The sequence below is a fragment of the Endozoicomonas sp. ALC020 genome, assembly GCF_049275935.1.
Classification (GTDB): Bacteria; Pseudomonadota; Gammaproteobacteria; order Pseudomonadales; family Endozoicomonadaceae; genus Endozoicomonas_A.
Genome location: NZ_CP184830.1, coordinates 2,297,501 through 2,355,171, shown reverse-complemented (window position 1 = coordinate 2,355,171; position 57,671 = coordinate 2,297,501). Strand labels below are relative to the sequence as shown.

Here is a 57,671-nt window from a genome sequence, read left to right as displayed (position 1 = left end):
GGTCGTTAGCTCCATCGCCTACGGCAATGGTTTGCTCCAGAGAAACCCCCTCTCTCCGGGCGATCTGTTGGAGCAAGGTCGCCTTGCGCTCGCCATTGACGATTTCACCTTTGACTGCACCAGTCACTTTGCCATCAACTATTTCCAGTTCATTGGCAAAGATATAGTCGACCCCTAATCGCTCCTGAAGGAAGCGAGCAAAGTAAGTAAAACCACCAGACAGAATGGCTGTTTTATAGCCCAGGGCATTCAGGCTCTGAAACAGCTTCTCAGCCCCTTCTGTTATAGGAAGCTTTTCGGCTATGCCTGCCAGAACCGACTCATCCAGACCTTTCAGCATGGCCAGTCTCTCGCGGAAACTCTCATTAAAATCCAGTTCGCCCTGCATGGCCCTTTCAGTGATTTCTGCCACCCTGTCACCCACACCCGCCGCTTCAGCCAGCCGATCAATAACCTCGGCTTCAATCAGGGTAGAGTCCATATCAAACACCGCCAGTCTGCGATTTTGACGATAGATGTCGTCTTCCTGAAAGGCCACATCCATATCCATCTCCGGGGAGATGTGTAAAAAGTCCGCTCTCAATTTATCCAGATCGGGAGAAACACCCCCGACCGAGAACTCCAGACAACGGCCAGACAGTCGGGTAATCTGATCGATATTCAGCCCATGTTCAGCCGTGATATTGGCAACACCGGCGATTTGTTCTGCCGTTATATTTCTGGAAAGCAGGGTCAGGATGTAACGATTGTTGCCCTGACCGGATACCCACTGTTCATAGTCTTCATCAGAAAGGGCCTGATAATTAAACTGAAGTTCAAGCTCATCAAAGTGAAAACGCAGATCTGTCACCACGGGAAAGGTTTCCAAACCTTCTGGCAATCGAAGGATGATCTGCCATGAAAGAGTCCCCACGGTCAGGGTGTCACGGATAATCGACTGGCGAGTATCAAGCATTTCCAGCCCCCCGTTCTGATGAGCACAGGTGGCCATGATGGTCGTTATTGTGGACATCAGACCGGGCTTGTCTTGCCCTGTCACGTTGATCAGCAGAATCTCTCTCACAGTTCACCTGACTTCTTATCGTTTTGAATGAAAAACGGTGGTAACCAGCCTTGTTCTATCGCTCATGGTGGTTAGACAATGCATTGTAACTCATAGAGCTCATTGCCGTCAGGCAGTGAGGAGCCCTGACGCTTTTTGTCCTATATTCTGATCTGGTTAAAAGGGGGAATCACGTCATGGACAGCTCAAATAAAACACTTTATGAGTCAGAAAAATCTGGGAATTGGAAAACAAGCTACACTGTCGGTTTGTTGCAGTAATCCATCAAAGGCAATGGGTATTTACCTGCTCTGCATCAATATCCCCACTCAACATACGACAATCAGGGTTTGTGTAGCATTGCAGGTCGGAGTGATCAATAGTCGGCACCGTTCAAGCATTAGGTGTTTCCAATTTATTTTCTGCTAAGTGGGTTTTTTCAATGCGAAACAGCTTACGGCAAACATTGTTATTTTTTACTTTGATTGCAGTAGGAACAGTTAAAGGAGATTCTCCCCCAACCCCTTCGCCTGAGCCATTATCTATAGTGCTGGGCGATGGTTCCATTATTGTTGTGGGCGATATAATTTTATCCATCCATGGTTTTACTCCGTTTTTTGATTCCCAAAAAGGCTCAGTACTGCTGATTTCAGACATTAACGAAAAAGATACCATCAGACTTCGGGCAGATGGTGGCCAGTCTCTGGTTGTGACTGATCGTTCAGGTCATCTGATCCACATTGATTTGCAGGCTCTGTTAGAGAAGAAGAAGGCTGCTTTTGTGCCTGTTGATGCTTCAATTCAGACTGAAAAAACAGGACAGTTTTTTTCGGGCATCACTATAAAGGCAAAAACATTGCCAACTGGTTTAAACGGCTTGCCGACGAGTGTTTTTTTACAAAGCAGCGATTATCGAAAGAGCAGTCAGCGAGAACAATATTCAGGCAGCCTGACTCCAGATCAGGCTATTTTTTCTCTTGCAGGTCTTGGCAGCAAGGGAAACTCTCCCTTGTCAACAAGTCATGGACTTCTGGGAATAAACGACGACAAATCAATACTCTCTAACTTTCTGGATTATCCGATAACACCAACTTTTGTAGAAGTGACGGCCTTTATGAATTATGAAAACTACGCAGATACTGAAAACGTTAATGACACTATGATTCTGCTGAGGTTCCTGGTGGAGAAATTGAAAACAATAGAAATGCTTCATTCTCTTCTAATGACAGATTTTTCTGAAGACTTTCTTGATAAAGAAGAATTTAATGAAAGATTCTGGGTGGAAGACCAGCATCAATCGCTGAAGCTGGAAAGTCTTTATCATTATTTGGTATCCAGAAAGCAAAGAGAAATAGACAATGCGTCCCAAACTATTGATGGTGCGACCGGGAGCGCTTCGGCAGCGTTGCCAGGGTCTCAAAACGCAGTGACAGCACTGGGTTGTGCGATTGCCAGATTGATTAGAATACTATTCCCGGAAAATACAGATGAAAGAATCAATTCTATCCTGGAACAATCTCTTGGACCGGCGGTTACAAGGGAAGAAATATTTTCACGGTTTCATCAAGATGATGAATTGCTACTGGCAGGCATACTAACAGCATCATGTCTTGCAATGCGTCATATGCGACATGCCGAAGAAAGAGCAGGCATAGAAGAGTCAGATGAAGATGAAACCTCAAGCTCGAGCTCAAGCTCAAGCGAGAACAGTGATTTTGAAAGATGGTATGAAAAAAAATATGGTGGCAAACCCAATTGACCTGTTTGGTGATACCTATGAGTTTCTGATCTCAAACTATGCCGCCAGGTAAGTCTCTATAAGTAAACCTTTTCACTATAAGCTGTATTTTCGTCAGGTTATTAGCCAACAGACAAGCCTTTAAGACCATCAAGTAACGATTTGATCTGTAATACCTCAAATTCACATTTTGCAGCTTGATAGACGGGGCCGCCAGGAGCAAAAAGGAGTTCTTCAAATTTGACGCTGGTTTGAATAGCTGGTAACCCATTCATATGACCACATTCGAGTGCACTTTTAATAGCACTATTATGGAATAGAGAGAATAACACCTCATCCCCATAATAAAAGTGCTTATAAATAGCACTAAAACCATCACCGGATTTATGTTCCATAACTTCTGAAATATTGCAAGGTTCAAGATACCCGAGTAATTGGATGACCTTCTCAAATACTTGAATATACTGGCTAGAATCTGTCTTTTCAAAAAGTTTATCGATGGCAATTAGACTTTTTTTAACTGAATCCAAGCGCATTATGATTCTTGACAAAGTTTCCTGAGCTTTTTTGTTTGTTGCGTCTATTTCACTGCTTGTCTGGTTAGACACTACTCTCTGTTCAAGTGACGTGCTGGTGCTGGCAACGGCTCCCAACCTCTGACATGAGTGATCGGGATCAATCCTGTTTACAGCATGACTCAATGAAGAATCAAGATTATCAGCTACCGTTGTAGTTCTGCCAAAACTGACACCCTCTGGTGTTTCCTTCTTAGGCTTTAGCGAAAATAAACCAACAATGCCGGAATTGTTATCTACATTATTCATATTTACTACCTTTTTTAGCTAGCTTCGTTCTCACTTAGCAAGAGCATTAAAAAAATGACTTAATAGTTTTGAGTTAATTTTGGAACAAAGGTTCATAACATTGAAGTCAGTGCAATTAACAAACCTGCGAATAAGGCATGATCTATTCGATGATTTTATATTTACGGTAAGTCAGGCCACTTTCAGACAGTTACTTGTCATTTTGTAGTATTTTGGCGCTCCCAGACCTCTTCCGGGCGAGGCTTTCGGCGAAGGTAGACTGTCCCTTTTTTACTGACAGAGCTATCGAGATCCTTGCTCCGCCTATTGCTGATTGCAATAGCCAAATCTCTGAGTGGCAGCGTATTGTTAGAAGAACATCATTTTCAGGAATGCCTCAATGACCAGAGCCCCAACAAACTGTTTTAGCTGTTATTGCAGGGTCATTGATTTTACCCCGCAGCTGTCTTTGATTTACTCACCCTATTCAACTTTGAGTACTGTGCAAACCATATCAAACAAAACGAGTAAGCTGTAGCTCACTATAAACTGCCTTTTCGCTCAGGTTATTCGTGGACAGGTAAACCTTTAAGACCATCAAGTAACGATTTGATCTGCAATACCTCAAATTCACATTTTGCAGCTTGATAACCGGGGCCACCAGGAGCAAAATAGAGTTCATCAAATAAGGCGCTGGTTTCAACAACTCTAGCTCCCAGCTTCACAGGATTACGTGTATCACCAGGACTGACAGTATTCTGCAATAAAGAGAATAACATCTGACCCCTATAATAAACATTAAAATCAACAGTACTAAAAAAATCATCACCGATTTTAACAGAACCTGCCCCAACATTAAATCTTACAACTACTGAAATCTTGCAAGGTTCAAGATGCTGAAGTAATTGGATGATATTCTCTAATACTTGGATATCCCGAGTATGGGCTGTATTTCTACAATATTCATCCTCGGCAATTATTTTTGTTTTAAAATCATCTAAGTGATTTATAATTTTTGACACAGCCATCTGGGGTCTTTTTTTTGCTGCGTCTATTTCGGTGTTCGTCTGGTTAGACACTACTCTCTGTCCAAGTGACATGCTGGTGCTGGCAATAGTTTCCAACCTCTGGCTTGAGTGATCGGTGTCACTTCCGTTTACAACATGGCTCAATGAAAAATCAATTTTGTCAGCTGCCATTGTGGTTCTGCCGAAGCTGACACCCTTTGGTGTTTCCTCCTTAGGCTTTAGTGAAAATAAACCAACAATTCCGGAATTATTATCTGCTTTATTCATATTTAATACCTCTTTAGTTAGCTTCATTCCCACTTAGTAAGAACATTTGAGATTGATTCAATAGTTTAGAGTTGGTTTTGGCACAAAAGTTCATGACATTGAAGTCATTGCAATTGAATAACCTGCGAATAAGACCTGATCTATTCGATGATTTTATATTTACGGTAAGGCGACTTTACAGGTAGTTCCTTGTCATTTTGTAGTATTTTGAGTCTCCCAGCCCTCTTCTGAGGGTGTCGCAAAACTCTCTCCGGCGTGGGAACGCGTTGATTCCCGTCATTGCAAGCTTCATTCTCGTCATTCCCGGCTTCATTCTCGTCATTCCCGCGAAGGCGGGAATCCACACTGACTCTCCACCAGAACCATACTGCCCGGTGTCCCCCTGGCCTTGTCATCCCCGAGAAGGCAGAGATCCACCATTGGCGCTGGATTCCCGCCTTCGCGGGAATGACGACTTCAGAGCGTGAGAACGAGCTGTTGAAGTTTTGCGACACCCTCGATTGGGCGAGGCTTTCGGCAAAGGTAGTAAGTAGACTGCCCCTCTTTTACTGGCAGAGCCATCGAGATCCTTGCTCCGCCTATTGCTGATTGCAATAGCCAAATCTCTGAGCGACAGCGTATTGTTAGAAGAAGATCATTTTCAGAAATGCCTCAATGACCAGCTCCCAGCAGGCTGTTTTCAGCTGTTGGTGCGGGGTCATCAATTATACCCGGCAAATGTCCGCTCACCCTGTCCAGCTTTAAGTACTGTGCGAGCCATTTCAAACAGAATGGCAAAATATAGCTCACTATAAGCTGCTTTTTCGTCAGGTTATTAGCGAACGGACAAGCCGATAAAATCAGCTGCTCTGAAGTCTCTCAAACTCACTTTTTGCAGCTTGATAACCAGGAGCACCAGGAGCACCAGGAGCACCAGGAGCACCAGGAGCAAAATAGAGTTCATCAAATAAGGCGCTGGTTTCAATAACTTCAGCTCCCTTCTTTAAAGAATAACCTTTACCACAAGGCATGAAAACATTATGGTGTAAAGAGAATAATACCTCAGACCCATAATAAAAATTAAAATCAGTAGTACAAAAAGAATGATCACCGAATTTAACAAAGCATGTGGAATCACAGCATTCTGCAAATTCTGAAATATTACCAGGTTCAAGATGCCCAAGTAATTGGATTACATTCTCAAATACTTGGATATCTGGGTTATGAGCTGTATTTCTACAATATTTATCCTTGGCAATTAGTCTTTCTTTCATACCATCGAAGTGATCTATGATTGCCGACACATTCTCCTGAGCTTTTGTTTTTGCTGCGTCTATTTCGGTGTTCGTCTGGTTAGACACTACTCTCTGTCCAAGTGACGTGCTGGTGCTGGCAATAGTTTCCAACCTCTGGCTTGAGTGATCGGTGCCACTTCCGTTTACAACATGGCTCAATGAAGAATCAACTTTGTCAGCTGCCATTGTGGTTCTGCCGAAGCTGACACCCTTTGGTATTTCTTCCTTAGGCTTTTGCGAAAATAAACCAACAATTCCGGAATTCTTATCGACGTTATTCATATTTAATACCTCTTTAGTTAGTTTCGTTCTCACTTAGCAAGAACATTTAAAATTGATTCAATAGTTTAGAGTTGGTTTTAGAACGAAGGTTCATAACATTGAAGTCATTGCAATTAACAAAGCTGTGAATAAGGGCTGATCTGTTCGGTGATTTTATATTTACGGTAAATCAGCCCACTTTTCAGACTGTTGCTTGTCATTTTGTAGTATTTTGACGCTCCCGGCCCACTTCTGGGCGAGGCTTTTCAGCGAAAGTGATAAACTGAACTCTTTTTTACTGACAGAGCTATCGAGACCCATGCTCCGCCTGTTGCTGATTGCAGTAGCCAAATCTCTGAGCGGTAGCGTGCTGTCAGAAGAACCTTATTTTCAGGAGTGCCTCAATGACCAGTGTCCAACGACGTTCGTGGCTCAGTAGTTGGCTGTGATTTTAAAAAAGAGACCAATAACAATGTGCTGACGGATCAACATATCCAGCAGATTATGGCGTTCTTCGACAGCAAGACGATGTGGAGCATGTCGCAAAGTCGGTCAGCCTTGAGACGATCGCTGACAATGACTACAACCTGTCGGTCAGCAGTTATGTGGAAGCCAGGGATACCCGGGAGAAGGTTGATATTACCCAGGTGAATGCTGAGCTGAAAACACGGTTGGCAAAATAAATCAACTACGCTCGGAGATTGATGCCATTGTGGCTGAGTTAGAAGGTACAGAGGTTAAGGCATGAGAAAAGACAACAAAAAATTCGTCCGCAACTCCACTGCGGAGTTTCTGATTTTTACAGCCCAGTCCGAAACGCAGAGCATTGAAGCTCGTTATGAAGATGAAACCATCTGGCTGTCACAAAAACTCATCGCGCAACTCTTTGGGGTTGATGTGCGAACAGTGAATGAACATTTGAAAAATATCTTCCAAATGGGCGAATTACAAGAAAATTCAGTTATCCGGAATTTCCGGATAACTGCCACAGATGGCAAAAAGTATAATACCAAGCACTACAATCTGGACACGATCATTTCTGTGGGCTATCGGGTGAACTCTGTGCGTGCTACTCAGTTTCGCCAATGGGCTACCCAAGCCCTGAGAGACTTTGCCATCAGGGGTTATGTCATCGATAAAGAGCGTATGGAAAATGGCTCCTTTCTCGGGGAAGACTACTTTGAGAGACTGCTGGAAGAAATCCGCGAGATCCGCCTCAGCGAACGCAGATTTTATCAGAAAATAACTGATATTTACTCGACCAGCATCGATTACAACAAGGATGCTCCTATCACCCGAGAATTTTTTTCAAAGGTTCAGAATAAACTTCATTACGCAATTCATGGCCACACTGCAGCTGAACTGATCAAAGAACGCGCAAATAGCGAAAAAGCAAATATGGGGTTAACCAGCTGGAAAAACTCACCCGATGGCAAAGTCCTGAAAACTGATGTCTCTGTTGCGAAAAACTATCTTAGTAAAGAGGAGATGGATGGATTGAGCCGAATCGTCAACGCCTACCTTGAACTGGCGGAAGCACGTGCCCTGAGAAAAATGCCCATGACCATGGAGGACTGGGCCAAAAGACTGGACCAGTTCCTCGAATTCGATGACCGTGAGATCCTGCACAACTCTGGAACAGTATGCAAAGGACTGGGCAGAAAGTGAATTTGAAAAGTACCGCATTGTTCAAGACCGTCTGTTTGAAAGTGACTTCGACAAAGAGATAAAAAAAATAGAAGCCTCCCAAAAAAAATGGAGGCAAGCCATGATTCCGGCCAATAAATTAAACATCACCGACCAAATAGAACTGGCCAAAGCAGAAGAAAAGCTCAGCAAGCAAAAAGCCAAACAGCTCTTGGATTCTGGTGATATCAATGGATAAATTCGACACCCTGACCCACTCCATCACCGAAGGCTTACCTCGAGAAATTGAGCTGCGCCAAAAGCAGTACGAATACTACCGTGACCTGCTGCTAAGCTTCCCAAAGCCAGAAGAGAGGGCAGCCTGACATGAGCCATAAAAACCTGAGCCTGCAAGACCAAACCACCAAATTCCTGCTTTATACCGCTCCCGGTGGAGATGTAAAGGCAGAGAGGTCCTGCTGAACAATGAGACCCTATGGCTAACCCAGAAGCGTATGGCTGAACTGTTTGGCGTGGGTGTTCCAGCTATTTCCAGGCATCTGGAGAATATCTACTCCAGTGGCGAATTGGATCAAAAAGCAACTATTTCCATTTTGGAAACAGTTCAACAGGGAGGGTAAGCGGGAGGTAAAACGCAAGCTCGAGTACTACAACCTGGATGCCGTCATTTCCGTAGGCTAACCCAAGCCACACAGTTCCGCATTTGGGCGATAGCCTTAATCAAGGAATACATCATCAAGGACTTTGCCATGGATGATGAACGTTTAAAAAATGGCCGGTATTTTGGTAAGGATTACTTTAAAGAGCTGCTGGAGCGGGTGCGTTCCATCCATGCCAGTGAGCGGCGTATTTACCAGCAGATTACCGATATCTTTGCCGAGTGCAGTATCGACTATCATCCCAAATCAGACACCACTCGTTTGTTTTATGCCCATGTGCAAGACAAATTTCATTTTGCTATTACCGGTCACGGTAACTTTCAAGGTAGATGTCGCCTCAACTTATGCAGCTAAATCACAATGCTGCTGATTCTCTGATCGCTCAGGGTTAAGCCACACCTCTACCGGTAATTGCCAGTTTCTGGTTTCACGGCTTCCCCAACGCTCAGGGTGTTGCTCTTTTGCTTTACGGTAAACTCTTTCACGATTCAGAACCTTTTTCTGAGCCTTCCCTGTGTGTCTGTCGTAGGGGGTCTGGAACTTGATGCCACTGTGCTTATGCTCCATGTTGTACCAGTTTACGAACCCATACACCCACTCTCTGGCTGACTCCAGACTGGAGAAGTGATTCGGATACCCAGGACGGTATTTCATGGTTCTGAAGCCTGACTCTGAGTATGAGTTATCGTTACTCACGCGTGGCCTGCTGAACGATGTCTGTACACCCAGCTGCTGAAGAGTACTCAGCATGGTCGCCCCTTTCATTGGGCTGCCATTATCGGAGTGCAGAACCAGTGGTTGCTCCTGAAGGCTGATTTTATTCTGCATGAAGGCTTTGCGGATCATCTGAGCAGCCAGATCAGAGGACTCCCTTTCATGAACTTCCCAGGTCACAATCATGCGGCTATAGACGTCCAGAACCAAATAGAGATAATAATATTTACCCCTGATGGGCGACCCCAAGAATGTTATATCCCACGACCAGAGCTGATTCGGTGCCGTAGCCCGATGCGATGTTGGCTTCCGCTTTGCGGGCTTCTGACTGCGACCGCGGTGATGCTGTTGATTATGGGCCTTCAGCACTCGATAAAAGCTTGACTCAGAAGCTATATAAACACCTTCGTCGGCCAGTGTCGGTACAATCTGGCATGGCGACTTACTTTTGAATCGCTCGCTGTTACAGACTTTCAGAATCTCGTTTTGCTCACTCTTGGTTAGTTGGTTGGCAGGCATTGGCCGGTCTGCGTATTGACGCTGATCTTCCCGCACCTGTTCTACATCTTTTTGCCAGCGCTGAACCGTGCGTATCGACAGGTTGAGCGCAGCACAGGCTTTCACTTTACGTGCACCCTGTGAAACAGCTTCCTGGATTAAAGCAACGGCTTCCTTGCGATCAGGGAGAGGAATCAATCGTCCTCGCGCTCCCCCCAGATCGCGTTTGCCTTTTTTGTTAGAACCAACAGTGCTGCGGTTTCAGCAAGTGCTTTGTCTTTGCGTTTGAGTTCTTTTTCCAGTTTCTGGATGCGCTTCTTGTCATCTCGTCTGGCAGCGGCCTGTACCTGACGGGATTCAGCAGGCTTTGTGCTGCCTGCGATAAAATCAGCTTTCCACTGCTGCAGGTCTTCATAGTAGAGACCCTTCTTACGACAGTATTCGGATAGCTCTGTTGTGTTCATGTTGGCGGTTTCCATCAGAACCGCGAACTTGTTTTCAGCACTCCACTGCTGAGGATTCTTACCATCACCGGGCACGACTACACCTTGCGCTTTTGCCTGTTTGCGCCAAGTATACAGGGTCGCATCAGTAATGCCGGTTTCTCTTTTCAGCTGAGCCACGGAAACATTATTTGGCGGCATCATCTTCTGGATAATGGACTCTTTCATTTCTTTGGAATAGCGAGCCATAACAGCCTCTTTCTAAATGCTCTCAGTTATTGAGAGTCATGAATCAAAAGAGGCGACATCTATTCTGACACAGAGGGGTCATACGGCAGCGGAAGTCATCGCTTTAAAAGCCGATGCCGACCAACCGCTGATGGGCACTAATGACCTTATTTAAACAAACGTGCGTGTTTGAAAGTCAGGTTTTAACCACATTCTCTGTTAGAATCGTGCCTATTGGCACCCAATGCGTACTTCAATGCACAAAGCTCCGCGTGATCGGCACTCTGGCAGAACAGTTCAATGGAAGCGCCTGACATAACACCTTAGGAGGTTCGGCCTTGTCATTGCCGAAAAAAATCATCACCCTGTTTGCCAGACAATCAGAAGCTCTGTCCCTTCGCCAACAACTATTGTTGCTGTTTGGCGTGCTTTTCACAGCCCTGACTCTGTCTACCGGCTTTCTGGTCAGCAGCGAGCTGGAGTCTGCCAGCCGTCATCAGGCTGACTCCATCGGAAGCCTGCTGAGTGCCCAGACAGCCAGTGCGGCCACCGATATGCTGGTCACAGGAGACAGGCTCAGTCTCAACGTATTGCTGGGACAGCTGGTGCAAAACCCTTACGTGGCCAAGGCCGCCATATACAGCATTGATAATCGTGAAATAGCCTCTTCAGAGAGCGATGAGGTCGGTGAGAAGGGTGAAACTTATTCGTCACCGATACACTATCAGGACGTAATTGCAGGCTATGTCCGCCTGCAACTGGACAGTGAGTTACTGACCCGAAATTCCGGCGATGCTCTGACACTGATCATTACGATCAGCATCATTCTCCTGATCAGTGGATTGTTGTTGCTCTCCTTTTTCGCCTCCAATATCACTTCCCGACTTAAGCTTATTGAAAGGCAGTTGCATTCTATTCTGCAATCCCCGGCCAATCCGGTCTCCTTTAGAAATGAAGTACTTCGACTCTCTGGTTTTGTGGAAAAACAACTGACTGAAAAACTGATGGACTCCATTGAGCCGGAACCCGAGGAAGAGGAAAAAGAGGAAATCTCGGCCATTATCAGTGTCCGCAATAAAAACCTGTCCCGATTGCGGCAACTGCTGGCCCCCCACGATCTGATGAACATTATTGAGACTCAGAGCGAAGCGCTCAGGTGTGCCACTCAACATTACCAGGGCGAGTTAAGTTACACACCAGATGGCACCGGGTATATTCACTTTTCCAGTCTGGAAAGTGCTTCTTTTGCCATGGATGCCCTGAGTTGTGCCCTGTTAATACAAAGTCTTAACAGGGTGGTTGGCGAGCAGAACATCGCTTCGCTGGAGATGGGATTGGGTATCTGTATCAGTGACGGTATCTGTGATTTCCCCGGTAGCGAGCATCCCTCACAATCCGACAATGCCGCCAGTCATGCGTTGATGCTGGCGAGTCTTCCTGACTCGGAAGGTATTCACATGTTTCGTGATCAGCTCAACTGGCTGCCAGCCGGAGAGCCCGAAATAAAACTCAGTGAACAGGGCGAAGATATTGTGGAGGTCACCGGTTTACCTGCAGAACAGCAGCAAGCCATTGCGCAGGAGGCTTATTCCATCAGCCGGGAGCTGGAGCGATAGTCAACGCCTACTGTTTTCTTCGCTCATAGCTGTTTAGAATCTACTCAGGAGGGTGGTCAATGACTCTAAAACGATTTCAAAATGGCAGTCAATGGTTAAAGGCCGATTTTCATCTGCACACACGCGCAGATAAAGAATTCAGCTATAAGGGTGAAGATAATGATTATCTTAATCAATATATAGAAGCCCTGCTGGTTGCAGACATTGGTCTTGGAGTCATTACCAACCACAACAAATTTGATCTGAATGAATTCAAAGCTCTGCGCAAAAAAGCCAAAAAGTCCGGCATTGGTTTATTGCCGGGTATTGAGCTGTCAGTCAAAGATGGGCAATCAGGTGTACATACTCTGGTCGTATTTTCTGATGAGTGGTTTAACAACAAGGAGCAAACTAACCATATACAAAGTTTCTTAAGCCTGACGTTTGCGGGTATTGCCAACTTTGAAGATGAAAATGCTCGCTCTAACCATGACTTGGTAGACACTGTTCGGGAATTGGATAAATTCCAAAAAGACTATTTTTTGGTTTTTGCTCATGTCGAAGCACCCAATGGTTTGTGGGGTGGACTATCACCCGGGCGTGTTAAAGAATTATTTGATACTACTGCTGTTCAGCACAGAGCCCTGGCTTTCCAGAAGGTTCGGTCCCGCGATACTCGAGATAAGATGAAGCAAGCATTGGGTAAGCTCTATCCAGCGGAAGTCGAAGGAAGTGATGCTAAGCAGTTGGCGGATATGTCCGCCAGAAAAGAGTCCTGTTTTTTAAAGCTGGGGGCTTTTAGTTTTGAAGCAGTCAAGTGCCCTCTGGGACAAGGAAGCCAGGGTTCGCCCTGTGCAACCAGGATACACTCACTCATATATCCGGAAAGTCAGCTTTGAAGGTGCTGGCACCTTGGGTGGTACAGAGATATTTCTTTCTCCTGAACTGAATACTTTGATAGGCATTCGAGGTAGTGGGAAGTCATCCATTCTTGAAGGAATTCGTTATGCGCTGAACATTTCCTTTGGAGCAAAAGCATCCGATATTGATTACAAGGAAGGACTGGTTAAGCACCTGTTGCATAGTGGTGGAAAAATCACCATTGATGCCATCGACCGCCGCGGACAGCCTTATCAAATTCGCAGAATTTTAGGCGAAAGACCCGATGTTTTTGTCAACGGGCAATTACAACCGGGAGTTTCTATCCGGGAAACCGTCCTTCATCAGCCTATCTATTTTGGTCAAAAAGATCTTTCCAGTACAGGAGCAGGATTTGAAAAAGATCTAATAGAAAAACTGGTAGGTGATGCTCTCGTACCCTTGCGTGAAAAAATCAAACAGGGCCAACACAATGTGCAGGATGCGATTCACCAGATCAAGAGGCTTGACCGGGCGGTATCTCAAAAACAGGAGTGGACACAAAAACAACAAGATGCTCAGTTTCAACTGAAATTTTATCAGCAGCACGGTGTGGAAACCAAACTACAAAAACAGATTGATTTTGACCGTGATGAACGAAAAGCACAACAAGTTATTGTTGGTGCTGATAATTACTTATCTGAATTGAACCGTTTTATAGCCGACTTTGAAGATGAGCTTAAAAATCAGACTCTGTATAAGTCACCACAGAACCAACCGTTTTTTGATGACTTTTTTACTAGCTATCAAAACCTGTTAACTGGCTTTGATGGCATAAAGCAGGTAGTTACCGATAGTCAGGCTACGTTGCAACAATTACGAGAAAAACTTTCCGGCTTTAGTCAGCAAAAACTATCTCTGAAAGAAGAGTTTGCAGAAATAGAACGAAAGCTTGCGGGAGAACTCAAGCAAGCTGGTGCACAGGCCATTAGTCCACAGGAGTTTAAAAAACTAAAATCCTTGCTGGATCAGGCAGAGCAAATGCTCCAAGTGTTAGCCAAGAGTGAGCAACAATACAGCGATCTTGGTGAAACTCTTGGGAAGAAGCTGGACGGCCTGGATAAATTATGGTCAGAGGAATATCGTGCCATCAAACAGATCCTCGATAAGATCAACCTTGTTGACTCACCTTTGAAAATTCGATCCGATTTCAAAGCCAATAAAGCCGCCATGCTTGAGCACATTCAGGGCTTGTTCCGTGGGAGTCGTATTCATGAGATAACGCTGCAAAGCGTTGTTGATGAGTTTAAGGATTTTGGCGCTATGTGGCGCGAAAAAGATAAACTGAAATCCATTCTGGGTGGCTCGTTTGATAGGTTCTGGCAGTACTTTGAAGATAAATTAGATAGCTTACTTACCTGGCAGGTGCCTAATACTTACACCATTGAATATCACAATAAGCCTTTGGCTCACCACTCTTTAGGTCAGAGGGCTTCTGCGCTCATGCTCTTTGTTCTAAGCCAGCGAGAAAACGACGTTGTTATCATAGATCAGCCAGAAGACGATCTCGATAACCAAACTATCTATGATGATGTCATCAAGTTAATACAGGAGTTAAAACCAAAAACTCAGTTTATCTTTGCAACTCACAACGCAAACATACCCGTATTGGGGGACGCCGAACTGGTCATTGCCTGCGAATACCTCGATGATAAAGTCCAGCCCAATAGCGGAAGTATTGACTGCTGCAACATACAGCAACGAATTGTTAGCGTCATGGAAGGTGGAACAGAAACCTTTGAGAAACGTAAACAGGTATACGAAGCATGGAAACCGCAGAACTCTTAGGCATTATTGCCAATGGTGAAGATTCCAGACACCAGTTTAAAGCAACTATAAACAACGTTAATTCGTTGGCATTAGAAATGGCCGCTTTTAGCAACTCAAAGGGCGGTCATATTATTATTGGCGTCAATGATGATGGCACAATAACAGGGCTCTCTGATGCTCAGTTACGAAAAATAAATCAAGATATTGCCAATGCGGCAACAAACAACGTAAAGCCAGCAATCAACCCAATTACCCAAAACTTTTCCCTTCCTGGTGGAAGGGTATTGGTATTAATTGTAGCGGCCGGTTTAGTCAAACCCTACATGGACTCAAATGGTTACATTTGGGTAAAAAATGGTTCTGATAAGAGAAGAGTCACAGCCCGCGAGGAGCTTCAGCGGATGTTTCAGGAAGCAGGGTTGGTACATGCTGATGAATCATCGGTGCAAAACTCTTTTACAACTGAGATTGATGAAGAATTTTTTGATACTTTCTTTGAACGAGAATACGGAGAGTCTGCAGATAAACAGCACATTTCTCGTTCACAGTTATTAGAAAACATGAATCTTGCAAAAGATGACTTGCTGAATATTGCAGGTACATTACTGTTTTCCACTCGCCCACAAGTTCGACTGCCTGTTTTCATTGTCAAAGCGGTTGCCTTCCCTGGAAAAAATATTGAGGACACTCAATATATTGATAGTCAGGATGTTAAGGGCAAACTAACCGATATTTTTCAGCAGTCTCTGGGGTTTGTGCTGTCGAACATCAAGCACATTCAAAAAGATCAAGGGTTTAACTCCATTGGTGAGCCTGAAATACCACGTATTGTTCTTGAAGAACTCATCGCCAATGCGTTAATACACAGAGACTACTATATCTCAGCGCCTGTAAAATTATTGGTATTTACTGACCGCATTGAAATTATAAGCCCAGGACATCTGCCGAATAACCTGACGGTAGAGAACATAAAAATGGGCAACTCTAATGTTCGCAACCCCGTCCTTGCATCATTTGCCCCCAGATTGCTGCCATACCGAGGTCTTGGTAGTGGCATCAAGCGAGCAATCAAAGCCTACCCAGATATAGATTTTATTGATGATCGAGACTCAAATATCTTCAAGGTAATTATTTTTCGTAAAGGGTGCTGAATACTTACGGAGAGATCATGAAGTCCAATCTAGCCATAGTTAAAACAGCGATAGCGATAGCGATAGCCATAGCCATAGCCATAGCCATAGCTATTAGTTTGAGTTTATACGCCTACGGCAGCGGCAATTACTCACAAAACACGACGCAGACGACAACGCTTGCTCCAACTCCTATATCTGAAAACCAACAAACTCTGGCTATGGTGTTTCCAAAATACACGACTGTGTTTGGTATTAAAGTTCGGGGCACAGAAAAAGTACCCGATGAAAAGCTGCTTCATGCTGCGAAAATCCTGGCTGAATACCTCGATAACAATGACGATGGCCTTATCGACAATCAGCAAGTGGTAGATATGTTAGTTGCACAAAAAGCCACTTTGGCAATGATAGCTGACGATTCCGAACTACAGCCTGTAAGGGATAAAGTCGGAAATAAAAAGAAACTACCCAATCTGCAAGACCTGAAAGCAAGCGAAACACACCCAAATGGCGCGGACAGAGGTGTATTTGATGGCGCCCTCGAAGAAGTACTGCATTTGATCACCCATCTTGGCTACAGCAAAATTTATCCTGAAGTGTTTGGCGAGCGACACGGTTCATTGATTGCCGATGCCATGGACAAAGCTCGTGGTGGTCGGTTTGATACAATCCCGGACAGTTACCCTAAACACGCCTGGTTCACTTATGAGGATGAAAGCTGTAACTACAGTTGCATGATCACTGAATATACTTATTTTGCACTGACTTCGATGCTCGGCGGTCAAGAGTTTCCCGGTCGATTGGAAAAAATCCAAAATGAATGGACATTAAACACCAGAGCTAAAGTACAATCAGGTGACCCTGATGTTTACAAAATTCTGACTAATCGGGCCTATTCACTGCCCAGTGTATTACCAGACGGTCAGTACAACTCGGCCCATTTCGAGATAAAAATGGGTGCTGATGAGTCAACAGTGGTCAGCACAGAAGCCCATGATTCTGCGACAAAAGCAGAACAAACGTCAGTCGTGCTGCTGGTCGCTGTAATGATCATTTTTGGAAAAGTGATGCTGTACTGACTCTAAAAATGCGGGAAGGAAAAAGTTTAATTTCTTTCCTTCTTACTATTTCAGACTCTCATCTCAATGCCATGCCTGGCCATGTAAGCTTTGGCCTGGGGAATAGAGTATTCAGCAAAGTGAAAAATACTCGCAGCCAGAACAGCATCTGCCTTACCTTCCTTCACAGCTTCAACCAGATGATCCAGATTTCCGGCACCACCCGAGGCAATAACAGGAATGTCCAGAGCATTGGATATGGCTCGGGTTACGCCAATGTCGTAACCGTTCTTTACTCCATCCTGATCCATACTGGTCAGAAGAATTTCGCCAGCTCCCAACTGTTCCATTTTCCTGGCCCACTCAATCGCATCCAGTCCGGTTGGTTTTCGGCCGCCATGGGTAAAGATCTCCCAGCGTTCAGGCTCACCTGACAGGCTGACCTTCTTGGCATCGATGGCAACAACAATACATTGGGAGCCAAAACGATCGGCAGCTTCCTGAACAAATTCAGGATTAAAGACAGCAGCCGTATTAATACTGACTTTGTCGGCACCGGCATTGAGCATGGTACGAATATCTTCCACCTTGCGAATGCCGCCGCCTACCGTCAGAGGGATAAACACTTCGCTGGCCATACGCTCAACGGTATGAACCATGGTGTCGCGGTCTTCATGGCTGGCGGTAATATCCAGAAAGGTGATCTCATCTGCACCCTCTTCGTTATAGCGGCGAGCCACTTCAACGGGGTCACCGGCATCACGGATATCAAGAAACTGGACGCCTTTCACTACTCTGCCATTGTCAACATCCAGACAGGGAATAATTCTTTTCGCTAAGCCCATTGAGCGGCCTCTCTATTTTTTGCAATAAACCGATTAAAGACTCAGTTGACCAGACGTAGGCATACCGGATATCGGTACTCATCTCCCCGACTGGCTTTCATGCTGGCCCGGATCACAAAAATCAGGGCAAAAACCACCGCAAACGGAATCAGGGGAAGAAAGAGCAGCCCGATCAGAACAGCATTCAGTAATCCCCAGATGGCAATCACCAGAGTCACCGTGATCTGGAAATTCAGAGACTCTTTGGCATGATGGGCAATAAACATAGACTGATCTTTTTTCTGATACCAGATCAGAAAAGGGATCAACAGGTTCGTGCCTGGCAGGACACAGCCAAACAAGGTCAGAATATGGGAGAAAACAGCCCAATTCTTCTCATTGGAATCGGGCTTTTTCATAAATGGTTGCAAAGCGTCTATGTCCATTTTTTTAAGCTCGAACGTATTTTAAGTGTCGAGCCCCCTCTAAGGATTCCAGTTCAAAAAGTTCTCAAGCAGTTTCAAGCCGCTGTCAGCACTTTTCTCAGGGTGAAACTGCACCGCAAAGATATTGTCCCGTGCTAAAGCCACATCAAAATCAACGCTGTAGTGACAACGACCAACAGCCATCCCATCGTCATTTGCATGAGCATGATAGCTGTGGACAAAATAGAAGCGGGCATTATCTTCGATGCCTTTCCACAAAGGGTGGTCACGATGTTGCTGAACCGGGCTCCAGCCCATGTGAGGAACTTTCAGTTTTTCACCGGCCTCATCCACCAGCCCCTTGCCAAAAAATTTTACTTGCCCGGGCATCAGACCCAGACAATCAACGCCACCATTCTCTTCGCTGTGATTCAACATGACTTGCATACCAACGCAAATACCCAGAAGCGGGCGCTGGCTTTCGACCACTTCCCGCACCACATCATCTACGCCTTTGGCACGAATTTCTGCCATACAATCACGGATAGCACCGACACCGGGAAGCACCACATGATCGGCCTGCTGAATAATGTTCGGGTCAGAAGTCACCTTGACACGGGTATCGCTGCTGGCCACGTGTTCCAGAGCTTTACTGGCAGAGTGAAGGTTACCCATCCCATAATCGATGACTGCAACTGTCTTCATTTTTTTAACTCACCTGACAGCTTAATGAAAAACATACCGACTGCATCACCCTGTCTGTTTGAAGTGGACTCAAAGCTTTTTTTCGCTCATGGCTGTTTTTTGCTCATGGCTGATTACAGCGATCCTTTGGTGGATGGCATCTGGCCAGCCATACGAGGATCCAGTTCCAAGGCCATTCTCAATGCCCGGCCGAAGGCCTTGAAGACCGTTTCTATCTGATGGTGAGCATTGCGACCGCGCAGGTTATCAATGTGCAACGTCACATTGGCATGATTAACAAAGCCCTGGAAGAACTCGTAGAACAGGTCGACATCAAACTTGCCAATCATGGCCCGGGTAAAATCGACATTAAACTCAAGGCCGGGACGTCCGGAAAAATCGATGACGACTCTGGAAAGCGCCTCGTCCAGCGGTACATAGGAGTGCCCGTATCGGGTCAGACCTTTCTTGTCACCAATGGCTTTGGTGAACGCCTGCCCCAGGGTAATACCGATATCTTCTACGGTATGGTGGTCATCGATTTCGTTGTCACCCACAGCCTTGATATCCAGATCCATCATGCCATGACGGGCAATCTGGTCCATCATATGATCAAGAAATGGCACACCAGTGTCGAACTGGCCTTTGCCACTGCCATCCAGATTGATATCAACCCTGATCTGGGTTTCCAGCGTATTTCTTTCAACACTGGCCTTGCGCTCAGCCATGATAATCTCCAATTATATCTATTCTGTACATAGAGTCTGACCTGTTATTACTACCAGACTCAAATAAAGACCATTCAAACCTGAATGCTTGCTGACTCCCGGACCTCAATCCGGCCATTATACGGAGCAGCTATCAAGCAGGCGAGCTATTCATCTCGTACTTTTTCGAAAAGTTCTGCTTCCAGCCTCTCAAGCAATCTGTCTATCTCCTTTCGTTTGTTCTGTACCAGCCTGCCACCGGAAGGCCTTTCACGGTCATTGGCCCAGTTCTGCGACCAGCCTACAGTAAAATCCACACATTGTTCAGCAAACTGAGGCAGTGAAAATGCCCTGGACTGTTCCACACACCCGGTAAGGAAATTATCGACATCCGACTGCTGGATTGGGTATTTGCCAGCCGTTCTCTTCATACTCCCGGGCTTGAGGACATAGATCCAGATTTGCCCCTTCCCGGGTAGCTGGCCACCAGCCATTGTCTTGAGTTGTCTGACACTGATGAGGGTTCTGCAGTTCAGAGTTTCATTGCGATCCAGGCTGCTGATCTGATGACCGGATGATGCCAACAACAAGCCATTGAATAACTTCCCTTCTTTTGGGGTAACACCCGGAACGGTCTTTGTCGGTGATTTTTCAACGACTCTGGCAAACCAGCCCCGCTGATAACCGCTGACCCAGACAGGGAACTCAGCCTTGTCTTTGTTGAGCTTCTTCTCCCTGGCTGCTTCCAGCATCAGCATGTCTGAAGCAACAAGGTATTGCTTTTGAGTGGTATCAACCCTCGGGAAACACGCCAGGTCCAAAGCCCATGAAGAGACGGGCAAAGCCAGGCAGAACATTGTTGCCAGCCATCGTTTGACTGACATTATCCCAAAAGCGTCCATTGTCTCCATAACCCGTTCCCAACGTATTCAGGCGGCAGAGGCCGATTTTCCCCAGGCAGAGTCACGCAAACAACCTCACCACCATATTAGTCGCTGAACTGCCGCACCATAGCGAGGGTTGAACATTTCCCGGGGTCATTGCTTGCTGTTCGATGAGCCAGACAACACTTGGCGACTGAAAAATTAATTCAACACAAGACTTGCAATTATTTTTCAAACCTGATTTGTTAAAAGCAATGATCAGAAGGATCTGATTCATGTCAGCTCGAGTGCTGTTTATGGAAAAAAACATCAGGCTCGGAGTTGTTGCTACCCTGGCAACACTCACCGCTTTTTCGGCGGATGCCCTTTTATTGCCTCCAAAACCCTTGACACTGAGTTCATCATGGGATTGTCGCTCCGATCAGAACAGCGACTGGCTATGCCGAAGCAGCCAGACAGATCGTTACGAACAATCTCTGGAAACCGCTGCTTATTCTGCTTCAAATAGAAATAACGGGTACCCGGAAACTATTTCTCAGCAGCACTATGAGCCTGTCAAAGCGGAGCCAGACAACCAGTTCAAACAGGAGTTTGTGCAGCCGGACTATCCTCGGCAGGGTAACAACTACTCCTACACCTATCAACAGACGACTCCAGAACAACAACTCCGGCAGAGAGTCAACGAACTAATGGGCTCGGAACATGGGAGTTTTGTTATCCAGTGGCTCGCAACCCATACCGAAGAACCATTAAGGGATCTACAGCGTCGTTTCCCGGTCCTGCAGCAAGCGACGATTGTCCGCTATCAGCGCAAAAACAAAGATTGGTTTTTATTGCTGGACGGACCATTCAAAGATAGCCAGTCAGCAATGACAGCCCTCAACAGTCCTCCCCGGTTGTTGCTGACCGACAAACTCTATCCCTGGACACGGTCTCTGGCCAGCATTCAGAAGCTCAACCTGATTATGCCAGGTGAACTCAGAGATCCCGGTGACCCCTCACAGCCACTGAACGAACAGCGTTATGCCTACAATAATCCTGTAAAGCCGGACAATAATCGATTGTTTGCCAGTATCGCTCCCGCCTATCCAAAATTGCAGCAACAAGAAACCCATCGGGATTACAACGTCGATTCTCAGCAGACATCTGAGCCACCATTTCACTCGTCCTATCAGTCCGAGCCTTATAAAGAACCAATGGATTTGAACTACAGTGCTCCTCGTTCGCAGCGTTATACCCGGACGACTCCTGAAAAGGAGGACTTTCAGACAAAACTGCACTACCAGCAGAGCTACCTGAATGAGGGTTATTCAACGTATTCGGTCCAGGAAGAGACCAACGAATATCGTCGTCCAAAAGAAGCCAGAGAGTACCAGCAACCGACCAGACATGACATTCTCAAAGCTTCCCGGCACAGTTATGCTATCCAGTGGCTGGCTGGAACCCGAAGAGATACGCTCGAAAGAGTCCGCAGGCGGTATGCACAGTTGAGTGACACCCAGATCATCCACTATCGGAAAGGATATCAGGACTGGTTTTTACTCGTGGGTCCTCCCTATACCAGCAAAGATCAGGCTAACAGAGCACTTTCCAGCCCGGAGCTGGCCCGTATTTCTATACGCCTCTCCCCCAGAGTCCGATCGGTTAATGAACTACAAAGTCTCATTACAGGGAAGTCAGAAAAGACTCAGCAGATAACCTCCCGAAAGGTTACTCAACCGCAAGGGACAATCATCAGTGGGCCGGGAAACAGCTATACCATTCAGTGGTTTTCAGCCAACAAGCCAGAAGCCATTGAGAAGCTGAAAAAACGATTCCCGGAATTGAAGTCTGCAGTTACGGCGCGATACCGAAAAAACCAGAAAGACTGGTATGTCCTTTTGCAAGGTCAGTTCACCAGCAGTAAAGAAGCTCTGGCTGTTCTCAATTCACCTCAACTGAAAGACGCTGTCCAGGTCCTCTACCCCTGGACCCGCTCGGTAAAATCCCTCAAGAAACTACAGGCCCGGGAAAGTTAGGGGGGGGACAATATTTTCACCCCCCTTACCAACTCCTCAAACACTTGCGGTACACTATCCTGACCAAGGAATAACAATATTTTGTACCCAGAGATCCCGAGGTCTCCAATGAACCGTGCAATTAAACTCATCGCCTTTTTGGTGGCTGGCATCATAATTCTTGTTGTTGCTGCTGCCCTGATTCTTCCGAAAGTGATAGATCCCAACAATTACCGGGATGACATTTCCAAAATGGTTTACGACAATACTGGTTTGACGCTCACGATTGACGGCCCTATTGGCTGGTCGGTCTTTCCCTGGCTGGGACTTTCCCTTGAACAGGTGAATGTTAAAGGGGCAGACAACTCCGAGCTGGCCAGACTGGGGACAGCGGAAGTCAGTGTTAAGCTGCTACCTTTGTTAAGCAAAAAAGTAGAAATGCAAACAGCCAGGCTGATAGGGCTGGATCTTAATCTGGTCAGGAACGAGTCCGGCCAGGGCAACTGGGAGGTTTCCAGAAAAACAGGTAGCGAGCCTGTTGCAACAGAGACCACAACAGTTGTATCGCCCGAAGGTACCACCGAATCTACACCTCTGGAATTGGATATTGCCAATGTCAGTGTTGAAGGACTGGTGATCCGTTATGACGACGAGAGCACAGGTAAAACCTACCTGGTTGATCAGGCCGGGTTGGAAACCGGGGCAATTCGCAACAATGAGCCTTTTGACTTTAATCTGAAAGCTCGTATCAAGAGCAGTGAACCCGATCTGACACTGATGACTGGCATCACGGGTGTTCTGAAGTTCAGCCTCAAAGAGGGCACCTATGATCTGCAGGATCTCAAAATATCGGCCAACCCGGCAGCAGATAATCTTGTCGGGACAAGCACCGAAACCCTGCAAATTGTCGGCGCCCTGAACGTTCAGCAACAACCGTTGATGGTGAAAGGCCACCTGGATGTCACACAGTTCAATCCAGGCAAGTTTCTGAAAGAGATCAAGATCCTGCTTCCCCCCATGGCAGATCCCGGGGCAATGACCCAGCTGGCTTTCAAGAGCAGCTTTAACACCGATGGTAAAAGCTTCTCTGCAGACAAACTGGATCTGACGCTTGATGGTTTCAATCTGGATGGTTTCTTCAAAATCGGAAACCTGCAACAACAGGACATGACTTTTCAGTTCAAGGGCGGTGACCTGAACCTGGATCGCTACCTGCCACCTGCCTCCGAACAGACAGAGACCAAAGAAGAATCAAAAGGCAAGTCTGAAGGTGTGCAGAGCACAGAGCCTCCGACCTTTGCGTCAGGTACTGTGAAAGAGCTTCAGCCCAACCAGGCGCTGCCACTGATTCCGGAAGACTCCCTGCGTCCTCTGAACGTCAAAGGCTCTCTGGAACTGGCTTCCCTGACCGTGGCAAAACTCACTTTTAACAAGCCTTCAGTCCAGCTTACAGCCCTGAACGGACAACAAGATATCAAGCTGGCTTCCGGCTTCTACGAGGGCACCATTGATCTGGACGGCAAGCTGGATGTTCGCAAACAGGGTAATCCTGAAATTCAGACAACAGCAGATCTGAACGCTATAAATCTGCAGGCTCTGGCTCAGCCCATACCGGCTTTGAAATCCATTGAAGGTAAGGTCAATGCAGACATGAACCTGACAACCCATGGCCAGCTTCAGAGTGTCCTGATCAGTAACCTGAACGGAAAGGTTGACTTCAATGTCGATAAGGGAGCCTTTACGGAGGCCAACTTTGACAAGATGGTGTGTGAGGGAATTGCCAGAATACGCAAGAAAGATCTGCAGAAAAAAGACTGGGGTCATACCACCCGGTTCACCCAGCTCGGAGGCAGTTTCACCATCAGCAACGGGGTAGCCAGCAATAAGGATTTGACTGCTGCTCTGACCAACCTGAATCTCAAGGGTGACGGCGATATCAATCTGGTCAAACAGACTATGGATTTTCATGTCGGCCTGAACATCAGTGGCGACCGTGCTCCCGATAGTGACCCAGCCTGCGAGGTCAACGAAGACTACGTCAATGTCGCCTGGCCGGTTCGTTGTCAAGGCAAGCTGGGACAGCAGGAGTGTGGTATTGATACCAAACGTCTGGCCGACACCATTGCTTCACTGGCCAGACAAGAAGTGAAAAAGCGTGTGGAAAAAGAGATTGAGAAGAAAGCCGGACACCTGAAAGATGCCCTGAAAGGTCTTTTCAAATAAAAAAACCGTTTTTCCAATGCTTCCTGCTCTATTGCCCCCCGCTCATCCGTGTCGGTATCAGTGGGGGGGAATGCGAGAAGCTGTCAGCCGAAGGTGGATTCACAGAAGTAATAGAACTTGAGAATGCAAATCGTTATGTTATAACATTTACAAAATAACAAGCATTGACTAGCTTTATATCACCCAACGCATTGAGCATTTTCACACTAGGAGCCTTCTGTGCCTGCAGTCAACCCGCCGATTATTTTTACTGACTTCCACTCTCCAGCAACCAAAGTTACTCCCTTTAAAGGAGCTATCCGCAAAAGATCAGCTTACAGCCAAATGGCAAAAGCGCTGATTCTGCTAGCAGCGTCAGCCACCGCAACTGTTCATGCTGAAGGATTCAGTCCAAATTTCAGCCTTATTCTGGACGGCCATTACAAGTCAGCTGACAGCGCTCTCAGCGAATATGAAAAGGGCTTTGGTCTGGGTCATATTGAACTGGGTGTCAGTGCGGCTATTGATGATCTTTTCTACGGCAAGTTCACCGGTGTTGTGCATGATCACGACGGCGAAACCGAGTTCGAAACAGAAGAGGCATTTATCCAGACTCTGGCTCTGCCTGGCGGTTTTAGTGTTCGCGTTGGTCGATTTCTGTCTGACATCGGCTACCTGAATAGTCAGCACGCTCACACGGATTCATTTGTTGAAAGGCCTGCCGCTTACCGGGCAATGCTGGGGTCACACTACTATGACGACGGTGTACGCCTGAGTTATGTAATGCCTACCGATACGTTCTGGACGATCGGTACCGAAGCTTTTAGTGGTAAAAAGATGCAGGCTGCAGATTTAACCGATCCAAAATCAGTGGGAGTCTACACCGCCTTCACCAAAATTGGTGGTGATTTTAATGAAGAGCACAGCTGGCAGCTGGGTCTGAGCTATCTCAGAAATGACAACGGCGCCAGCATCAGCAATCATGACCATGAGCACGAAGACGATGAAGATCACGGACATGAAGAAGATGAGGGCCACAGCCACTCTCATAACGCCCAATTTACCGGCAAGAACACCTATATTGCCGATGCCGTATGGAAGTGGGCTCCTGATGGTAACTTCAAGTACCGCAGCCTGACCCTGACAGGGGAATATCTGCAAACACAGGATCTCAGCGACACCTTTGAGGGTAATGAAAAGAATAAAGGCTTCTACCTGAGTGGCGTTTATAAGATGACGCCTCAGTGGGCAGTGGGTGCTCGTTACGGGGAGTTCAGGGGCTTCGAAGCCCACGAGGACCATTTCGACGAGAAGAAGCTGCAAGAAACTGAACTTATGGTGTCCTGGAGCCACTCTCACTTCTCCACAGTCAGACTGCAGTACACTCATCAGACAGGTGACGGTTTCGAAAACACCAACAACATCGTAACCCTTCAGTATGTTATGTCCCTTGGAGCTCATGATGCGCACACTTTCTAAACTGTTGCTGGCATCCGCTCTGGCCTTTCCAGCATCCAGTCATGGAGCATTGACCGTATTTGCCTGTGAGCCTGAGTGGGCTGCATTGTCTGAAGAGCTCGCTACTGATACAAAGGTTTACACGGCAACAACGGCCCGACAGGACCCTCACCACATTCAGGCTCGTCCGGGACTGATCTCGAAAATAAGAAAGGCAGACATAGTCGTTTGCTCAGGTGCTGAGCTGGAAACCGGCTGGCTGCCGGTTCTGCAAATGAAGTCAGCCAACCCAAAAATTCAGACCGGAGACAAAGGGCTGTTCTTTGCTGCTGATCAGGTAGAGACCATCGGTAAGCTTGAAAAAGTAGATCCAACCATGGGCGATGTTCATCCGGAAGGAAACCCTCACCTGCATCTTGATCCTTATCGACTGCAGAAAATCGCCCTGGCCCTGGCAGAACGCATGGCAGAGCTTGACCCGGGGAACAGGGATGAATATCTGGCAAACGCAAAAAAATTCTCAGAAGTCTGGGAGACCAATATCAAGCGCTGGGAAAAGGAAGCCGCTCCACTGAAAGGTAAAAACCTGGTGACCTATCACAGCAACTTTGACTATCTGCTGGAGTGGCTGGGTGTGAATGTTGTTGGTGACCTGGAACCCAAACCTGGTCTGCCACCTTCAACCAGACACCTGGCATCCTTGTTGGAGCTTTCTAAAAAGACGTCTATCGATGCCGTCGTGTACGCCTCCTATCAGGACAAAAAAGGTGCGGACTGGTTAAGTCAGAAAGCCGGTGTGCCCGCCACAGAGTTGCCGATGACGGTCGGTGGCAGCAAACAGAGTAAAGACCTGATCAGCTTGTATGACGATCTCATTCAAAAGCTGCTGAAAGTGACAGGCAAACCGGAAGATTCATAATGGAATGGGCTCTTCTTGCAATCATGATGCCTGCCCTGGTGGCAGGCATCATTGTTTTCAGTACACACCTGGTCCTGGGAAGACAGGTTCTGAAGCGTGGTATTGTCTTCATGGATCTGGCTATTGCCCAGGTCGCGGCTATGGGTGCCATCGTCGCTCATATCCTGACGATGACACAGGCTCACCGTCATGTTCCCCACGATGGCTCCGCAGGATTAGGAGCTTTAATGCCCTTTGCCTTTTCCATTGGTGGTGCTGGCCTGATTGCATGGCTGGCCAAATACTCAGAGAAAGAGCTGGAAGCGATTATTGGCTGCATTTATGTGGTCTCTGCTGCTTCTATCACTCTTCTTATGTCCAGTGATCCCCAAGGCGCGGAGCATATTTCCAGAGCCCTGAACGGTCATATCCTCTGGCTTGGCTGGCAGGACATGGTGGTTCCGGGATTGGCAAGTTTGGCTTTTCTTGCAGTGACAATCATGAGACCAGAAATCCTTGATGGCAGACTTTTTTACCCGCTCTTTGCCCTGATGGTCACACTGAGCGTCAAAATGGTGGGTGTCTATCTGGTATTCAGCGCCTTGATTATGCCCGCTCTGGCTGTCAATCAGTTGTCTGGAAAGAAAGCTCTTGCTTTCGGCTATCTGGCAGGATTAGCAGGTGTGATTCTGGGATTGGTGCTATCGAGTCTTTATGACTTTCCTGGTGGAGCAACAATTGTCGTCAGTTTGACGACTGTCTGTGTACTGTTCAGAGTATTGAGCAGGCGCTGATAGCCAATGAAAAAGCGCCAGAAGGACTCACCTTCTGGTAGCCTGACTTTTTAGCCCATAACCTGAGGTCGGCATAAATAAGGCCACTTACGGAAGATCCCGTACTTCGCCCCAAAAACAGCGATAATCCTTCGGATTCAGCCCTAATTTCCTGAGGTAATCTATGGTTTTAAGCTGAACTTCAGCTGCCGTATAGTCTTTGGAGGACTTAATATCTTCAGGCACAGACTGCAAAGGAATTTTATCCTTTCTGCACTGATGAAGGTAGCCAAACCAGGCCTGTAAAAATTGGTTAATCAACTTAATTTCCTGTACCGTTTTCGGGCAACGGAAAAACCGAAATTCCAGTGTTGATAACTTCTCGACTTTTTCTGCTCCGGTAATATGCAATAAAGACATAGCCATATACTTTTCCATACAATAATTACCAATTGGACCTAGCCCCATTTGTATGGTCGTCATATGAACAAGTTGGCTATAAAAATGGGCAAATTGATCAAGCCTGTCTTTTTTTTCCGAATCAGTGCTCGCTTTATGGCTTGTTTTTTCAGTATGATTTTCTTCTATTCTTTTATTGTAACGGTCAACAATTCTATTTAACCGCTTTACGGCAAATGGTTTTGTGTCTGGATTATAATCAGCAAATGTTTTATACCATTTAGCTTCATCCTGCTGTAAGATTCGATCATTATTTCCAAACGCCCTCAATAGAAAAGGATTTCGCTGGATCTCAGATTCCATCGCCAGAAGCACACCAGTGTCACCCTGAGTAGCACTCATCGCATCGACGTGTTTATGTCCGGAGCTATAATCAATGAATCCTTCGTTTCGCATTGAATCAGTTACTTCAATCACCTTCTCAAAAGATAACTCCGCGAGTTGATCATCAGAATGATAAGGCGTGCAGTTTATTTCAAACCACCGCCGTGAGTCATAAAAAGGGATCACTGTAAATTTACTGTTAAATCCATAGCGTACACGACGTTGTACGTCAGTACCTTGATCAGTTAACTTTTTTTCTGATAATCGAGATAAAAAAATCTTACGATGATCACCATAACGAAGAGAACAATCATCTTTTAGATCATATTCAAGCTCTTCACCAAATTTAAGGTTTGGTCTGTTTGCCAAATCCACTCCATTGTCATTCGGTAAAGAGCAGTTATCAAACAGGGTATCGACAATGCCATCACAGCGCCGCAAAAAAATAAAATCCATAACATCTCGATTAAAAAACTCTCTTAAATCACTTTTGTTTCTGCGTAAAGCAATGGTTAACAAGTTTCTGTCTTTGTAATCTCCAGAACCACTATCAATAATTGTCTGCCTGAATTTCACAGCAAAATCAAAGATAATACCCAGCTCAGAAAAAAGGCCTCTTGAAGCAAAAAGGGTTTCGAAAAATGGAAATATATCCTTCATTAATTGCTGGTAGGTAAATTTATGATTGCAATACCCAATATATGGAGTCACATCGTCCGATAGATTCTTTTTTTTGTTGAGATAATCAACTAACATGTCCACCAGACTATAACATAATCCACGCAAATCTCTTTTTGATTCCGCTGCTGCCCCTTCGGTAAAAATAGTAGTCAGGAAAGACTCTATCTCCTCAACCCGCCCCAAGCTAATGGTTTTACCCGCCACGTATTTATCAGGGCTGCTTTCAACAGTAAAACATCGATCATGGACAAGCCCCTCCTGGTATAAAATAAAATCGATAAAAATCCCTATTAATTCGTCTCTTTGATCACCTCTACAGCTTTCTTTTTCGATTACGTTGTATCTCAGTGTATGTATGAGGTTTTCAATAGTATTTCTAAAATGCCCAGCCACTGCCTCAGCTGTAAACTTCTCGCTGACTCTGGCTACATTCATTACCTCAGCACTATCCGTAGTAACGCAATGGGAAACTTTTCGCTCGGGAATAGTCTGATTGACGATCTGGTGACTGCAACCTGGCGCAATAGAGCCAAGCCTGCTTATCTTATTTACCTGTGCAAAGGATTCATCATCAAACTGCAAATTTCTTGAAAAACTTTTAAATACTTTCTGTTCTGAATCAAAACAATCATCATTCTTTTCATCAGGACTGCTTTCATAAAGTCCGCAAGCATCTGTTCTGTTAGAATTTATATTCATTGTTCACTCCATTGAACGTATTTGATTTCTTAGCTATGTAGATTTAGACTATTAATTCTTGAAAAAGTTCCAGAACGATAATTCATATTACTCAACGCCGATCCGCTGCATGAGGCTGATGAGCTACTTCACCCCAAAATCAGGGAGCGCTCTTATCTAACCAGACAATCAATTTACTGATGTTGTCATGCTAACCAGATCGTGATGCTGCTATCTAAAGCATTCCCATATAGTTGCAGGCGCCACCCCTCATCTCCGAACACAATATAATACAACAAGCCCAAAAATAAACATTGAACAGAAAGCGATTGTTAAGTTATCAAGCTGAGTTTTTTTGCTGTCGCAACTCATTTCTAACGAGTTCAAGTTCAGAATTAGTTTGCTGACTACTGGCAGTTAAGGACTGTATCAGACGATTAGTAGCCGAAGCCAGCACCACCGCCCCCTGTGCCTCTCAACAAAAGCCGCATTAACAGCCCCCGATTGAACAGAATCGCCGCACTGCCTTACTTCAATCGCTTGATGCGTGCGCCATTTATTACTGCAAGAGAATGGCAACCTGTCGACATCCCTTTGAACACAGTGTCTAAAAGACGGTTTAAAAGTTACAGGTACCATGTACGCAACCATGAGTCAGTTCTTCAAAAACTTGATTCCATATTCCTTTCAAGCTCCAGCGACTGAATCGGTTATATATATTGTGCCAATCACCGAACTCTTCAGGCATGTCTACCAAGGTGCTCCGGTACCAGCAAACCAGAGAATCGACTCAATGAATAACCTGTTGTCAGCTGTTGGTCCGGGGTCGAAGACTTTACACGACAGCATGTCTTTGACCCGATCCCATTATCCCATTGTTCATCTCTGAGTACTGTGCGGGTCATAACAAAGCTAAACGCCATACTCTAGATCACTTTCAGGTGTCTTTCCGGTGAGGCTACTGATGTTTTTATCTGTTCAGTCGGTTGGATAAGAACGCCCCTAGGAGCCTGACCGAGAATAGCGCCCGTAGCGAGGACGGCAGAAAATTGAGGATGAAAATTCGGTTTTGTGAGGAGAATAGCGAGCTATTTGACGAACAAAAGCGGATTTTCAGACCAATTTGCTGCCGCCGCAGTAGGGCAGTCTATTCTCGGTCAGGCTCCTAGCAAAAACACCAGAGTGTCCTAGTATAACTATTGTCGTTACACGGCAGTAGGTTCGATTATGTTGACGCAAAAGACAAGCCAAAGCTTTATGCCAGCGTTGTTGATGGTTGTGTTCTTACTATTTCCCCTGGATGCTTTCTCCGATGGTATCAGGCAAATAGAATTCTTACAGAAAATCGGGACTGATAAGGATCCCTATGTAGTTACGGCAAAGTGGGATTCATCGGGGATGTGCGTTGACTATGTCTTGCCGCAGTATATTCAGACGATTCCGGGCTATGAGAACGGACAAACTATGAATATTCATTACCTGGATACGAGTTACTGTAGCGAATTGTCGGGCGCTGCACAGCTGTTCGAGGTGAAAAGCAAAGATCATTCCGGGAGATCGGCTCGACTTTGGTGGGAGAAAGAGATTGGCAAGGATCCCCGTGCAAGGGTAGACGAAGGTGCAGATCCAAACGGATTAGTATGGATTGACAATACCGATAGCAACAAAATTAAAGTCTGGGTCAGTTATGATCGCAAGGAGACTGACTGAGAATAGACTGCCCTGCGTGGCAACTGCTCCTGCGTTGCTCTAGCTCCAGCATCCATGCAGTCGGTGGCGGCAGCAAATTGGTCTGAAAATCTGCTTTTGTTCGTCAAATAGTTCTCTATTCTCCTCACGAAACCAAATTTTCATCCTCAACTAACTGCCGTCCTCGCTACGGTGTCGCCTGTTATTACGCAAAGCTGTTGTTAACAAATTGCTGATCTTATAAAACGCATCACCACTATCAATTGAATCGCTGACCCACTACGTAAGGCTGTTGATCGAGATGGAATGATTCAGCAGAGATGGAATAAATGAAGGGGTTGGGAGCCAATAACCCCCACGCCAGCGTTAAAACTGACTTTAAAGCTCATAACCTGAGTTTTACATTCAATCGGTCGCTGACGGAATATCCCTTACTTCACCCCAAAAGCAGCGATACTCCTCCGGATTCAGCCCTAATTTACTGAGGTATTCAATGGTTTTAAGCTGAACTTCCTCTGCCGTATAGTCTTTGCAGGATTTAATATCTTCAGGGACAGGCTGCAAAGGGATTTTATCCTCCCTGCATTGATGAATGTAGCCAAACCAGGCATGTAAAAATTGGTTAATCAACTCAATTTCCTGTACCGTTTTCGGACAACGGAAAAAACGAAACTCCAGCGTTGATAACCTGTTGACTCCGCGTGCTCCGGTAATATGCAACAAAGACATAGCCGTGTACTTTCCCATTATTTCGGGATCAATAGTCGTCATATGAACAAGCTGGCTATAAAAACGTGCAAATTCCTCAAGCCTCTCTTTTTTTTCCGAATGAGTGCCCCCTTTATGGTTTGGCTTTTCAATATAATTTTCTTCTATTTTTTTATTGTATCGTTCAATGATCCTGTTTAACCGCTCTACGGCAAATGGTTTCATGTCTGGATTGTAATCAGCAAATGTTTTGTACCATTTCGCTTCATTTCTCTGCAGGATACGATCATTATTTCCAAACGCCCTCAGCAAAAAAGGATTTCGCTGGACCTCAGACTCCATCGCCAGAAGTACACCAGTATCACCCTGAGTAGCACTCAAGGCATCGACGTGTTTATGCCCGGAGCTATAGTCAATCAATCCTGAGTTACGCATTGTATCAATCACTTCAATCACCTTCTCAAAAGATAATTTCGCGCGTTCATCATCAGGATGGTAAGGCGTGCAATTTATTTCAAACCACGCCGACGTGTCATAAAAAGAGACTACGGTAAAGCGATCATCAAAACCATGGCGTACACCACGTCTGTCAGTGATAGTGCGACTACTCATCCCTGTTTCTTTTAGTAGAGATGAAAAAATATGACAAAGCCGACCCTCTGTATCGGAATCTTCATTTTTAACATCATATTCAAGCTCTTCACCCAATTTAAGGTTTAATCTGTTTGACGGCTTCGCTTCATTGTCACCCCCAAAACAGGAGTCATCAAACATTGCATTGACAATAGCATCACAGCGCCTGGAAAAAATAACATCCATAACATGTCGATTAAAATACTCTCTCATATGACTTCTGTTCTCACGCAGACCAATGGTTAACTTGCTAGTTCTGCAAGGTTCACGCGCACTTTCAACCAGTTCCTGCCTGAATTTCACGAAAAATTGAAAGACAATACAGAACTCAGAAAAAAAGCCTGTTCCATTAAGAAGATTTTGAAAAAATGGGTATATCTGCTTAAGCAATTTCTCGAACCTGATTTTATGCCAAGAGTTATCAAAAGACACAATCTTTGGGTTAACATCATCCAGTTCGTTTTCCTTTTTTTTAAGATAATCAACCAGCATGTCCTCCAGACTATAAAGCGTTCTAGGGCAATAAGCTTTTGATTCCTCTGTTGCCCATTCGGTAAAAATAGCATTCAGGTAAGACTCTATCTCTTCAGCCCGATCCTGGCTCATGGTTTTACCCATCAGGTATTTATCTGGGCTGCTTTCATCATTAAAACGCCGATCATGGACCAGACCTTCCTGAAATAAAATAAAGTCGATAAAAATCTCTGTTAATTCGTCTACTTGAAAGAATGCATAGCCTTCACTTGTGATTTTTTTGTATATCACTGAATGTATAAGGTTTTCAATGCTAGTCCGGAAACGCTCAACCACTTCCTCAGCGGTAAACGTCCCGTTGACTCTGGCTACATTTATGGCTTCACAATCATCAGAAGTAACCCAGTGGGAAACTTTTCGCTCGGGAATAGTCTGATTGGCAACCTGATGGCTGCAGCCTGGCGCAGTAGAGCCGAGCCTTCGTATCTTATCAACCGGTGCTGAGGATGTATCCTCAACCTTTAGCTTTCTTGAAAAACTTTTGAATACTTTCTGTTCAGAATCAAAACTTTCATCAGTCTTTTCAGCAGGGCTTCTTTTATGAAATCCGTAAGCATCTGCTTTGGTAGTGTCTATATTCATAAATTCCTCTATTGAACACATTTAATCCTTTAAAGCTTGAGTGCATTAGACTATTAATTACTGAAAAAATTCCGGAACGATGATCAATATTACTCGCTGACCCGCTACGTGAGGCTGTTGATCGAGATGGAATGATTCAGCAGAGGTGAAATAAATGAAGGGGTTGGGAGCCAATGACCCCCACGCCAGCATTATAACTGACTTTAAAGTTCATAACCTGAGCTTTGCATTCAATCAGGCGCTGAAGGATTATCCCTTACTTCACCCCAAAAGCAGCGATACTCCTCCGGATTCAGCCCTAATTTACTGAGGTATTCAATGGTTTTAAGCTGAACTTCAGCTGCCGTATAGTCTTTGCAGGATTTAATATCCTCAGGGACAGGCTGCAAAGGAATTTTATCCTTTCTGCACTGATGAATGTATTTAAACCAGGCTTGTAAAAATTGGTTAATCAATTCAATTTCCTGTACCGTTTTCGGACAACGGAAAAAACGAAATTCCACCGTTGATAATTTGTTGACTTTGTTTGCGCCGGTGATATGCAACAAAGACATAGCCATATACTTTTCCATGATATCAACATCAATATAACCAAGCCCCTTCTGTATGGTCGTCATATGAACAAACTGGCTATAGAAATGGGCAAATTGCTCAAGTCTCTCTTTTTTTTCCCAATCAGTACGCCCTTTATGGCTTGGCTTTCCAGTATGATTTTCTTCTATTTTTTTATTGTATAGGTCAATGATCCTATTTAACCGCTTTACGGCAAATGGTTTTGTGTCCGGATTGTAATCAGCAAATGTTTTGTACCATCTGGCTTCATTCTTTTGCAGTATACGATCATTATTTCCAAACGCCCTCAGCAAAAAAGGATTTCGCTGGATCTCAGACTCCATCGCCAGAAGCACACCGGCATCACCCTGAGTAGCACTCAAGGCATCGACGTGTTTATGCCCGGAGCTATAATCAATCAATCCTTTGTTACGCATTGTATCAATAACTTCAATCACCTTCTCAAAAGATAATTTCGCGCGTTCATCATCAGGATGGTAAGGTGTACAATTTATTTCAAACCACGCCGTCGAGTCATAAAAAGAGACTACGGTAAAGCAATCATCAAAACCATAGTGCACACCACGTTGGTCGGTGATAGCCTGATTACTCATCCCTTTTTCTTTTAGTAGAGATGAGAAAATATTACAAAGCCGACCCCGTGTACGGGAAAAATCATTTTTAACATCATATTCAAGCTCTTCACCTAATTTAAGGTTTGATCTTTTTGACGGCTTCGCTTCAGTGTCAGTCTCAAAAGAGGAGTCACCAAACATGGCATTAACAATGCCATCACAGCGTCTGGAAAAAATAACATCCAGAACATATCGATTAAAATACTCTCTCATATGACTTCTGTTCTCGCGCAGACCAATGTTTAATTTGTTGGTTCTACAAGGTTCACGCGCACTATCAACCAGTTCTTGCTTGAATTTTACGAAAAAATTAAAGACAACACCGAACTCAGAAAAAAAGCCTCTTCCATCAAGAAGGGTTTGAAAAAATGGATATATCTCCTTCAGTAATTTCTCGAACCTGATTTTATGCCAAAAATTACCAGAGGACACAATCTTTGGAGCAACATCATCCTGTACGTTTTCCTTTTTTTTAAGATAATCAACCAGCATGTTCTCCAAACCATAATCTACTCTAGGCCAATAAGTTTTCGATCCCTCTGCTTCCCATTCGCTAAAAATAGCATTCAGGTAAGACTCTATCTCTGCTACCCGCCCCTGACTCATGGTTTTACCCGCCACGTATTTATCAGGGCTGCGTTCAACAGTAAAACACCGATCATGGACCAGACCTTCCTGACATAAAATAAAATCGATAAAAATCTCTGTTAATTCCTTTGTTTGATCATATTCATAGCTTTCCCTTGCGATTTTTTCGTTTATCGGTGAATGCCTGAGGTTTTCAATGGTAGCTCGGAAATGCCCAGCCACTTCCTCAGGCGTAAACGTCTCGCTGACTCCGACTGCATTTGTGGCCTCACAATCATCAGAAGTAACCCAATGGGAAACTTTTCGCTCGGGAATAGTCTGATTGGCAATCTGATGGCTCGAATCTGGTACAATAGTGCCGATTCCTCGTATCTTCTCTACCGGTGCGGAGGATGTATCCCCAACCTGTAGCTTTATTGAAAAACTTTTGAAAACTGTCTGTTCCGAATCAAAACTTTCATCAGTCTTTTCAGCAAGGCCGCTTTTATGAAATCCGTAACTATCTGTTTTCGTTGTATTTATATTCATAAATATCTCTAATGAACACATTTAATTCTTTAAAGCTCTAGTGCTTTAGACTACTAATTTGTAAAAAAATTCCTGAACGATGATTCATATTACTCAGTGCTGGCCTGCTGCATGAGGCTGATGATCGGGATGGAATGATTCAGAAGAAGTGAAGTAAATCAGGAGGTTGGGGGCCAAACACAACAGCGCCAGCATTAAAAACTGAGACTATAGTTCATAACCTGGGTTTTACATTCAGTCGGTCGCTGGCGGAATATCTCTTACTTCGCCCCAAAAACAGCGATAATGCTCCGGATTCAGCCCTAATTTAGTGAGGTAATCAATGGTTTTAGCTTGAACTTCCTCTGCCGTATAATCTATGCAGGATCGGATATTTTCAGGAACAGGCTGCAAAGGGGTCTTATCCTTTCTGCACTGATGAAGGTATTGAAACCAGACTTGCAAAAATTGGTTAATCGACTTGATTTCCTGTACCGTTTTCGGACAACGGAAAAAACGAAATTCCAGCGTTGATAATTTTTTGACTCCTCTTGCTCCGGTAATGTGCAGTAAAGACATAGCCATAAACTTTCCGCTGACATCGGCATCAATATAACCTAACCCCTCTTGTATAGTCGTCATATGAACAAACTGGCTATAAAAAGTTGCAAATTGCTCAAGCCTCTCTTTTTTTTCCGAATCAGTGCTCTCCTTATGGCTTGCCTTTTGAGTATCGTTTTCTTCTATTTTTTTATTGTATCGGTCAATCATCTTATTTAACCGCTTTAAGGCAAATGGTTTTATGTCTGGATCGTAATCAGAAAATGTTTTATACCATTTAGCTTCATCGTTCTGCAGGATACGATCATTATTTCCAAATGCCCTCAGCAAAAAAGGGTTTCGCTGGACCTCAGACTCCATCGCCAGAAGTACACCGGTATCACCCTGGGTAGCACTCAAGGCATCGACGTGTTTATGCCCGGAACTATAATCAATCAACCCGTCGATGAGCATTGAATCAGTCACTTCAATCACCTTCTCAAAAGATAATTCTGCGAGTTGATCATCAGAATGGTAAGGCGTGCAGTTTATTTCAAACCATCTCATTGAGTCGTAAAAAGGGTATACGGCAAAGCTATTATCAAAACCATAACCATAAGATGCATCAGGTCCGCAAGCATTAGCATCGTGATAAATCATACCTTTTTTTTGGAGTCGACATGTAAAAGTAGCAACAGGCCGATACTTTGAGCCAGTAGGTTGATTTTTTATATCATATTCAAGCTCTTCACCGAATTTAAGATTTAATCTGCTTGCCGGTCTCACTTCATTGTCAGTCCCAAAAGCGCAGTTATCAAACATGGCATTGACTATACCATCACAGCGCCTGGAAAAAATAACATCCATAACATCTTGATTAAAATGCTCTCTTATATCATTACCATTGAGGCGTAGAGCAATGGTTATAACATTATTGGTTTGACACGGTTTACATGCACTATCAATGATTTCCTGTCTGAATTTTTTGACAAAATCAAAGATCACAACCAGCTCAGAAAAAAAGCCATTTCCAGCAAGAAGGGTTTGAAAAAATGGAAATATAGCTTTCAGCAATTTCCCGTAAGTAAATTCAATGAGGCAAAAGTCATTTTTACAGTCAGTCTTTGGGATAACATCATCCGATACGCTTTCTTTTTTGTTAAGATAATCAACCACCATATCCCCAAAACTATAATACATTCGAAGTTCATAAAATTCTGATTCCTCTGCTGCCCGTTCGGTAAAAATAGCATCCAGGAAAGACTGTATTTCTTCAGCCCTCCCTTGGCTTATGGTTTTACCTGCCAAGTATTTATCGGGACTGCTTTCAATGGTAAAACAGCGATCATGAACCAGGCCTTCCTGGCATAAAATAAAGTCAATAAAAATTGCTGTTATTTCTTCTCTTTGATCAATTTCATGATATCCCGTTGCGATTTTCTCGTATCGCAGCTTATGTATGAGGTTTTCAATGGTATTGCGAAAACGTTCAGCCACTTCCTCTGCGGTGAACGTCTTGCTCACTCTGCTTCTTGCTTCGTCTAAGGCCTTAAAACCATCAGTAGTAACCCAATGGGAAACTTTTCTATCGGAAGAAGTCCGACTAGTCTCTCGATCACAAAAATGTGGCTGATTACAAGCAAGTACGCGCATCTGCTTTATCAATGCAGAAGATTTATCTTGAACCCATCGCTTTCTTGAAAAGCTCTTGACTTCTCTCTGCTCTGAATCATAACTCTCATCAACATTTTTTTTAGCAAAACTGCTTGCATAAAGTCCATATGCATCTGTTCTGTTAGAATTTATATTCATTGATCACTCCATTGACCGTATTTAATTTTCTTAGCTATGCGTTTTAGACTATTAGTTTCCAAAAAAATTCCACAACCCTGCCAATAATGACAGATTTCGTGTTTGATAACGGTCTTCGGGGATTAACAGCCAAACCTGAATACACTCCGGAACTGGCCGTTGAAAGAGGATCATACTCCTGAAAAAAGACTGGCAGAATACAAGGATCAAAACCAGTCATTTTCTGTTCAGGTTAAATGCTGATTACACTCAGGCGATGATGGATCTGGGCGCAATGATTTGTACCCGAACCAAACCTTCCTGTCTGATTTGCCCGTTAGAGCAGAATGGTCTGGCCCATAAAGCCGGGGAAGAAACCCGCTACCCAGAGCCAAAACCTAAAAAAGACAAGCCGGAACGATGATTCATATTACTCAGTGCTGGCCTGCTGCATGAGGCTGATGATCGGGATGGAATGATTCAGAAGAAGTGAAGTAAATCAGGAGGTTGGGGGCCAATCACCCCAGCGCCAGCATTAAAAACTGACACTATAGTTCATAACCTGAGTTTTACATTCAGTCGGTCGCTGACGGAATATCTCTTACTTCGCCCCAAAAACAGCGATAATGCTCCGGGTTCAGCCCTAGTTTACTGAGATAATCAATGGTTTTTAGCTGAACTTCAGCTGCCGTATAGTCTTTAGAGGATTGAATATCTTCAGGGACAGGCTGCAAAGGAATTTTATCTTTCCTGCACTGATGAATGTATTGAAACCAGGTTTGTAAGAATTGGTTAATCAACTCAATTTCCTGTACTGATTTCGGGCAACGGAAAAAACGAAATTCCAGCGTAGATAACTTGTTGACTCCGCTTGCTCCGGTAATATGCAACAAAGACATAGCCATAAACTTTCCCATTATATCGCCACCAATGAAACCAATTCCCTTCTGTATAGTCGTCATATGAACAACTTGGCTATAAAAATGCGCAAATTCTTCAAGTCTTTCTTTGTTTTCCGAATCAGTGCTCACTTTATGGCTTGGCCTTTCAGTATAATTTTCTTCTATTTTTTTATTATATCGGTCAATGATTCTATTTAACCGCTTTACGGCAAAAGGTTTTGTGTCTGGATTATAATCAGCAAATGTTTTATACCATCTGGCCTCATCGTCCTGCAGGATACGATCATTATTTCCAAACGCTCTCAGCAAAAAAGGATTTCGTTGGATCTCAGACTCCATCGCCAGAAGCACGCTGGTATCACCCTGAGTGGCACTCATAGCATCAACGTGTTTATGTCCGGAGCTATAATCAATCAATCCTTCCTTGCGCATTGAGTCAGTAGCTTCAATGACCTTCTGAAATGATAGTTTTGCGCGTTGATCATCTGTATGATAAGGCGTGCAGTTTATTTCAAACCAATCCTCTGAGTCATAAAAAGAGACTACGGTAAAGCTATTATCAAAGCCAAAGTGTGGGCCACGTTTGTCATTGGAAGCTTGTAAAACCATCCCTTTTTCTTTGAGTAGAAATGAAAAACCATTACAAAGCCGACCCCGCGTACGAGAAAATTTATTTTTTACATCATATTCAAGTTCTTCACCAAATTTAAGGTTTGGTCTGTTTACCGGTTCCACTTCATTGTCAGTTTGAGAACAGCCTTCAAACATGGCATTAACAATACCATCACAGCGCCCTGAAAAAATAACATCCATAACACTTCGATTAAAATACTCTCTCACATCACTTTCGCTAAGCCGCAGACCAATGGTTAACATATTTCCGGTTTTACACGGTACACAAGCACTATCAATCAATTCCCGTCTGTATTTTGCGGCACAATTAAACACCAAAACTAACTCGGAAAAAAAGCCTCTTCCTGCAAGAAGGGTTTGAAAAAATGGATATATCTCTTTCAGCAATTTCTTGTAAGTAATCTCATAAATATGAAAATCATATGTAACCTTAATCTTTGGGGTAACATCATCCGGTACGTTCTCTTTTTTGTTAAGATAATCGACCAGCATGTCACCCAGACTATAACGTAACCTGGGCTTATTAAATTTCGATGCCTCTGCTGCCTGTTGGGTAAAAATAACATCCAAGTAAGACTCTATCTCTTTAATCCGCTCCTGGCTCGTGGTTTTACCCGCCACATATTTATCGGGACTGTTTTCAACGGTAAAACACCGATCATGGACCAAACCTTCCTGGCATAAAATAAAGTCGATAAAAATTCCTGTTATTTCTTCTCTTTGATCATCTTCATGATATTCCATTGCGATTTCGTCGTATCGCAGCCTATGTAAAAGGTTTTCAATGGTATTTCGAAAACGCTTAGCCACTTCCACTGCGGTAAACGTCTCACTCACTCTGCTTCTTGCTTCATCCGGGGCTTCAAAAGCATCAGTAGTAAGCCAATGGGAAACTTTTCTCTCGGAAATAGTCTGACTAGCCTTTCGATGACTTCTATCTGGCAGAATACAAGCAAGCCCTCGTATCCGCTTTGTCAATGCAGAGGATTTATCTTGAACCCATCGTTTTTTTGAAAAGCTCTTGACTTCTCTCTGCTCTGAATCAAAACTCTCATCAACATTTTCTTTAGCAAGACTGCTTTCGTAAAGTACGTGAGTATTTGTTCTGGTAGTGTTTATATTCATAGGTCTCCATTGACCGTATTTAATTTTCTCAGCTACATATGCTTGGACTATTAATTTCCAAAAGAATTCCATAACCATGCCAGTAATCACAGATTTCGTGCTTGATAACGGTCTACGGGGATTAACAGCCAAACCTGAATGCACTCCAGAATTTGACCGTTGAGAGAGGATCATACTCCTGAAAAAAGACTGGCAGAACACAAGAATCAAGCCAGTCATTTACTGTTCAGGTTATGCCATTTGCGGCCTGGGCTTCAGGTAAAACAGGGTATAGCGAATAACAACATAAGCCACAATGGCAGTAGCCACCCAGAGTTCCATGAGCCCCAGCTGAAAAAAGAGATCAGCAAAGACACCATTTACCCTGCCTTCCAGCTTAAGCAGCGCTGTGGCACCAATCACCATTGGGAAGGTGAAGGCTGCATAGCCCGGTGAAAATGGCAATCTCAGCAGCTTGATAAAAGCCATATACACCAATGCCGTCATAAAAATAGCCAGTGGCGTCAGAATACTGATCATAATCAGGCTGGGGTTATCAGTGATGGTCAGGTATCCCGCCAGAGACAGACTGGCAGGTGCCCCCATAATGGCAAAAGTAGGCAGCGCCGCATCAGGAATAGCGTTCTTGAAGATCAGGCGATAGAACATGATGGGCAGCTTTACGAAATAGCAGAACATTCCAAAGATAAACAGCAGCCTGACCAGCGACTCAAAACCCATACCCGTACTGGTGACCGCAGCCACTATGATACCAACGGGTGGTACAAACCAACTGGGCACCATATGCTCAATATCAAAGTCCCGAATCCTGTGAGTCACAAAACCTGCCAGTAATATCAGATGTGTCAGCACGGCTGCCACCCAAAGCAAGCGTGCCGCAAATTCGGAAACGGGCATGAGTGCAGAGGCGATCACCATAGTCGCCATGGCGCAGGTTGGCATAACACTGCTGATGACGGGATGTGAAAGATCTTCACGAATCAAATGCGGGTGCAAAATAAACTTCAGCATCACCTTGAAGACCAGAATAGCGGCGATAACCGCAGCGGTCAGCTTCAGCCCCTGGGACTGGTCGGGCATGACCAGAGACCAGGCAGCACCGAGGCTGGCAATGCCCAGAGCCAAGCCTCCAAGAGGAGTGGGTACACGGCTTAGTCTTGTTACCAGACCAGCCGTGCGGCCTGGATTTGCAGTCTTATTCATCTTGCTTATTACCGAGAGTGTCTGTCATCGCACATGGCTGTTTGAGCAGCTTTTAAAAGGCATGTGAATAAAATAACCTGTTTGGTGAATAAGAAAATTCAAACTTTTAAATAATTAAGATCAGTAAGTCTTATACTTAAGAAGGCCATATACTTCCGATAAAAACAGCCTGCGTCAGAAAAATGATTAGGTTAAAGTGCAGAAGATCATGTTTCCCTCTTCGCAGTGCAAGCAGATACAAAAACTCTTTGAAATCAGATTGAGCGGCATTTCATTGCACTTTTCATAGTAGAATGCACGACTCAATTTTCAAACCCAGACTCCCTGATATGTCGCCAGATAGCAATAATGAAGCCTTCAGCCTGCAAATACTCCAATGGTTTGATGGTCATGGCCGCAAGAACCTGCCATGGCAGAAAAACATCAACCCCTACCGGGTCTGGATCAGCGAAGTCATGCTGCAACAAACCCAGGTCGCTACCGTTATTCCGTACTTTGAAAACTTTATGGCGCGATTTCCCAAGGTTGCAGACCTGGCTTCAGCGGAGATCGATGATGTACTCCATTTGTGGAGTGGGCTGGGGTATTACAGCAGAGCCAGAAACCTGCATAAGGCGGCCAAAATGGTCATGGACACTTTTGCCGGTGAGTTTCCACGTTCTGTTGCTGAATTAACTCAGTTACCAGGGATTGGTTTATCCACTGCCGGAGCGATAGCATCTATCAGTATGGGTATTCGTGCTCCGATTTTGGACGGCAATGTCAAAAGGGTTCTGGCCCGTTATCAGGCCATTCCTGGCTGGTCCGGACAGTCCGCTGTCGCAAAACAACTCTGGAGTATTGCTGAAGAGTATACTCCACATCATCGCAATGCTGATTACACTCAGGCGATGATGGATCTGGGCGCTATGATTTGTACCCGAACCAAACCTTCCTGTCTGATTTGCCCGTTAGAGCAAAATTGTCTGGCCCATAAAGCCGGGGAAGAAACCCGCTACCCAGAGCCCAAACCTAAAAAAGACAAGCCGGAACGATCGGTAAGAATGTTAATGGTAATTAACGAGTTTGGAGAGGTTCTGTTGGAAAAAAGACCTCCTACGGGTATTTGGGGAGGACTTTGGGGGTTTCCGGAAATCCAGATCGAGGAGGTGCTGTCTGAAGCTGCTCAAAACATGACCGGATTGAGTCTGCAAGATTTTGAAGAGTGGCCGTCATTTCGACACACATTCAGCCATTATCACCTGGATATCACCCCCATCAAATCTTTTACTGACAAAGCCTCTGCAGTAGCGGATGGCGATCGATGGCACTGGTTTCAACCTGATCATCCGTCCGAGCTGGGGCTGGCAGCTCCGGTCAGCAAACTGTTAAGTAAAATCATGAGGAGCCTGTAGGAGGCTGAAATTACCGGGTTAGAGTTGAAAAAAATTTCGAGTTAAACTACGCAACCCCAATGAAACAATGCCAAGTCCAACATGATCCGTAGATTTAAAGAATACGTCACAGGGTGTTTATCTGTCTCCCTTTTGATCATCAACACCCTTTTTCTCAGCCTGCCGCTGCTCTGTTTTTCTCTCTTAAAACTCGTCGTCCCTCTAAAAAGCTTTCGTCGCCTTATGGGACGCATAGCCCACTCTGTGGCGGAGCTGTGGATCAGCATCAACTCTCTCTGGATCAGAGCGCTATCAGGAACCCGTCTGAATATCAGCGGCCTGAAAGATCTGAACCCCAATGGCTATTATCTGGTCACTGCCAACCATCAAAGCTGGGCTGATATTTTGCTGATGCAACATCTGCTCAACAGAAAAATCCCCTTGATGAAGTTTTTTCTCAAACAGGAGCTGATCTTCGTTCCGGTCATAGGTCTCTGTTGGTGGGCTCTCGACTTCCCGTTTATGAAGCGTTACAGCAAAGCCTATCTTGAAAAGCACCCGGAAAAGCGTGGTAAAGATCTGGAAAATACCCTTAAAGCCTGCGAAAAATTCAAAACCATGCCGGTATCCATCGTCAATTACCTTGAAGGCACCCGTTTTAGCGAAGCAAAGCACCAAAAGCAGTCATCACCTTTCAAACATTTACTGAACCCCCGTGCTGGCGGTATCAGCTACGTGATCGGAGCACTGGGTGAGCAGGTGAGAACCCTTTTGAATATCACCATTGTTTATCATCAAAAAGACCAGCTGGGCTTCTGGGACTTCCTGTGTGGTCGAATTAAAAGCGTCAGTATCCATTTTGAACAACAAACGATCCCGGAATCATTCATAGGTCGAAGCTACCAGCAGGATGCTGAATTTCGAAATGACTTTCAGGCATGGGTCAATCATCTCTGGGTAGAAAAAGATCAGCTCATGCTGGAAATGAGTCACCGTCAGGAAGGTGTTGTTAAATGACAATCGTTGAAGCTGGTAAAAAAAGCTAAAACATAGTCGTATAATACAGCCTTCATTCTGACTCCTAGGCCAAAAAATTCTTTTTGGCCTAGAGTTTACGTTTGCTTTCAATATGTGACGAAAGCAACTTTCCAAGTCTACTTTCCAGAACGTATGCATTTATGTAAGCAACAGCCTCTGATTCATCCTCTGATTCAGAATCATCCTTTGTCAAAAGTGACTGATATACAGTTCTCAATAACGAAACCATTTGCTTTCTTATTTTAGAATTACATTCGTTATATTGGGTTTCAGTAAATAAACTACAGTAGCCATCTATAAAATTAGTAACGAACTCTGGAAAAGCACTTATCCAATCAGATAAATCAGGGTCATCAAGTAATAACACCGTCCCCGGTAAAACTTGAAGTATCACTGTGTTAATATCAATAACTATCTGCTGTGGTGATTTTACTGATTTGTATAAACCATCTGTATCTACAAAGAGCACAGAATTATCAGATTTGACGATTATATTTGAGCTATGCAAATCTCCATGCACTAAGCGCGATTTCAATAAAATAAAATTGTTTTCACCATATTTATTGATTATCCCTGAGCTATGCAAAGTACCGAGAGTCATTCCAATTTTTCTATACAATATATTTAATTTTTTTCGATCTAAACCATTTGAATACATTTTTTCTTTTATTGTACTTAGTGTTTTTCCTTCTACATAAGGAAAGACAGAGTAATAAAAGGGTTCTGAATCACTTGAAAGGGAAACTTCTCTCACTGGTTTTACTAACATTGAGCAAAATTCAGAGAAGCAGTTTGTAGATAAGTAGTCATAAATAAGTGTGTTTTCTTGATAATTGCTTTTTCGTGACTCTTTTAAAAAAAATCTATCAGACGAGCATATTAAAGAATAGAAACCATCTTTAGTGACAGAGCCTTTTTCAAAATTAAGGTTTTTCAACTCACAAGCTTCATAATTCTCAATACCGAGAGAATTTGAAATATCAAATACACAGTCCTGAATACTTCTGGAGTTACAGGATACCCTTTCATATGCCTTAGCAGTTGAAGACAATGACATAAGCTCAACCAAGAGGCAGATCATTAAAATTTTTATTGTGGTTTTCATGTTAATACAAAAAATTTGATTAATAATGTTTAGACTGCTTTTTTTGAAGAAAGTTCAAACTTTATGTTCCGACCGCCATCTAACAAATGCTTCCTGCTCTTTCTGGTGTCTCGTCTCTTGAGCCGACGTTTTTTATATAAGCATTTCTGAACAGCTCTCCCCTACAGGACGATTTCCTAGTAAAATACTAAGGTATTATTTGAACGTAGCAATGCCGTCGAAGGGAGTGGTGGCATTTCCGTCCTCTGATGTATGGAAAATCCTGAATGAGAACAAGCCTGGATCAGCTCAACTTTAACAACCGCTTTGGCCAGCTGCCTGACGTGTTCTACACCCGTCTTCAGGCCACGCCTCTGGATAATCCAAAGCTGGTAGCCGTCAGTCAGCCAGCCGCTGATCTGTTAGATCTTGAGCTGAGTGACACCTGCAAAGAACAGTTGGCCCAGGTGGCTGGAGGCTTAAAAACTCTGGAAGGTTCCGATCCTCTGGCAATGATCTACTCCGGACATCAGTTTGGCAGCTACAATCCACAGCTGGGTGACGGACGAGGCTTGCTTCTTGGAGAAGTGACCAACAACCTGGGTGAAAGCTGGGATCTCCATTTGAAAGGGGCAGGTATGACGCCTTATTCCCGATTTGGAGATGGTCGGGCCGTTCTACGTTCCTGCATTCGAGAATACCTGGCCTCTGAGGCTCTGTTTCACCTGGGCATCCCGACCACCCGCGCCCTTTGTGTGGTGACCAGCGACACTCCGGTTTACCGTGAAACTGAGGAACGCGGATCTACCCTGCTGCGAATGGCAAAAACTCATATCCGTTTCGGTCACTTTGAGTATTTCTACTACAGCAAACAATACGATGCCCTTGAAACTCTGGCCGAATTTACCATTGAGAACTACTTTCCCGAGTGTTCTGATAAAAACGACAAATACAGTTTATTTTTCAAAACGGTGGTAGAAAAAACCATTGAAATGATTGCCCTTTGGCAGGCTAACGGTTTTGCGCACGGGGTGATGAACACCGACAACATGAGTATCCTCGGCGAAACTTTTGATTACGGACCTTTCGGCTTTCAGGATGATTTCAACTGGCACTTCATCTGTAACCACTCTGATCACTCCGGTCGCTACGCCTTCAGCCAGCAACCTGATATCGGTTACTGGAACTGTGGCCGACTGGCACAGGCCCTGGTGCCTCTGCTCGACGATGTATCCGCTTTGCAAAAAATACTGGACACCTATCCTGCACTTTACTCAGCCAGATACCTGCCATTGATGAGTGAAAAGCTGGGACTCCTGGAAGAAGACCCCAAAGACTCAGATCTGATCAAGGATCTTCTGCAGTTGCTCCATGAACAACATGTGGACTACACCCTGTTTTTCCGAACCTTGTCTGATTACCATGTGGGTCAGGGAGTATCCGCATTCGTTGCTTTATGCAGCGAATCTGGGCCGCTCAGACAATGGCTGCAACGCTATGATGAAAGAGTTTCTCAAAACTCCGAGCCAGAGCAGCTGCGCCACCAACGTATGAAGCAAATTAACCCCAAATACATTCTGCGAAACTATCTCGCCCAGGCTGCTATCGAGAAGGCAGAACAAGGGGATTACGGCGAGATTGAACAACTGATGACAGTGTTGCAGTCCCCCTATGATGAGCACCCTGATCTGGAACATTATGCTCAAAAGCCCCCTGAGTGGGGTAAAAAGCTGGAAGTCAGCTGCTCGTCCTGACGGATAGTTTGCTATACCATTCCAACCTGTTACCGATTAAGAAAATGAGGATACCCATGGCCCGTACCGTACATTGTGTAAAACTCAAAAAAGAAGCCGAAGGTCTTGCTGTACCACCTCTGCCCGGACCCAAAGGCCAGTGGGTTTATGAGAACGTTTCCCAGACAGCCTGGAGCGAATGGCAAGCCCACCAGACTCGCCTGATTAACGAGAAACACCTCAACTTGCTGGACCCTGAAACCCGCAAATACCTGACCGAACAGATGGATAAGTTTTTCGCCGGTGAAGATTATGATACCGCCGATGGTTTTGTGCCTGAGCAGAAGTAAACTGATTAGGAGCCTCTACCATGAACATCAAAGACATTTCCATCTCTAACAACAAAAAGAAGCAGATCCTCTCTGCTATCAGCGACCACTCCGTCCTCTTTCAGGAAGAAAATGGCGACATTGTTGTAGATACCCGGGCCTATCAGACTTACAAGGAAGAAAAAGGGCAGGCACCGATTGAAGAAATAGCGGAACTGGACTCTCTGGAAGAATTGGCAGACTATGTCGTTTTTCAATGACAAAGCAAGCTCTGTCTGCTGCGTTACATCTCTAATCTATTGATCCAACCCAATTTTTTTGTTCAAAAGACCGAAAATCGTTGTAGCCGACTTGACTCAGAGGGGTGAAATCCGTTTAATACGCCTCGCACATGATTGCATGAAACGCCTGGGTAGCTCAGTTGGTAGAGCAGCGGATTGAAAATCCGCGTGTCGGTGGTTCGATTCCGCCCCTAGGCACCATTGATCTTCACGATGGTGCTATTAAGTCGAAAAGCAGTCTGGCCTGGGTAGCTCAGTTGGTAGAGCAGCGGATTGAAAATCCGCGTGTCGGTGGTTCGATTCCGCCCCTAGGCACCATATATCAAAGGGTTACGAGAAATTGTAACCCTTTTTTTGTGCGCCGAAAAAATTTACAGATTAATAGTGTACCTCTGAAGCGCTACTCAGACCGCCCTGGCACACCAGATGACCTTGCCCACAACTGGATTCTCTTCCACCTTTTTCAGATCCATATTCCAACGGGGATATTCAGGGTTATCACTGGTTATTTTCAGTTCATGCTGCACCTGTTTTACCCGCTTGGCCATCAAACCATCTTCGGTTTGAATAAGGTAGACAGCTTCACTATGGACTGATCTCCGGGACAGATCCACCAACACCTGATCTCCGTCCTGAAAGGTGGGCAGCATACTGTCACCGCTGATGGTGACAAATGCCAGACTTTCACCGGAAACGCCCAATTGTCGGCTCAGAAAGGTTTTATTGAAAGCAAAATAATCGCTGACTTCTTCACCCTGAACAGCTGAACCCATTCCTGCACTGGCCTCTACATCAAACATAGGAGCGAAGACAATTTCTTTACTTTCTTTAGTATCAGATATTTGTCCACTGTCGTTTTGATTGCCAGTCAGCAACCAGTTCAGGTCGACCCGAAACTCATCATAGAGACTTTCCAGATAGGCCATGGAAGGGCGGCTTGTACCCCGACAGATTTTATAGATGTGAGAGGCGGATTTGCCTGTCATTTCGGCAAACTGCTTTTTGTTTCCCTTTGCCAGACGATCAACTATCAACTGGAATCGACGCGCGAAAGCGTTTGCCATACTCTGTTTTGTCCTGAAATAAGAATGAAAGAGCAATTATACAACAGCAGATCTGATTAAACGTACACAGTTGACATCCTCCCCGCCCTGAAGAGGGTGTCGCAAAAGGGTATGGTCAGCAGGATATATCAAGATCGTCGTTCCCGCGTAGGCGGGAACCCACCACGAACAGTGGATCTCCGCCTTCGCGGAGATGACGGTTTGAAGCTTGAAGCGTTTTAATTGACCTTTTGCGACACCCTCAATCGGGCGGGGGTATAAGACGGGAACGCAGAGCGTTCCGGTTGAGTATTTGTACGTAGTTGGTTATATTTTCCATCGGTCTGTCTCTATGCAGAGACTCACGGTGACGAAAACCAAGCACTGTTAACAAAAAATTAAGGCAGAGACAACTGCCCAACCGCCCTTGAAGAACCAGACGAGCCCATACCTGAGTGACCCGTTAAGGCTGCGACAAATCAAACAAAAGACCAATAAATAACCGAGGGGCACCCGGTTACTGCTGATGGAGGCTTCTGTGTAAGTCCAGTCGCTATAGGCTGGCTGTAGCCCGTGAAGTCAGAAGCCTCGCCTGACAAGGCGGGGAGTGTCACCAAAGGACCGATATAATCAGCCAATGACTTTCCAGCTACGCCCTTATCAACAAGACGCTGTTTCCAGAGTGATACAGCACTTTCGCAACAGTGACGACCCTGCCCTTGTGGTACTGCCCACAGGTGCTGGCAAGAGCCTGGTCATCAGTGAGCTGGGACGCATTGCCCGTGGCCGGGTCCTGGTTCTGGCTCATGTCAAAGAGCTGGTTGAACAGAATCATGTCAAATACGAAAGCTATGAGCTGAAAGCTTCCATATTCAGTGCCGGGCTGGGCAAGAAAGAGGCTACTGAGCAGGTTGTATTTGGCAGTGTTCAGTCTGTCGTTAAAAACCTGGATCAGTTTAATGACGAGGACTTCACGTTGCTGGTCATAGATGAGTGTCATCGGGTTTCTCTGGAGAAAACCTCCAGTTATCACAAGATTATTGAGTACCTTCAAAAGCTCAATCCAAAGCTGAAAATACTGGGATTAACGGCAACGCCCTACCGGCTTGGCATGGGTTGGATTTATCAGCATTACCTGCCCGGAAACCAAAAAGGCACCCTGCGAACGGCAGAAAAGCGATTTTTCAAAAGCTGTATTTATGAACTTCCGTTGTCGTACATGATCAAAAACAACTATCTGACACCGGCAACCTTGATTGATGCTCCTGTTGTTTTTTACGACTTCAGTCTTTTATCAAGGGACCGTTTTGGTCGCTACAGCGAAGCTGATCTGAACACGCTGCTCAAGGGCGAAGGGCGGGCGACACAACAGATCATCAATCAGGTTCTGAAAGCGTCGGAAAACAGAAAAGGTATCATGATCTTCGCTTCTACCGTGGACCATGCCCGGGAAATAATGGGCTATCTGCCAGAATCTGAATCCGCTTTGATCATTGGTGACACGGCTACTCAGGAACGCGATAACCTGATTCAGGCTTTCAAGGCTCAGAAGATCAAATATCTGGTCAACGTCTCGGTCTTAACCACCGGCTTCGACGCCCCCCATGTTGATCTGATCGCTATTCTTCGCCCCACCGAATCTGTCAGCCTTTATCAACAGATTGTGGGCCGTGGGCTTCGTCTGGCAGGAGGCAAGAAAGATTGTCTGGTTATAGATTTTGCCGGCAATCGCTATGATCTGTTTAGCCCTGAAATAGGTAGTCCAAAGCCAGACTCCCAATCCGTTGCGGTGACAGTTCCCTGCCCTGCCTGTGGCCATGAGAACAGCTTCTGGGGCATTGTCGATGATGACGGTGATCTGATCGAGCACTATGGTCGCCGTTGCCAGGGCGTTGAAACGTTTGAAGGTCAAATCGTTCGATGCGACTTCCGCTATCGTTTCAAGGAGTGTCAAGAATGCGGTGCAGAAAACGACATTGCCGCGAGAAAATGTCATCAATGCAGAAAAACACTGGTTGATCCGGATCAAAAACTGCGAGATGCCCTTAACCTGAAAGACTGTATGGTGCTTCGTTGCTCCGGTATGACGATGGAATCTGACTCCGGAGGAAATCACCCCAGAATCAAAATCACCTACTACGATGAAGACGGAGCTGAAGTCAGCGAGTATTTCCGTCTGGACACCGCTGCCCAACAAGGTGCTTTTTATCATCACTTTGGCAAACATGCCCTGATTAATCGTGCTGAGCCCTTCAGGGCAAAGTCAGTCGACTCCGTTATCAGTCAACAAAAGAAATTTCGCAAACCAGACTTCGTGATTGCCAGAAAAGAGAAACACTACTGGTCGGTCGTTGATAAGCTCTTTGATTATGAGGGTCATTACCGAAAGGCTTATGAGGCTGAATAACTACTCCTCATACTCTAGACCTATTATGAAGGTGCCTGAAGCAAGACATTTATGACAGCAATAATCAGACTAAACCTCTCTTTCGACAGATTCTCTTATGTCATATTGAGAGAGTTCATGTCTGATGCGCGTGTTTAATTCATCGCGATTAAGCCAAATAAGTTCTTCGATGTGTTGGATATTCCTGCTTTTGAAATCCATAGATAAGAGTAAGATGAATCGTCTCTTGGCTAACAATGAGTCACAGTTCAGGATCTGCCTGCGAAATTCTTCGGATGCAATCATTTTTTTTCTCAGAGGATCTCCCAGATTATAAAACAAGCCCTTTGCTAATTTATTAAAGAAAATAATCAGCAGGTTTTCGACTGTTCCATCGGGTTTACCGGGATCCAGATCCGGACGGTCAAGTAGTGTAAGTGCTAAATGAGGGTTATTTAACAATATGGCCTGACCGATAAGGCTAACAGGGATCTTTCTTTCACCCGTTTTTTTATAAAATGAAAACTCAGGAGGAAATTTAATATGAAAGGAAGATTTAAAAGGCCCTGAGTACTCAAATCCTATTTTTGTATTTACCCGGGTTCTGGGATCGCTGGCCAGTAATTCACTGATTACGCCTCTGTTTTTGGCTCCTACCTGGCTGTTTACTAATTCCGTTGGTGTCATGTACATACTTCCAGTAAAATCTTGAATACAATTGACGCTATTAACGTTGGTATCATTGTTTTCCAGTAACACCTTCATTATTTTTGATGTGAAATCAGCAGGCGAATAACTAGAGTGCCTGCCACTGCGAACAAATAGTCGGGGGAGGTTACCTTCTCCTTTTTCATAGCTTTCACTCGCCAATACTGTATCCGGTAATGCTCCATAGTTAATTAACAATTGGAGTGCTTCCGTTTTACCATGAACTGCCGCCTGAATGGCCGGATTTCGATTTTTTTGCTTCAAGCAAAGTTGTAAAGAGGTCGGGTGCCTGTCAATGATATAGCTGATCAGCTTAGTATCGTTGTGTTTGGCTGCTTTCATTAATGCTGAATCTGGTCCTCTTAATTTCAGATGCAATTTGTTAACTTTATGCTGAGCCCAGGAACAGGTCCGTGTCTCACTGTTCTGTTGTCCTTGAGCTGAATTGCTTCTACCAAGCAGGCTGTGATTCTCAAGAATATTGCTATTGGGTGCTCCTCCAGTGGCTATCATCTGTCTTCTCCTTTTTTAATTTCATATTCCTTAGATTATTATTTTTTTATAAAGTTCAACGGTATCCTTACTTTTTTTACTTCAATCCGGATAATGAATCATATCCGCTGATAGGGCTCACAGCTGGAGTAATTGTAGAGACATCAATCTATTATCAAGCTCCTGAATCTGATTTAATCGCCTCTGTCCGTGATACAGAACACGGGTGGGACTTACTGAACATACGTACAAATCAGTCCTGCTGCTGGTCAGTAACTACTTTTAATTCCTTATGGTATTATCCTTGTCCATAAACATTTGCTTAAGGCATTAAGTACTCAGCCATACGGAATCGAATATTTCTGGCTTATTGGGCAGGTGCTCTGCAAGGCGCAACGACGGGAACATAGCAAGCTATGTGTCCAGGGTTGCAACGCAGTCAGAGTGCCTGAACAATGAGTCAGAAAATATGATTTCGTATGGTTGAGTACTTACAGTAGAATAATGACATGATCTGGATCATCGCACTCATTGCTCTGATTATTATTGGTAACTTCATGTGGCTCCTGCCTTCCAAATCAGACAGGCGTCGTATGAAGCTTAGAAACAAAGCCATCTTGTCTGGCTTTACCTGTCGGGAAATCAAAGACAAAGATCTTTTACCTGAATCTGCCATTATCGAGCAGAGCCCATGGCTTGAGTATTCCACTGTGTCTTTGACTGAAGATAATGATCCCGTTATCGTTCTGGAAAAAGCCGATGGATGCTGGCCTGAAAACACTAGAGTCGGCTCTGAAAAGCTCTCCAAATTACCTGCTTCCGCTGTCAGAGTGAGCTTCCGGGCAGGTTCCATCGCAGTACTCTGGAATGAAGAAGGTGAACTGGAGGATGTTCAGACTATCATGGATTTTCTTGAGAGCGTTGCGGTTACAGAGCCCCGGCAATAAACCTGAGCCACCACGTAAAATTCCTTCCGTTCTTTTCTTTTTTCTCAAGACAACTTTTGTGACTACCTCTTTATGTAAGAGAGGCAGTCACTCTGATACGTTAAGCCAGTCCTCGCTCCGGGCTGGTTCTTACATGGGTCAAATAAAGTGGCAGGCCAACCAAAAGGAAACCTCCTACCAAATTCCCCAGAGCGGTAGGCAGTTCATTCCAGATCAGGTAATCCATCACAGTAAACTCACCACCCATGATCATTGAGAAGGGAAAAAGGAACATATTGACAATAGAGTGCTCGAAGCCCATGAAGAAAAACAGCATAATAGGCATCCACATGGCCACCATCTTTGCACCTGCAGACGTTGAGATCATGGCGCCGACAACCCCCATTGATACCATCCAGTTACAGAGCATTCCCCGAACAAAAATCGTTAACCAACCTGCAAGACCATGCTCCTGATAGCCCAATGTTCTCGACTCACCAATGGCGGAGACTTTCGCAGCTATGGCTCCACCATCAATGCTGTAGCCATAGGTCAAAATAAACGACACAAAGAAAGCAGTAGTCAGTGCTCCGGCAAAATTCCCCAGAAATACCAGACCCCAATTCCTGAGAAGCCCTCGCATATCCACACCAGGTCGTTTATCAATTAACGCCAGAGGAACCAGGGTGAAGACGCCGGTCAACAAGTCAAATTTCATGAGATACAACATGATAAAACCAATCGGGAACAACAGAGCTCCGATCAGCGGTGAGCCAGTATTGATAGTCACTGTAATGGCAAAGATAGCCGCCAGTCCCAGAATAGCTCCTGCCATGAAGGCTCGAATAAAAGTATCTTTGGTTGACATAAAGATCTTTGACTCACCGGAGTCCACCATTTTTTTGACAAACTGATCGGGTTCGATATAAGCCATATAATTCCATCTCGCTAATTTTATTATTCGTCGAGTCCTGCACAGCAAAAAAGATGCCTGTCTTTTGATTTATCACTTAACAATTTGATTTTTAATAAGTTAACTATTTACAGGATGGCAAGTACCTGAAGAAAATAGTTGATGGGAAAGAAGTGAATCGGTGCATTTTGTGTGAACATGCACCAAAGAAGGAAAAAGTTTTGAGAGTAATGGGATACGATTAAACAAAAACCCCGATCAATCTCTCAACCGGGGTTTTGCTTTATTCAATGCCTGGCGATGACCTACTCTCACATGGGGAAGCCCCACACTACCATCGGCGATGTGTCGTTTCACTTCCGAGTTCGGGATGGGATCGGGTGGTTCCAACGCTCTATGGTCACCAGGCAAAACTGGTCGAGCCGTTGGCTCTCGAGCTGGAAGCTTTAAGCTGGAGGCTTGAAGCTGTTTCTCGAAAACTAAGGCTCTGGAATCCAAATATCTTTTAAGCTGTGTGTCTATTCTTGCTCAACACTCTCGTTCACTGTGTACGGCTTCAAGCTTCCAGCTTCAAGCTTGCTAGATCGCTTTGGCGTTATATGGTCAAGCCTCTCGAGTCATTAGTACGGGTTAGCTCAACGCCTCACAACGCTTACACACCCCGCCTATCAACGTCGTAGTCTTCAACGTCTCTTATGGGCCTTGCGGCCAGGGAAGTCTCATCTTGAAGGGGGCTTCCCGCTTAGATGCTTTCAGCGGTTATCCCGTCCGAACTTAGCTACCGGGCAATGCGTCTGGCGACACAACCCGAACACCAGTGGTTCGTCCACTCCGGTCCTCTCGTACTAGGAGCAGCTCTCCTCAAACTTCCAACGTCCACGGCAGATAGGGACCGAACTGTCTCACGACGTTCTAAACCCAGCTCGCGTACCACTTTAAATGGCGAACAGCCATACCCTTGGGACCGGCTTCAGCCCCAGGATGTGATGAGCCGACATCGAGGTGCCAAACACCGCCGTCGATGTGAACTCTTGGGCGGTATCAGCCTGTTATCCCCGGAGTACCTTTTATCCGTTGAGCGATGGCCCTTCCATTCAGAACCACCGGATCACTATGACCTACTTTCGTACCTGCTCGAGATGTACCTCTCGCAGTCAAGCTGGCTTGTACCATTACACTAACCGCACGATGTCCGACCGTGCTTAGCCAACCTTCGTGCTCCTCCGTTACTCTTTGGGAGGAGACCGCCCCAGTCAAACTACCCACCACACAATGTCCCCGATCCTGCTAAAGGACCTGGGTTAGAACCTCAATATTGCCAGGGTGGTATTTCAAGGTTGGCTCCATGCAGACTGGCGTCCACACTTCAAAGCCTCCCACCTATCCTACACAAGCAACATCAAGATCCACTGTGAAGCTGTAGTAAAGGTTCACGGGGTCTTTCCGTCTAGCCGCGGATACACTGCATCTTAACAGCGATTTCAATTTCACTGAGTCCTGGGTGGAGACAGCGTGGCCATCGTTACGCCATTCGTGCAGGTCGGAACTTACCCGACAAGGAATTTCGCTACCTTAGGACCGTTATAGTTACGGCCGCCGTTTACTCGGGCTTCGATCAAGAGCTTCTCCGAAGATAACCCCATCAATTAACCTTCGAGCACCGGGCAGGCGTCACACCGTATACGTCCACTTACGTGTTAGCACAGTGCTGTGTTTTTAATAAACAGTCGCAGCCACCTGGTATCTTCGACCAGCCTCAGCTTACGGGGCAAGCCCGATCACCAAAGCCGGCGCACCTTCTCCCGAAGTTACGGTGCCATTTTGCCTAGTTCCTTCACCCAGGTTCTCTCAAGCGCCTTGGTATTCTCTACCTGACCACCTGTGTCGGTTTCGGGTACGGTCCCTCTTGACCTGAAGCTTAGAAGTTTTTCCTGGAAGCCTGGCATCAACCACTTCCCCACCTTGGTGGGTTCGTCATCAGTTCTCGGCTTTGTGAACCCGGATTTGCCTGAGTCCACAGCCTACGACCTTAAACAGGGACAACCATCGCCCTGCTGGCCTAGCCTTCTCCGTCACTCCATCGCAGTCAAAAGGGGTACAGGAATATTAACCTGTTTCCCATCGATTACGTCTTTCGACCTCACCTTAGGGGCCGACTCACCCTGCGCCGATTAGCGTTGCGCAGGAACCCTTGGTCTTCCGGCGAGGGAGCCTCTCACTCCCTTTATCGTTACTCATGTCAGCATTCGCACTTCTGATACCTCCAGCCCACCTTCCGGTGAACCTTCAACGGCTTACAGAACGCTCCTCTACCGGTTCAGTTGTCAGTTTGCAGTTGTCGGTTGTCAGTTTGAACTGAGTTATTTAAAACTCTTGTGCAAACTAACCAACATCTTACTGACTTGGTTGTATTCGGTTTTGAGGTCTTGCCATTGCTGATCGTCAATGTAATTGAGATCAAGGCAGTACCTTAACCAAACTCTCATTTCGTCAGATGATCCGATAGCCATCAATATGAACCTTCGAAACTCTGCTTTTGAGATGATCAGTTTCCCATGTCCTTCAGCAATATTTGCACAGATTCCTTTACTGGCTCTGCGCATCTGATCAGCAAGTCCATGCATTTGTTCAATTCTCGGAAATTCCAGCGAGAGCTTGTGAACTTTCAAAGAAAGC

Annotated in this window: 44 protein-coding genes, 2 tRNA genes, 2 rRNA genes and 3 pseudogenes (2 of these 51 running past the window's edge); 29 read left to right on the top strand and 22 right to left on the bottom strand. The window is 45.1% G+C overall.

Features of this window, described 5'->3' with window-relative positions; all coding sequences use genetic code 11:
* Positions 1–1,063, bottom strand: the 5' portion of a protein-coding gene (gene serB, locus ACOJUO_RS08265) for a phosphoserine phosphatase SerB (protein ID WP_422139499.1). 164 nt of this gene lie to the left of the window's left edge; the window shows 1,063 of its 1,227 coding nt (coding positions 1–1,063); its start codon is at positions 1,061–1,063; its stop codon lies beyond the left edge, outside the window.
* A gap of 421 nt (positions 1,064–1,484) precedes the next feature.
* On the opposite strand from serB, the gene ACOJUO_RS08260 reads away from it, so the two are divergent.
* Positions 1,485–2,801, top strand: coding sequence for a hypothetical protein (locus ACOJUO_RS08260; RefSeq protein WP_422136257.1), 1,317 nt, complete (start codon positions 1,485–1,487; stop codon positions 2,799–2,801).
* Between the two features lie 101 nt (positions 2,802–2,902).
* On the opposite strand, the gene ACOJUO_RS08255 is transcribed toward ACOJUO_RS08260, so the two are convergent.
* Positions 2,903–3,604 (bottom strand): hypothetical protein, encoded by a 702-nt coding sequence (locus tag ACOJUO_RS08255; RefSeq protein ID WP_422139498.1) that lies wholly within the window; start codon positions 3,602–3,604, stop codon positions 2,903–2,905.
* A gap of 545 nt (positions 3,605–4,149) precedes the next feature.
* The gene (locus tag ACOJUO_RS08250; protein WP_422139497.1) at positions 4,150–4,878 is read right to left on the bottom strand and encodes a hypothetical protein; all 729 of its coding nucleotides are present in this window, start codon (positions 4,876–4,878) and stop codon (positions 4,150–4,152) included.
* A gap of 266 nt (positions 4,879–5,144) precedes the next feature.
* Between ACOJUO_RS08250 and ACOJUO_RS08245 the strand changes: the two genes are divergently transcribed.
* Positions 5,145–5,345: a hypothetical protein gene (locus tag ACOJUO_RS08245; RefSeq protein WP_422139496.1), complete on the top strand. Its 201-nt coding sequence runs from the start codon at positions 5,145–5,147 to the stop codon at positions 5,343–5,345.
* Between the two features lie 372 nt (positions 5,346–5,717).
* Here the strand turns inward: ACOJUO_RS08245 and ACOJUO_RS08240 are convergent, their stop codons facing one another.
* Complete coding sequence (locus tag ACOJUO_RS08240) at positions 5,718–6,434, bottom strand: hypothetical protein (RefSeq protein WP_422139495.1); 717 nt, start codon at positions 6,432–6,434, stop codon at positions 5,718–5,720.
* 503 nt (positions 6,435–6,937) lie between these two features.
* Here ACOJUO_RS08240 and ACOJUO_RS08235 point away from each other — a divergent pair.
* The 6 genes and pseudogenes from ACOJUO_RS08235 to rhuM form a co-directional block, all read left to right on the top strand.
* Positions 6,938–7,096: pseudogene (locus ACOJUO_RS08235) on the top strand (N-6 DNA methylase); the annotation flags it as partial.
* Between the two features lie 61 nt (positions 7,097–7,157).
* Complete coding sequence (locus ACOJUO_RS08230; protein WP_422139494.1) at positions 7,158–8,081, top strand: virulence RhuM family protein; 924 nt, start codon at positions 7,158–7,160, stop codon at positions 8,079–8,081.
* 100 nt (positions 8,082–8,181) lie between these two features.
* A pseudogene (locus ACOJUO_RS08225) lies at positions 8,182–8,292 on the top strand (cell filamentation protein Fic); the annotation flags it as partial.
* On the top strand, positions 8,291–8,425 hold the full coding sequence (locus ACOJUO_RS08220) for a hypothetical protein (protein WP_422139493.1): 135 nt from the start codon (positions 8,291–8,293) through the stop codon (positions 8,423–8,425). The pseudogene ACOJUO_RS08225 and the gene ACOJUO_RS08220, both read left to right, overlap by 2 nt.
* A gap of 129 nt (positions 8,426–8,554) precedes the next feature.
* Positions 8,555–8,680: a hypothetical protein gene (locus ACOJUO_RS08215; protein ID WP_422136249.1), complete on the top strand. Its 126-nt coding sequence runs from the start codon at positions 8,555–8,557 to the stop codon at positions 8,678–8,680.
* Between the two features lie 72 nt (positions 8,681–8,752).
* Positions 8,753–9,073: pseudogene (rhuM, locus tag ACOJUO_RS08210) on the top strand (RhuM family protein); the annotation flags it as partial.
* On the opposite strand, the gene ACOJUO_RS08205 reads toward rhuM, so the two are convergent.
* A protein-coding gene (locus ACOJUO_RS08205) for an IS3 family transposase (protein WP_422138110.1) occupies positions 9,062–10,623 on the bottom strand; the annotation gives its coding sequence in 2 pieces (ribosomal slippage) (positions 9,062–10,161 and positions 10,161–10,623; 1,563 coding nt in all). The pseudogene rhuM and the gene ACOJUO_RS08205 sit on opposite strands and share 12 nt — an antisense overlap.
* Before the next feature lie 317 nt (positions 10,624–10,940).
* On the opposite strand from ACOJUO_RS08205, the gene ACOJUO_RS08200 reads away from it, so the two are divergent.
* The 5 genes from ACOJUO_RS08200 to ACOJUO_RS08180 are packed head-to-tail and all read left to right on the top strand — an operon-like array spanning position 10,941 to position 17,094.
* Positions 10,941–12,218, top strand: a complete 1,278-nt coding sequence (locus tag ACOJUO_RS08200; RefSeq protein WP_422136248.1) for an AhpA/YtjB family protein — start codon at positions 10,941–10,943, stop codon at positions 12,216–12,218.
* Positions 12,219–12,277: 59 nt separating this feature from the next.
* Positions 12,278–13,096, top strand: coding sequence for a PHP domain-containing protein (locus ACOJUO_RS08195; protein ID WP_422139492.1), 819 nt, complete (start codon positions 12,278–12,280; stop codon positions 13,094–13,096).
* Positions 13,002–14,903, top strand: coding sequence for a TrlF family AAA-like ATPase (locus ACOJUO_RS08190; RefSeq protein WP_422139491.1), 1,902 nt, complete (start codon positions 13,002–13,004; stop codon positions 14,901–14,903). Before ACOJUO_RS08195 ends, ACOJUO_RS08190 begins: the two co-directional genes overlap by 95 nt.
* A complete protein-coding gene (locus ACOJUO_RS08185; RefSeq protein ID WP_422139490.1) occupies positions 14,882–16,036 on the top strand; it encodes an RNA-binding domain-containing protein in 1,155 nt (384 codons plus the stop codon). Before ACOJUO_RS08190 ends, ACOJUO_RS08185 begins: the two co-directional genes overlap by 22 nt.
* A 17-nt stretch (positions 16,037–16,053) precedes the next feature.
* The gene (locus ACOJUO_RS08180; protein ID WP_422139489.1) at positions 16,054–17,094 is read left to right on the top strand and encodes a hypothetical protein; all 1,041 of its coding nucleotides are present in this window, start codon (positions 16,054–16,056) and stop codon (positions 17,092–17,094) included.
* Between the two features lie 50 nt (positions 17,095–17,144).
* Here the strand turns inward: ACOJUO_RS08180 and hisF are convergent, their stop codons facing one another.
* From hisF to ACOJUO_RS08155, 5 genes are all read right to left on the bottom strand, one after another.
* On the bottom strand, positions 17,145–17,918 hold the full coding sequence (gene hisF, locus ACOJUO_RS08175) for an imidazole glycerol phosphate synthase subunit HisF (RefSeq protein WP_422139488.1): 774 nt from the start codon (positions 17,916–17,918) through the stop codon (positions 17,145–17,147).
* Between the two features lie 41 nt (positions 17,919–17,959).
* Entirely contained in the window at positions 17,960–18,316 is a 357-nt protein-coding gene (locus ACOJUO_RS08170; RefSeq protein WP_422136243.1) for a DUF4870 domain-containing protein, read from the bottom strand.
* Between the two features lie 66 nt (positions 18,317–18,382).
* Complete coding sequence (hisH, locus tag ACOJUO_RS08165) at positions 18,383–19,027, bottom strand: imidazole glycerol phosphate synthase subunit HisH (RefSeq protein ID WP_422136242.1); 645 nt, start codon at positions 19,025–19,027, stop codon at positions 18,383–18,385.
* Between the two features lie 113 nt (positions 19,028–19,140).
* The gene (gene hisB, locus ACOJUO_RS08160) at positions 19,141–19,734 is read right to left on the bottom strand and encodes an imidazoleglycerol-phosphate dehydratase HisB (RefSeq protein ID WP_422136241.1); all 594 of its coding nucleotides are present in this window, start codon (positions 19,732–19,734) and stop codon (positions 19,141–19,143) included.
* A gap of 146 nt (positions 19,735–19,880) precedes the next feature.
* Positions 19,881–20,624, bottom strand: a complete 744-nt coding sequence (locus ACOJUO_RS08155) for a hypothetical protein (RefSeq protein ID WP_422139487.1) — start codon at positions 20,622–20,624, stop codon at positions 19,881–19,883.
* A gap of 248 nt (positions 20,625–20,872) precedes the next feature.
* Between ACOJUO_RS08155 and ACOJUO_RS08150 the strand changes: the two genes are divergently transcribed.
* The 5 genes from ACOJUO_RS08150 to ACOJUO_RS08130 all read left to right on the top strand — a co-directional run bounded on the left by ACOJUO_RS08150 (position 20,873) and on the right by ACOJUO_RS08130 (position 27,946).
* Positions 20,873–22,615 (top strand): SPOR domain-containing protein, encoded by a 1,743-nt coding sequence (locus ACOJUO_RS08150; protein ID WP_422139486.1) that lies wholly within the window; start codon positions 20,873–20,875, stop codon positions 22,613–22,615.
* 108 nt (positions 22,616–22,723) lie between these two features.
* The gene (locus ACOJUO_RS08145; RefSeq protein WP_422139485.1) at positions 22,724–24,817 is read left to right on the top strand and encodes an AsmA family protein; all 2,094 of its coding nucleotides are present in this window, start codon (positions 22,724–22,726) and stop codon (positions 24,815–24,817) included.
* Between the two features lie 219 nt (positions 24,818–25,036).
* Positions 25,037–26,275, top strand: coding sequence for a hypothetical protein (locus ACOJUO_RS08140; protein ID WP_422139484.1), 1,239 nt, complete (start codon positions 25,037–25,039; stop codon positions 26,273–26,275).
* Entirely contained in the window at positions 26,256–27,173 is a 918-nt protein-coding gene (locus ACOJUO_RS08135; RefSeq protein ID WP_422136236.1) for a metal ABC transporter substrate-binding protein, read from the top strand. The genes ACOJUO_RS08140 and ACOJUO_RS08135 overlap by 20 nt, the downstream gene beginning before the upstream one ends.
* Positions 27,173–27,946 (top strand): metal ABC transporter permease, encoded by a 774-nt coding sequence (locus ACOJUO_RS08130; RefSeq protein ID WP_422139483.1) that lies wholly within the window; start codon positions 27,173–27,175, stop codon positions 27,944–27,946. The genes ACOJUO_RS08135 and ACOJUO_RS08130 overlap by 1 nt, the downstream gene beginning before the upstream one ends.
* An 87-nt stretch (positions 27,947–28,033) precedes the next feature.
* Here ACOJUO_RS08130 and ACOJUO_RS08125 read toward each other — a convergent pair whose 3' ends face one another.
* Positions 28,034–30,088 carry a hypothetical protein gene (locus ACOJUO_RS08125; RefSeq protein ID WP_422139482.1) on the bottom strand — a complete coding sequence of 685 codons (2,055 nt, stop codon included), beginning with the start codon at positions 30,086–30,088 and terminating at the stop codon, positions 28,034–28,036.
* A gap of 1,206 nt (positions 30,089–31,294) precedes the next feature.
* On the opposite strand from ACOJUO_RS08125, the gene ACOJUO_RS08120 reads away from it, so the two are divergent.
* Positions 31,295–31,777: a hypothetical protein gene (locus tag ACOJUO_RS08120; RefSeq protein ID WP_422139481.1), complete on the top strand. Its 483-nt coding sequence runs from the start codon at positions 31,295–31,297 to the stop codon at positions 31,775–31,777.
* Between the two features lie 384 nt (positions 31,778–32,161).
* On the opposite strand, the gene ACOJUO_RS08115 is transcribed toward ACOJUO_RS08120, so the two are convergent.
* The 3 genes from ACOJUO_RS08115 to ACOJUO_RS08105 form a co-directional block, all read right to left on the bottom strand.
* On the bottom strand, positions 32,162–33,907 hold the full coding sequence (locus ACOJUO_RS08115; protein ID WP_422139480.1) for a hypothetical protein: 1,746 nt from the start codon (positions 33,905–33,907) through the stop codon (positions 32,162–32,164).
* Between the two features lie 536 nt (positions 33,908–34,443).
* A complete protein-coding gene (locus tag ACOJUO_RS08110; RefSeq protein WP_422139479.1) occupies positions 34,444–36,516 on the bottom strand; it encodes a hypothetical protein in 2,073 nt (690 codons plus the stop codon).
* Between the two features lie 234 nt (positions 36,517–36,750).
* Entirely contained in the window at positions 36,751–38,847 is a 2,097-nt protein-coding gene (locus ACOJUO_RS08105) for a hypothetical protein (protein WP_422139478.1), read from the bottom strand.
* 274 nt (positions 38,848–39,121) lie between these two features.
* Here ACOJUO_RS08105 and ACOJUO_RS08100 point away from each other — a divergent pair, with 274 nt between their 5' ends.
* The gene (locus tag ACOJUO_RS08100) at positions 39,122–39,250 is read left to right on the top strand and encodes a hypothetical protein (protein ID WP_422139477.1); all 129 of its coding nucleotides are present in this window, start codon (positions 39,122–39,124) and stop codon (positions 39,248–39,250) included.
* Between the two features lie 151 nt (positions 39,251–39,401).
* On the opposite strand, the gene ACOJUO_RS08095 is transcribed toward ACOJUO_RS08100, so the two are convergent.
* Entirely contained in the window at positions 39,402–41,705 is a 2,304-nt protein-coding gene (locus ACOJUO_RS08095) for a hypothetical protein (protein WP_422139476.1), read from the bottom strand.
* 12 nt (positions 41,706–41,717) lie between these two features.
* Positions 41,718–42,689, bottom strand: a complete 972-nt coding sequence (locus ACOJUO_RS08090; RefSeq protein ID WP_422139475.1) for a TDT family transporter — start codon at positions 42,687–42,689, stop codon at positions 41,718–41,720.
* Positions 42,690–42,982: 293 nt separating this feature from the next.
* Here ACOJUO_RS08090 and mutY point away from each other — a divergent pair, with 293 nt between their 5' ends.
* Positions 42,983–44,083, top strand: coding sequence for an A/G-specific adenine glycosylase (gene mutY / locus ACOJUO_RS08085; protein WP_422139474.1), 1,101 nt, complete (start codon positions 42,983–42,985; stop codon positions 44,081–44,083).
* An 81-nt stretch (positions 44,084–44,164) separates the two neighbouring features.
* A complete protein-coding gene (locus ACOJUO_RS08080; RefSeq protein WP_422139473.1) occupies positions 44,165–45,079 on the top strand; it encodes an acyltransferase in 915 nt (304 codons plus the stop codon).
* A gap of 88 nt (positions 45,080–45,167) precedes the next feature.
* Here ACOJUO_RS08080 and ACOJUO_RS08075 read toward each other — a convergent pair whose 3' ends face one another.
* Positions 45,168–46,205: a hypothetical protein gene (locus ACOJUO_RS08075; RefSeq protein ID WP_422139472.1), complete on the bottom strand. Its 1,038-nt coding sequence runs from the start codon at positions 46,203–46,205 to the stop codon at positions 45,168–45,170.
* 266 nt (positions 46,206–46,471) lie between these two features.
* Between ACOJUO_RS08075 and ACOJUO_RS08070 the strand changes: the two genes are divergently transcribed.
* The 5 genes from ACOJUO_RS08070 to ACOJUO_RS08050 all read left to right on the top strand — a co-directional run bounded on the left by ACOJUO_RS08070 (position 46,472) and on the right by ACOJUO_RS08050 (position 48,845).
* On the top strand, positions 46,472–47,938 hold the full coding sequence (locus ACOJUO_RS08070; RefSeq protein WP_422139471.1) for a protein adenylyltransferase SelO: 1,467 nt from the start codon (positions 46,472–46,474) through the stop codon (positions 47,936–47,938).
* A gap of 56 nt (positions 47,939–47,994) precedes the next feature.
* Positions 47,995–48,267 (top strand): oxidative damage protection protein, encoded by a 273-nt coding sequence (locus ACOJUO_RS08065; RefSeq protein ID WP_422136221.1) that lies wholly within the window; start codon positions 47,995–47,997, stop codon positions 48,265–48,267.
* Positions 48,268–48,287: 20 nt separating this feature from the next.
* Complete coding sequence (locus tag ACOJUO_RS08060; RefSeq protein WP_422136220.1) at positions 48,288–48,506, top strand: hypothetical protein; 219 nt, start codon at positions 48,288–48,290, stop codon at positions 48,504–48,506.
* A gap of 146 nt (positions 48,507–48,652) precedes the next feature.
* Positions 48,653–48,728: transfer RNA gene (locus ACOJUO_RS08055), tRNA-Phe, on the top strand.
* Between the two features lie 41 nt (positions 48,729–48,769).
* Positions 48,770–48,845 (top strand) — tRNA-Phe (locus ACOJUO_RS08050).
* An 86-nt stretch (positions 48,846–48,931) separates the two neighbouring features.
* On the opposite strand, the gene ACOJUO_RS08045 is transcribed toward ACOJUO_RS08050, so the two are convergent.
* A complete protein-coding gene (locus ACOJUO_RS08045) occupies positions 48,932–49,591 on the bottom strand; it encodes an XRE family transcriptional regulator (RefSeq protein WP_422136219.1) in 660 nt (219 codons plus the stop codon).
* A 616-nt stretch (positions 49,592–50,207) separates the two neighbouring features.
* On the opposite strand from ACOJUO_RS08045, the gene ACOJUO_RS08040 reads away from it, so the two are divergent.
* Complete coding sequence (locus ACOJUO_RS08040) at positions 50,208–51,977, top strand: DEAD/DEAH box helicase (RefSeq protein WP_422140061.1); 1,770 nt, start codon at positions 50,208–50,210, stop codon at positions 51,975–51,977.
* Between the two features lie 69 nt (positions 51,978–52,046).
* On the opposite strand, the gene ACOJUO_RS08035 is transcribed toward ACOJUO_RS08040, so the two are convergent.
* The gene (locus ACOJUO_RS08035; protein WP_422136217.1) at positions 52,047–53,177 is read right to left on the bottom strand and encodes a hypothetical protein; all 1,131 of its coding nucleotides are present in this window, start codon (positions 53,175–53,177) and stop codon (positions 52,047–52,049) included.
* A 488-nt stretch (positions 53,178–53,665) separates the two neighbouring features.
* Here ACOJUO_RS08035 and ACOJUO_RS08030 point away from each other — a divergent pair, with 488 nt between their 5' ends.
* Complete coding sequence (locus ACOJUO_RS08030; protein WP_422136216.1) at positions 53,666–54,103, top strand: hypothetical protein; 438 nt, start codon at positions 53,666–53,668, stop codon at positions 54,101–54,103.
* A 100-nt stretch (positions 54,104–54,203) separates the two neighbouring features.
* Here ACOJUO_RS08030 and ACOJUO_RS08025 read toward each other — a convergent pair whose 3' ends face one another.
* The 3 genes from ACOJUO_RS08025 to ACOJUO_RS08015 all read right to left on the bottom strand — a co-directional run.
* Positions 54,204–55,016 (bottom strand): formate/nitrite transporter family protein, encoded by an 813-nt coding sequence (locus ACOJUO_RS08025; protein ID WP_317144287.1) that lies wholly within the window; start codon positions 55,014–55,016, stop codon positions 54,204–54,206.
* Between the two features lie 271 nt (positions 55,017–55,287).
* A 5S ribosomal RNA gene (gene rrf, locus ACOJUO_RS08020) occupies positions 55,288–55,403 on the bottom strand.
* Positions 55,404–55,594: 191 nt separating this feature from the next.
* A 23S ribosomal RNA gene (locus tag ACOJUO_RS08015) occupies positions 55,595–57,671 on the bottom strand; it runs 1,405 nt beyond the window's last position.

Bases quoted from the DNA above. Each gene is read 5' to 3' on its own strand.
- ACOJUO_RS08260 (WP_422136257.1), top strand. From the start codon at position 1,485: ATGCGAAACAGCTTACGGCAAACATTGTTATTTTTTACTTTGATTGCA.
- ACOJUO_RS08255 (WP_422139498.1), bottom strand. From the start codon at position 3,604: ATGAATAATGTAGATAACAATTCCGGCATTGTTGGTTTATTTTCGCTA.
- ACOJUO_RS08250 (WP_422139497.1), bottom strand. From the start codon at position 4,878: ATGAATAAAGCAGATAATAATTCCGGAATTGTTGGTTTATTTTCACTA.
- ACOJUO_RS08240 (WP_422139495.1), bottom strand. From the start codon at position 6,434: ATGAATAACGTCGATAAGAATTCCGGAATTGTTGGTTTATTTTCGCAA.
- ACOJUO_RS08230 (WP_422139494.1), top strand. From the start codon at position 7,158: ATGAGAAAAGACAACAAAAAATTCGTCCGCAACTCCACTGCGGAGTTT.
- ACOJUO_RS08220 (WP_422139493.1), top strand. From the start codon at position 8,291: ATGGATAAATTCGACACCCTGACCCACTCCATCACCGAAGGCTTACCT.
- ACOJUO_RS08215 (WP_422136249.1), top strand. From the start codon at position 8,555: ATGGCTGAACTGTTTGGCGTGGGTGTTCCAGCTATTTCCAGGCATCTG.
- ACOJUO_RS08195 (WP_422139492.1), top strand. From the start codon at position 12,278: ATGACTCTAAAACGATTTCAAAATGGCAGTCAATGGTTAAAGGCCGAT.
- ACOJUO_RS08185 (WP_422139490.1), top strand. From the start codon at position 14,882: ATGGAAACCGCAGAACTCTTAGGCATTATTGCCAATGGTGAAGATTCC.
- ACOJUO_RS08180 (WP_422139489.1), top strand. From the start codon at position 16,054: ATGAAGTCCAATCTAGCCATAGTTAAAACAGCGATAGCGATAGCGATA.
- hisF (WP_422139488.1), bottom strand. From the start codon at position 17,918: ATGGGCTTAGCGAAAAGAATTATTCCCTGTCTGGATGTTGACAATGGC.
- ACOJUO_RS08170 (WP_422136243.1), bottom strand. From the start codon at position 18,316: ATGAAAAAGCCCGATTCCAATGAGAAGAATTGGGCTGTTTTCTCCCAT.
- hisH (WP_422136242.1), bottom strand. From the start codon at position 19,027: ATGAAGACAGTTGCAGTCATCGATTATGGGATGGGTAACCTTCACTCT.
- hisB (WP_422136241.1), bottom strand. From the start codon at position 19,734: ATGGCTGAGCGCAAGGCCAGTGTTGAAAGAAATACGCTGGAAACCCAG.
- ACOJUO_RS08155 (WP_422139487.1), bottom strand. From the start codon at position 20,624: ATGGAGACAATGGACGCTTTTGGGATAATGTCAGTCAAACGATGGCTG.
- ACOJUO_RS08150 (WP_422139486.1), top strand. From the start codon at position 20,873: ATGTCAGCTCGAGTGCTGTTTATGGAAAAAAACATCAGGCTCGGAGTT.
- ACOJUO_RS08145 (WP_422139485.1), top strand. From the start codon at position 22,724: ATGAACCGTGCAATTAAACTCATCGCCTTTTTGGTGGCTGGCATCATA.
- ACOJUO_RS08135 (WP_422136236.1), top strand. From the start codon at position 26,256: ATGATGCGCACACTTTCTAAACTGTTGCTGGCATCCGCTCTGGCCTTT.
- ACOJUO_RS08130 (WP_422139483.1), top strand. From the start codon at position 27,173: ATGGAATGGGCTCTTCTTGCAATCATGATGCCTGCCCTGGTGGCAGGC.
- ACOJUO_RS08125 (WP_422139482.1), bottom strand. From the start codon at position 30,088: ATGAATATAAATTCTAACAGAACAGATGCTTGCGGACTTTATGAAAGC.
- ACOJUO_RS08120 (WP_422139481.1), top strand. From the start codon at position 31,295: ATGTTGACGCAAAAGACAAGCCAAAGCTTTATGCCAGCGTTGTTGATG.
- ACOJUO_RS08110 (WP_422139479.1), bottom strand. From the start codon at position 36,516: ATGAATATAAATACAACGAAAACAGATAGTTACGGATTTCATAAAAGC.
- ACOJUO_RS08105 (WP_422139478.1), bottom strand. From the start codon at position 38,847: ATGAATATAAATTCTAACAGAACAGATGCATATGGACTTTATGCAAGC.
- ACOJUO_RS08100 (WP_422139477.1), top strand. From the start codon at position 39,122: ATGATTTGTACCCGAACCAAACCTTCCTGTCTGATTTGCCCGTTAGAG.
- ACOJUO_RS08095 (WP_422139476.1), bottom strand. From the start codon at position 41,705: ATGACTGGCTTGATTCTTGTGTTCTGCCAGTCTTTTTTCAGGAGTATG.
- ACOJUO_RS08090 (WP_422139475.1), bottom strand. From the start codon at position 42,689: ATGAATAAGACTGCAAATCCAGGCCGCACGGCTGGTCTGGTAACAAGA.
- mutY (WP_422139474.1), top strand. From the start codon at position 42,983: ATGCACGACTCAATTTTCAAACCCAGACTCCCTGATATGTCGCCAGAT.
- ACOJUO_RS08080 (WP_422139473.1), top strand. From the start codon at position 44,165: ATGATCCGTAGATTTAAAGAATACGTCACAGGGTGTTTATCTGTCTCC.
- ACOJUO_RS08075 (WP_422139472.1), bottom strand. From the start codon at position 46,205: ATGAAAACCACAATAAAAATTTTAATGATCTGCCTCTTGGTTGAGCTT.
- ACOJUO_RS08070 (WP_422139471.1), top strand. From the start codon at position 46,472: ATGAGAACAAGCCTGGATCAGCTCAACTTTAACAACCGCTTTGGCCAG.
- ACOJUO_RS08065 (WP_422136221.1), top strand. From the start codon at position 47,995: ATGGCCCGTACCGTACATTGTGTAAAACTCAAAAAAGAAGCCGAAGGT.
- ACOJUO_RS08060 (WP_422136220.1), top strand. From the start codon at position 48,288: ATGAACATCAAAGACATTTCCATCTCTAACAACAAAAAGAAGCAGATC.
- ACOJUO_RS08045 (WP_422136219.1), bottom strand. From the start codon at position 49,591: ATGGCAAACGCTTTCGCGCGTCGATTCCAGTTGATAGTTGATCGTCTG.
- ACOJUO_RS08040 (WP_422140061.1), top strand. From the start codon at position 50,208: ATGACTTTCCAGCTACGCCCTTATCAACAAGACGCTGTTTCCAGAGTG.
- ACOJUO_RS08035 (WP_422136217.1), bottom strand. From the start codon at position 53,177: ATGATAGCCACTGGAGGAGCACCCAATAGCAATATTCTTGAGAATCAC.
- ACOJUO_RS08030 (WP_422136216.1), top strand. From the start codon at position 53,666: ATGATCTGGATCATCGCACTCATTGCTCTGATTATTATTGGTAACTTC.
- ACOJUO_RS08025 (WP_317144287.1), bottom strand. From the start codon at position 55,016: ATGGCTTATATCGAACCCGATCAGTTTGTCAAAAAAATGGTGGACTCC.